51 protein-coding genes, 3 tRNA genes and 3 riboswitches (2 of these 57 only partly in view) are annotated in these 57,671 nt (G+C 45.2%); of the genes, 10 read left to right on the forward strand and 44 right to left on the reverse strand.

Annotated features, from left to right (window positions below):
* From recB to ACIGBN_RS05500, 4 genes are all read right to left on the reverse strand, one after another.
* On the reverse strand, nucleotides 1–2,303 hold the 5' portion of the coding sequence (gene recB, locus ACIGBN_RS05485; protein WP_396664096.1) for an exodeoxyribonuclease V subunit beta. 1,387 nt of this gene lie to the left of the window's left edge; 2,303 of the gene's 3,690 nt are visible here — the first part of the coding sequence; the start codon lies at nucleotides 2,301–2,303; its stop codon lies off the left edge, out of view.
* Nucleotides 2,300–5,659: an exodeoxyribonuclease V subunit gamma gene (recC, locus tag ACIGBN_RS05490; protein WP_396664098.1), complete on the reverse strand. Its 3,360-nt coding sequence runs from the start codon at nucleotides 5,657–5,659 to the stop codon at nucleotides 2,300–2,302. The genes recB and recC overlap by 4 nt, the downstream gene beginning before the upstream one ends.
* A gap of 118 nt (nucleotides 5,660–5,777) precedes the next feature.
* Nucleotides 5,778–5,853: transfer RNA gene (locus ACIGBN_RS05495), tRNA-Ala, on the reverse strand.
* A gap of 72 nt (nucleotides 5,854–5,925) precedes the next feature.
* Nucleotides 5,926–6,001, reverse strand: a tRNA-Ala gene (locus ACIGBN_RS05500).
* Nucleotides 6,002–6,219: 218 nt separating this feature from the next.
* On the opposite strand from ACIGBN_RS05500, the gene ACIGBN_RS05505 reads away from it, so the two are divergent.
* A complete protein-coding gene (locus tag ACIGBN_RS05505; protein ID WP_396664100.1) occupies nucleotides 6,220–7,446 on the forward strand; it encodes an EAL and HDOD domain-containing protein in 1,227 nt (408 codons plus the stop codon).
* Between the two features lie 65 nt (nucleotides 7,447–7,511).
* Nucleotides 7,512–7,596, forward strand: a tRNA-Leu gene (locus ACIGBN_RS05510).
* A 48-nt stretch (nucleotides 7,597–7,644) separates the two neighbouring features.
* On the opposite strand, the gene ACIGBN_RS05515 is transcribed toward ACIGBN_RS05510, so the two are convergent.
* The 4 genes from ACIGBN_RS05515 to ACIGBN_RS05530 all read right to left on the reverse strand — a co-directional run bounded on the left by ACIGBN_RS05515 (nucleotide 7,645) and on the right by ACIGBN_RS05530 (nucleotide 10,490).
* Entirely contained in the window at nucleotides 7,645–8,082 is a 438-nt protein-coding gene (locus tag ACIGBN_RS05515) for an acyl-CoA thioesterase (RefSeq protein ID WP_133002897.1), read from the reverse strand.
* A gap of 178 nt (nucleotides 8,083–8,260) precedes the next feature.
* Nucleotides 8,261–8,518: a hypothetical protein gene (locus tag ACIGBN_RS05520; protein WP_396664103.1), complete on the reverse strand. Its 258-nt coding sequence runs from the start codon at nucleotides 8,516–8,518 to the stop codon at nucleotides 8,261–8,263.
* A gap of 424 nt (nucleotides 8,519–8,942) precedes the next feature.
* Entirely contained in the window at nucleotides 8,943–9,416 is a 474-nt protein-coding gene (locus ACIGBN_RS05525) for a DUF1348 family protein (protein WP_396664105.1), read from the reverse strand.
* A 141-nt stretch (nucleotides 9,417–9,557) separates the two neighbouring features.
* Nucleotides 9,558–10,490, reverse strand: a complete 933-nt coding sequence (locus ACIGBN_RS05530; RefSeq protein WP_396664107.1) for a 2-hydroxyacid dehydrogenase — start codon at nucleotides 10,488–10,490, stop codon at nucleotides 9,558–9,560.
* A gap of 294 nt (nucleotides 10,491–10,784) precedes the next feature.
* Here ACIGBN_RS05530 and argC point away from each other — a divergent pair, with 294 nt between their 5' ends.
* Nucleotides 10,785–11,720: an N-acetyl-gamma-glutamyl-phosphate reductase gene (gene argC / locus ACIGBN_RS05535; RefSeq protein ID WP_396664108.1), complete on the forward strand. Its 936-nt coding sequence runs from the start codon at nucleotides 10,785–10,787 to the stop codon at nucleotides 11,718–11,720.
* A gap of 84 nt (nucleotides 11,721–11,804) precedes the next feature.
* On the opposite strand, the gene ACIGBN_RS05540 is transcribed toward argC, so the two are convergent.
* Nucleotides 11,805–12,236 (reverse strand): Lrp/AsnC family transcriptional regulator, encoded by a 432-nt coding sequence (locus tag ACIGBN_RS05540; protein WP_133002892.1) that lies wholly within the window; start codon nucleotides 12,234–12,236, stop codon nucleotides 11,805–11,807.
* Nucleotides 12,237–12,396: 160 nt separating this feature from the next.
* Here ACIGBN_RS05540 and ctlX point away from each other — a divergent pair, with 160 nt between their 5' ends.
* The gene (gene ctlX / locus ACIGBN_RS05545; protein ID WP_396664111.1) at nucleotides 12,397–13,335 is read left to right on the forward strand and encodes a citrulline utilization hydrolase CtlX; all 939 of its coding nucleotides are present in this window, start codon (nucleotides 12,397–12,399) and stop codon (nucleotides 13,333–13,335) included.
* On the opposite strand, the gene ACIGBN_RS05550 is transcribed toward ctlX, so the two are convergent.
* Nucleotides 13,319–14,251 carry a LysR substrate-binding domain-containing protein gene (locus tag ACIGBN_RS05550; RefSeq protein WP_396664113.1) on the reverse strand — a complete coding sequence of 311 codons (933 nt, stop codon included), beginning with the start codon at nucleotides 14,249–14,251 and terminating at the stop codon, nucleotides 13,319–13,321. The two genes, ctlX and ACIGBN_RS05550, sit on opposite strands and share 17 nt — an antisense overlap.
* A 153-nt stretch (nucleotides 14,252–14,404) precedes the next feature.
* On the opposite strand from ACIGBN_RS05550, the gene ACIGBN_RS05555 reads away from it, so the two are divergent.
* On the forward strand, nucleotides 14,405–14,851 hold the full coding sequence (locus ACIGBN_RS05555; RefSeq protein ID WP_396664115.1) for a DoxX family protein: 447 nt from the start codon (nucleotides 14,405–14,407) through the stop codon (nucleotides 14,849–14,851).
* A 718-nt stretch (nucleotides 14,852–15,569) separates the two neighbouring features.
* Nucleotides 15,570–17,204 (forward strand): BCCT family transporter, encoded by a 1,635-nt coding sequence (locus tag ACIGBN_RS05560; RefSeq protein ID WP_396664117.1) that lies wholly within the window; start codon nucleotides 15,570–15,572, stop codon nucleotides 17,202–17,204.
* Nucleotides 17,205–17,307: 103 nt separating this feature from the next.
* On the opposite strand, the gene ACIGBN_RS05565 is transcribed toward ACIGBN_RS05560, so the two are convergent.
* The 16 genes from ACIGBN_RS05565 to yccS form a co-directional block, all read right to left on the reverse strand.
* Complete coding sequence (locus ACIGBN_RS05565; RefSeq protein WP_396664119.1) at nucleotides 17,308–17,994, reverse strand: hypothetical protein; 687 nt, start codon at nucleotides 17,992–17,994, stop codon at nucleotides 17,308–17,310.
* A gap of 32 nt (nucleotides 17,995–18,026) precedes the next feature.
* A complete protein-coding gene (locus ACIGBN_RS05570) occupies nucleotides 18,027–18,974 on the reverse strand; it encodes an SMP-30/gluconolactonase/LRE family protein (protein ID WP_396664121.1) in 948 nt (315 codons plus the stop codon).
* A gap of 82 nt (nucleotides 18,975–19,056) precedes the next feature.
* Nucleotides 19,057–20,169, reverse strand: a complete 1,113-nt coding sequence (locus tag ACIGBN_RS05575; RefSeq protein WP_396664123.1) for a substrate-binding domain-containing protein — start codon at nucleotides 20,167–20,169, stop codon at nucleotides 19,057–19,059.
* A 76-nt stretch (nucleotides 20,170–20,245) separates the two neighbouring features.
* Entirely contained in the window at nucleotides 20,246–21,295 is a 1,050-nt protein-coding gene (locus ACIGBN_RS05580) for an ABC transporter permease (RefSeq protein WP_396664125.1), read from the reverse strand.
* A gap of 39 nt (nucleotides 21,296–21,334) precedes the next feature.
* Nucleotides 21,335–22,855, reverse strand: a complete 1,521-nt coding sequence (locus tag ACIGBN_RS05585; protein WP_396664127.1) for a sugar ABC transporter ATP-binding protein — start codon at nucleotides 22,853–22,855, stop codon at nucleotides 21,335–21,337.
* 140 nt (nucleotides 22,856–22,995) lie between these two features.
* The gene (locus ACIGBN_RS05590; RefSeq protein WP_396664129.1) at nucleotides 22,996–23,868 is read right to left on the reverse strand and encodes an L-ribulose-5-phosphate 3-epimerase; all 873 of its coding nucleotides are present in this window, start codon (nucleotides 23,866–23,868) and stop codon (nucleotides 22,996–22,998) included.
* Nucleotides 23,869–23,877: 9 nt separating this feature from the next.
* A complete protein-coding gene (locus ACIGBN_RS05595; protein WP_396664131.1) occupies nucleotides 23,878–24,636 on the reverse strand; it encodes an IclR family transcriptional regulator in 759 nt (252 codons plus the stop codon).
* 9 nt (nucleotides 24,637–24,645) lie between these two features.
* Nucleotides 24,646–25,290: a 3-keto-L-gulonate-6-phosphate decarboxylase UlaD gene (locus tag ACIGBN_RS05600; protein ID WP_133002885.1), complete on the reverse strand. Its 645-nt coding sequence runs from the start codon at nucleotides 25,288–25,290 to the stop codon at nucleotides 24,646–24,648.
* Nucleotides 25,283–26,776 carry an FGGY-family carbohydrate kinase gene (locus tag ACIGBN_RS05605; RefSeq protein ID WP_396664133.1) on the reverse strand — a complete coding sequence of 498 codons (1,494 nt, stop codon included), beginning with the start codon at nucleotides 26,774–26,776 and terminating at the stop codon, nucleotides 25,283–25,285. The genes ACIGBN_RS05600 and ACIGBN_RS05605 overlap by 8 nt, the downstream gene beginning before the upstream one ends.
* A complete protein-coding gene (locus tag ACIGBN_RS05610) occupies nucleotides 26,773–27,627 on the reverse strand; it encodes a Cof-type HAD-IIB family hydrolase (protein ID WP_396664135.1) in 855 nt (284 codons plus the stop codon). The genes ACIGBN_RS05605 and ACIGBN_RS05610 overlap by 4 nt, the downstream gene beginning before the upstream one ends.
* Before the next feature lie 9 nt (nucleotides 27,628–27,636).
* Nucleotides 27,637–28,329 (reverse strand): L-ribulose-5-phosphate 4-epimerase, encoded by a 693-nt coding sequence (locus ACIGBN_RS05615; protein ID WP_133002882.1) that lies wholly within the window; start codon nucleotides 28,327–28,329, stop codon nucleotides 27,637–27,639.
* Between the two features lie 109 nt (nucleotides 28,330–28,438).
* The gene (locus ACIGBN_RS05620; protein ID WP_396664137.1) at nucleotides 28,439–29,431 is read right to left on the reverse strand and encodes a DctP family TRAP transporter solute-binding subunit; all 993 of its coding nucleotides are present in this window, start codon (nucleotides 29,429–29,431) and stop codon (nucleotides 28,439–28,441) included.
* A gap of 19 nt (nucleotides 29,432–29,450) precedes the next feature.
* On the reverse strand, nucleotides 29,451–30,731 hold the full coding sequence (locus ACIGBN_RS05625; RefSeq protein WP_341564138.1) for a TRAP transporter large permease subunit: 1,281 nt from the start codon (nucleotides 30,729–30,731) through the stop codon (nucleotides 29,451–29,453).
* Nucleotides 30,728–31,210 (reverse strand): TRAP transporter small permease, encoded by a 483-nt coding sequence (locus ACIGBN_RS05630; RefSeq protein WP_396664139.1) that lies wholly within the window; start codon nucleotides 31,208–31,210, stop codon nucleotides 30,728–30,730. Before ACIGBN_RS05630 ends, ACIGBN_RS05625 begins: the two co-directional genes overlap by 4 nt.
* Before the next feature lie 26 nt (nucleotides 31,211–31,236).
* Nucleotides 31,237–32,244: a 3-dehydro-L-gulonate 2-dehydrogenase gene (yiaK, locus tag ACIGBN_RS05635; RefSeq protein ID WP_396664141.1), complete on the reverse strand. Its 1,008-nt coding sequence runs from the start codon at nucleotides 32,242–32,244 to the stop codon at nucleotides 31,237–31,239.
* 386 nt (nucleotides 32,245–32,630) lie between these two features.
* Nucleotides 32,631–34,841: a YccS family putative transporter gene (gene yccS, locus ACIGBN_RS05640; protein ID WP_396664143.1), complete on the reverse strand. Its 2,211-nt coding sequence runs from the start codon at nucleotides 34,839–34,841 to the stop codon at nucleotides 32,631–32,633.
* Nucleotides 34,842–35,262: 421 nt separating this feature from the next.
* Here yccS and gloA point away from each other — a divergent pair, with 421 nt between their 5' ends.
* Entirely contained in the window at nucleotides 35,263–35,790 is a 528-nt protein-coding gene (gene gloA / locus ACIGBN_RS05645; RefSeq protein WP_133002878.1) for a lactoylglutathione lyase, read from the forward strand.
* Nucleotides 35,791–35,989: 199 nt separating this feature from the next.
* Here the strand turns inward: gloA and nrtS are convergent, their stop codons facing one another.
* From nrtS to ACIGBN_RS05670, 5 genes are all read right to left on the reverse strand, one after another.
* Nucleotides 35,990–36,229: a nitrate/nitrite transporter NrtS gene (nrtS, locus tag ACIGBN_RS05650; RefSeq protein ID WP_165942975.1), complete on the reverse strand. Its 240-nt coding sequence runs from the start codon at nucleotides 36,227–36,229 to the stop codon at nucleotides 35,990–35,992.
* Between the two features lie 85 nt (nucleotides 36,230–36,314).
* The gene (locus ACIGBN_RS05655; protein WP_396664146.1) at nucleotides 36,315–36,731 is read right to left on the reverse strand and encodes a VOC family protein; all 417 of its coding nucleotides are present in this window, start codon (nucleotides 36,729–36,731) and stop codon (nucleotides 36,315–36,317) included.
* 144 nt (nucleotides 36,732–36,875) lie between these two features.
* Entirely contained in the window at nucleotides 36,876–37,289 is a 414-nt protein-coding gene (locus ACIGBN_RS05660) for a TlpA family protein disulfide reductase (RefSeq protein ID WP_396664148.1), read from the reverse strand.
* Between the two features lie 239 nt (nucleotides 37,290–37,528).
* Nucleotides 37,529–38,500, reverse strand: coding sequence for a transposase (locus ACIGBN_RS05665; RefSeq protein ID WP_396664150.1), 972 nt, complete (start codon nucleotides 38,498–38,500; stop codon nucleotides 37,529–37,531).
* A 153-nt stretch (nucleotides 38,501–38,653) separates the two neighbouring features.
* Nucleotides 38,654–39,181, reverse strand: a complete 528-nt coding sequence (locus ACIGBN_RS05670) for an NUDIX hydrolase (protein WP_133002874.1) — start codon at nucleotides 39,179–39,181, stop codon at nucleotides 38,654–38,656.
* A 467-nt stretch (nucleotides 39,182–39,648) separates the two neighbouring features.
* On the opposite strand from ACIGBN_RS05670, the gene focA reads away from it, so the two are divergent.
* Nucleotides 39,649–40,557 (forward strand): formate transporter FocA, encoded by a 909-nt coding sequence (focA, locus tag ACIGBN_RS05675; protein WP_396664152.1) that lies wholly within the window; start codon nucleotides 39,649–39,651, stop codon nucleotides 40,555–40,557.
* A 207-nt stretch (nucleotides 40,558–40,764) separates the two neighbouring features.
* Here focA and ACIGBN_RS05680 read toward each other — a convergent pair whose 3' ends face one another.
* From ACIGBN_RS05680 to ACIGBN_RS05740, 13 genes are all read right to left on the reverse strand, one after another.
* The gene (locus tag ACIGBN_RS05680) at nucleotides 40,765–41,379 is read right to left on the reverse strand and encodes a trimeric intracellular cation channel family protein (RefSeq protein ID WP_396664154.1); all 615 of its coding nucleotides are present in this window, start codon (nucleotides 41,377–41,379) and stop codon (nucleotides 40,765–40,767) included.
* Between the two features lie 23 nt (nucleotides 41,380–41,402).
* A riboswitch (glycine riboswitch) is annotated at nucleotides 41,403–41,509 on the reverse strand.
* Nucleotides 41,510–41,601, reverse strand: a riboswitch (glycine riboswitch).
* Between the two features lie 572 nt (nucleotides 41,602–42,173).
* On the reverse strand, nucleotides 42,174–42,746 hold the full coding sequence (locus ACIGBN_RS05685) for a hypothetical protein (protein ID WP_396664156.1): 573 nt from the start codon (nucleotides 42,744–42,746) through the stop codon (nucleotides 42,174–42,176).
* Between the two features lie 2 nt (nucleotides 42,747–42,748).
* On the reverse strand, nucleotides 42,749–42,883 hold the full coding sequence (locus ACIGBN_RS05690; RefSeq protein WP_396664158.1) for a YHYH domain-containing protein: 135 nt from the start codon (nucleotides 42,881–42,883) through the stop codon (nucleotides 42,749–42,751).
* A gap of 1,226 nt (nucleotides 42,884–44,109) precedes the next feature.
* Nucleotides 44,110–44,580 (reverse strand): GNAT family N-acetyltransferase, encoded by a 471-nt coding sequence (locus ACIGBN_RS05695; RefSeq protein WP_396664160.1) that lies wholly within the window; start codon nucleotides 44,578–44,580, stop codon nucleotides 44,110–44,112.
* A 129-nt stretch (nucleotides 44,581–44,709) separates the two neighbouring features.
* The gene (locus ACIGBN_RS05700) at nucleotides 44,710–45,186 is read right to left on the reverse strand and encodes a GNAT family N-acetyltransferase (protein WP_396664162.1); all 477 of its coding nucleotides are present in this window, start codon (nucleotides 45,184–45,186) and stop codon (nucleotides 44,710–44,712) included.
* A gap of 124 nt (nucleotides 45,187–45,310) precedes the next feature.
* The gene (locus ACIGBN_RS05705; protein WP_396664164.1) at nucleotides 45,311–45,814 is read right to left on the reverse strand and encodes a hypothetical protein; all 504 of its coding nucleotides are present in this window, start codon (nucleotides 45,812–45,814) and stop codon (nucleotides 45,311–45,313) included.
* Between the two features lie 118 nt (nucleotides 45,815–45,932).
* Entirely contained in the window at nucleotides 45,933–46,214 is a 282-nt protein-coding gene (locus ACIGBN_RS05710; RefSeq protein ID WP_396664166.1) for a putative quinol monooxygenase, read from the reverse strand.
* Nucleotides 46,215–47,312: 1,098 nt separating this feature from the next.
* Nucleotides 47,313–48,545 carry a sirohydrochlorin chelatase gene (locus tag ACIGBN_RS05715; protein WP_396664168.1) on the reverse strand — a complete coding sequence of 411 codons (1,233 nt, stop codon included), beginning with the start codon at nucleotides 48,543–48,545 and terminating at the stop codon, nucleotides 47,313–47,315.
* 82 nt (nucleotides 48,546–48,627) lie between these two features.
* A complete protein-coding gene (gene cobN, locus ACIGBN_RS05720; RefSeq protein WP_396664170.1) occupies nucleotides 48,628–52,494 on the reverse strand; it encodes a cobaltochelatase subunit CobN in 3,867 nt (1,288 codons plus the stop codon).
* A 71-nt stretch (nucleotides 52,495–52,565) separates the two neighbouring features.
* Nucleotides 52,566–53,654 carry a cobalamin biosynthesis protein CobW gene (cobW, locus tag ACIGBN_RS05725; protein ID WP_341567759.1) on the reverse strand — a complete coding sequence of 363 codons (1,089 nt, stop codon included), beginning with the start codon at nucleotides 53,652–53,654 and terminating at the stop codon, nucleotides 52,566–52,568.
* A 14-nt stretch (nucleotides 53,655–53,668) separates the two neighbouring features.
* Nucleotides 53,669–54,448: a precorrin-4 C(11)-methyltransferase gene (gene cobM / locus ACIGBN_RS05730; RefSeq protein WP_396664172.1), complete on the reverse strand. Its 780-nt coding sequence runs from the start codon at nucleotides 54,446–54,448 to the stop codon at nucleotides 53,669–53,671.
* Between the two features lie 25 nt (nucleotides 54,449–54,473).
* Entirely contained in the window at nucleotides 54,474–55,250 is a 777-nt protein-coding gene (gene cobJ / locus ACIGBN_RS05735; protein ID WP_396664174.1) for a precorrin-3B C(17)-methyltransferase, read from the reverse strand.
* Between the two features lie 135 nt (nucleotides 55,251–55,385).
* Nucleotides 55,386–55,760: an MliC family protein gene (locus tag ACIGBN_RS05740; protein ID WP_165942973.1), complete on the reverse strand. Its 375-nt coding sequence runs from the start codon at nucleotides 55,758–55,760 to the stop codon at nucleotides 55,386–55,388.
* Between the two features lie 240 nt (nucleotides 55,761–56,000).
* Nucleotides 56,001–56,155, forward strand: a riboswitch (FMN riboswitch).
* Nucleotides 56,156–56,279: 124 nt separating this feature from the next.
* Here ACIGBN_RS05740 and ACIGBN_RS05745 point away from each other — a divergent pair.
* Together ACIGBN_RS05745 and cfa are read left to right on the forward strand one after the other, a co-directional pair.
* Nucleotides 56,280–56,777: a 6,7-dimethyl-8-ribityllumazine synthase gene (locus ACIGBN_RS05745; RefSeq protein ID WP_133002854.1), complete on the forward strand. Its 498-nt coding sequence runs from the start codon at nucleotides 56,280–56,282 to the stop codon at nucleotides 56,775–56,777.
* Between the two features lie 362 nt (nucleotides 56,778–57,139).
* Nucleotides 57,140–57,671, forward strand: partial view of a cyclopropane fatty acyl phospholipid synthase gene (gene cfa, locus ACIGBN_RS05750; protein ID WP_396664177.1) — the 5' end (the start) only. 683 nt of this gene lie beyond the right edge of the window; only the first 532 of its 1,215 coding nucleotides appear in the window; its start codon is at nucleotides 57,140–57,142; its stop codon lies off the right edge, out of view.

Raw genomic sequence — 57,671 nt, forward strand, 5'->3', positions numbered from 1 at the left:
AAATACACAATCGGGTATTCCAATCCCTTACTTTTGTGAATCGTCACAATACGCACCAACTCGGCGTCGGTTTCTAAACGAATTTTTTGTTCGTCACTGTCGCCATTGGGGTTTTGAATGGCCAAACGCAAATAACGCAACACACCTTCTTTGGAGTCCAGTTCTAGGGATTTTTGCTGCAGTTTTTCGGTGAGGTGCAAAAAGTCAGTTAACTTACGCTCGCCGCCAATCTGTCTCAACATATGAGTGGCGAGATCCACGTCCGTCATAAACTCGCGCAACATGGGCAACAAACCTTGGGTTTCCCATAATTCCAAATAGTACTGGAAAGACTGCACCCATTTTTCATACACCACATCATCGTGATTGAGCGTATCCAGCTCTTCTAATGACCACTCCACTAGACTGGTCGCTAACGCCGAACGCATCTTACTTTCTTGGGCGTTGGACAAAATCGCCGTCAGCACAATTAATAACTCTCGCGCTTCGACGGTTTCAAACACCGAACCTTTATCACTCAAGTACACACTGGGAATGCCACGCTGACGCAAAGCATCTTTCAGTGCATTGGCTTGGCTAAAATTGGTCACCAGCAAGGCCACGTCTTTTGGCCGTACACCGCGCTCACCGATCAATGCCTCTCCACTTTGCCCTTCTAACAAAATGCGGTGCAAATGCGCGGCGCACGCCTCGGCCATGGCAGCACGGTATTGCGCACTTGAAATCGGCTCATCGCTTTGCTGATACAAAAACTGCAACGCCGGTTGTCCCGTTCCATGACGAGAAAATTGCCCAGCCACGCCGCGGTCTTGCACTTCAACAAACGGAATACCCGCCACACGAAACGGCGCCTCATGGGTGGTAAATAAGGCATTTACTGACTGAATCATGGCCGCAGATGAACGGTAATTGGTCGCCAATGAATACACGCTGTCGACCCTTTGTTTGGCGGCCAAATAGGTATAAATATCCGCGCCACGAAACGCATAAATGGCTTGTTTTGGGTCGCCGATCATAATCAGCCCCAATTGGTTTTGCGTTGTATCAGCTGGCTGGTATACCGTTGAAAAAATTCGATATTGCACAGCGTCCGTGTCTTGGAATTCGTCGATCAAAGCAATCGGATACAAGTGACGAATACGTTCCGCCAGCTTACCTGCTTCGTCTTGCCCTAACGCCACATCCAATGAGGTCAACAAATCGGTAAAGGTCAACGACTGGGTGCTGCGCTTCCACTGTGCCATGCGTTCTTGGGTTTTGACCCAAAGTTGCTGCAACAAGACGGCCTTTAAGCGCCCCGCGTCAGGAAAGGATTCTCTTAGTGCTTGTACCGAGGCAAAAAACGGATGCGCTGGCAGCTCGCCATTTTTACTCAAACGCGTGGCGTGCTCACTGGTGTCGAATTTCTCAAGGCTTTTGTCCAATTCAAAACGCGTCGAATTGGCCCATTGGGTCATCGCCTGAATGTCTTTTGACGGATCTTTGCGCCAGAAAGTACGCTTAATACCGCTTTGCTCTAGCGCCTCTATAATGTCTTGGGCTTGCTCGCGCCAAGTGGCTCGCACTTTTTCAATGGCTTGCTGAGATTCGGCTAAAGCAGTTTCCCAGTCGTAATTGGGCGACACCAATTTTGCGTCTGGCTGGTTTTGCAGTAACGACAAATCTTTTTGCAAGGCATCCGGTGAAGACCAAATGGGCTTAATTAACGCCGCTTTACTGTCGTCTAGCGGGTAAAACTCACTGCGCCAAACGTCTTTCACCGCCATCGACAAGGGGGCTTGTTCATCGGTTTCTATGGTCTGTTGAAACAGCATGCGACTTTCAAACGCATTCTGGCTCAGCATACGCTGACAAAAGCCATGAATGGTAAAAACCGCCGCTTCGTCCATTTGTTTTTCGGCGTAGAGTAACTTTTCAATCGCGTCAGACTCTTGATCAGCGCTCATACCCGCTAACCAGTCTTTTAAAAATACGTCGTTTGTTGTGCCCATCATCAAGGCTTTACGGGCCACTCGAATACGGCCACGAATACGCGCTTTCAGCTCAGCGGTGGCCGCTTCGGTAAAGGTCACAACCAATATCTGATCGACGGTCAGCGGTTGCTCTAAATCTCCAGGCTGCCCCGTCGGCACCAATAAGCGCAAATATAAATTGGCAATGGTATAGGTTTTACCTGTCCCTGCGCTGGCTTCGATTAAGCGTTTGCCAAACAAGGGAAAGGTCAATGCATCCAGCAATTGCACCGATGCGTCTGTCGTTACTGGGGTCACAGCAGAGCCTGCTGTCTGCGTCATGTCACTCATTCAAACAACTCCAAGTGGCGGTGCATCGGCAGCCAAATCATTTCACATAACTGAGTAAATCGGTCTCGTTGCTCAAGCAAAGAAGGGAAATAGCGTTGCCAATAAGCATCCTCCACCTCGCTGCTGCTAAACGCACTGCTGCTGTCTTGGTAAATTTTAAGCGCTTGCTGCCATGCAGCCTCTTCGTCTTCAGCGGTTTTTGAGGCGCAATAGCTTTTACACCAAGCATCAGCGCTTTTCGACGGCAGAGGAATCGGCTCACACAAACCTTGTTGTAGTAAGGTGATGATTTGCGATAAATGCGTTTTGGCTTCATCGGGGGCCACTATGATGAAGCCATGCTGTGTAACCTTGCCGTTTTTCGCCAAGTTCACAAGATGATGCTGCTTTGGCGAGCCTTGTGCGCACAGCGCCAAATGCTCTATCCAGGTTTGCATTTTTTGATGGGCGGAAAGATCCCCAATACGATACGACAAACGCGTCGTTGGAGTGTCTAATGTTAGCCAGCCCTGCAAAGCAATCGCACCGATGTTAATGCTCACTTCAAGCGGAGCGCAAGCTTCAAGGGCGTAACCTTGTAACACCTGAATAAGCTGACGACACTGATCTTGGTATTGCTGCAAAGATAACCGACCAAAAGCGCCATAAGGCAACACCCCCATCAAGGGCAAGCGCTTAAAAAAGGTGTCTTCATCGCCCTGCAGCAAAGCCTCAAGCATGTCTTCTCGTAGCAAATAGCCTGATAAGCCTTCTAAGGTAAACGGCTCGTCTTCAAACTCTTCCTCTTCACGTAAGCTCAAAAAGGCTTTTAATCGACGCTGGGTAAAATAGCGTGCCGGATTGCCAACAAACCGAGATAGCTCTTCAAGAGGCAGCTCAGCCCGTGTGCTTTCTTGCGCCGCGAGAGGCGACATTAATGGCTTATCCACTTCGATCTGAGAGGCCAATAGCGCGGGCAACCATTGCTCGCTGTAACTGTACAAACGCGCGTCTTGCTGATAGTAGCTTTCATTAAAAGGCTGCAACGGATGCTCAACAATCAGTTTTGCCAAAAACGCCTCTTGTGCCTCTTCAGGCGGCAATATTTCATCCCCGACAAAGACACAACTTTGTGCCATGTATTCGAGCAATTCACTGACTAAAATCGATGGGTTCTTCTCGCTATTATCTCGAATGCTCTTGCCGACGTAACTCAGGTAGAAGCATTCTCGCGCCGACATCAAGGCTTCCAAAAAGAGGTATTTGTCGTCTTCACGGCGGCTACGATCACCGCTACGATAATCCCCTACCATCAAATCAAAGCCCATTGGGGCGACGCTTCTCGGGTAATCCCCTTCATTCAAGCCCAATACACAAATGACTTTAAACGGCACCGAGCGCATCGGCATCAAAGTGCAAAAATTGATTCTTCCCGCAAGGAAGCGTTGCCCACCTTGGGCTTCTTGCAACATGGGGGTGAGCAACTGTCGAATGACCTGCTGCTCTAATTTGTCCGTAAAATAGGCGTGCTGCCATTGCAAGGTTAAGGTGTCTAATTGCTTGCTCAACAATGCAGGAAAACTGTCGTCTTCCTCGACCAAAAAGAACTGCTCACTTAACGAGTAAAGCATCTCAACCCATTCTTTCGGCGTGAGCGACGCTTGCAAACCTTGTTGCGCTTTATTAATGGCCGATAAAAATTCGGCTAACTTACCAGCAACCGCCGCTTCTAAGCCTTCAACGTCGCCATAGCTTAACGTGTTTTCCCAGATGTGATCGTGACCCATGGCGTAACCCAATAACATACGACGCACGCCATTTAGCCAAGTATGTGACTCTTGAGCGGGTAATGAATGGTGCTCCGCCGTGTGAGCATCTAGCCCCCAGCGGATACCCACCTCAGTAGACCATTGTCGAATGCGCTCTAGCTCTTGCGCGGTCAGCTCGAACTTCGCCAATACCGCCGGCACTTCCAGCACACTGATCAACTCAGACAAAGTGAAACGACTGTCGCCCAAGCCTAATAAATACAAATAGGCATCGACAATTGGGTTTTCCATACCACCGGATTGGTCAATCAAGGCAAAGGGGATTTTTTTGCGCCCTTGAGCACCCGCTTTTGTACCGCCAAAAACGGCTTTAACAAACGGGCTATAGGCGTTCACATCGGGCAACATCACTATGATGTCTTTCGGTGTCAGGCTAGGGTCGCGCTCAAACATATCCAACAACAGATCATGTAAGACTTCCACTTCACGCAGCGGACTGTGACACAAATGCACTCGCACACTGTGATCATCGAGCACAATAGGATGTCGATACTCGGCGCTCTCAATCTCAGGGTTGCGCTCTTCCGCCGAGCCGTGGTTTTCCAGTGTCAGTACATCTTGCTGAACCCACTGCAACAAACCATGATTCGGCTCGCTATGGTAATCCTCAAAGACTTCCAATTCGCCATCGGCCATTTCTTGCAATTGAGCAATATAATCACGACCCAATCGTCCCCAGCTTGCCAACAATGGGTTCGCATCCAAATGCAGGGTATCCATGCTGAGCCCAGGCTTTAGGGTTTGACGCTTAATAATGCGGCCAAGGTAATGTTTGTCGACCACGTCTCCCCAGTAAAAGCGGCAAGGGTTTTGCAAAAAGAGATGCATCTCAATCCAGCCAGACGACGCCAATACACGCAATGACTCCAGTGTGTTTGGCGGCAAAGAAGACACCCCAAAAATAAAGATTCGCTTCGGCATATCAGCAGGGCGAGTTTGTGACTTAGTCGCATCGGCCAGCGCTTCTATCAAGTTGCCACGATGGTATAAGGACTCACCTTGTTGGCTAATGTCTGTCACTAAATCCTGCCATAAAATGGCTTGCCATGGCTGCTGGTCAAACAAGGCGGCTAATTTTTCATCATGAAGGTCACCGCTTTCCCACGCTTTAATCCAATCGGGACGGTACACCAAGTATTGGTCGTAAATATCCGCAATGCTGCTACACAACTGAAAACGTCGAACTTGGCTGTCATCGTCTTGTAAGTACCAACTCAACGATTGAAACGCTTCTTCTTGTAAGCGCGCGTCCAACAGGCGCATCAAACGCCATACTAAAAAGGGCTTGTTGAATTCACTCTGCCCTGGGATATCCGATAAGGTTTGCGCAAAGCTGTGCCAAACAAAAGTAGAAGGCAATGGAAAGGTTAACCCAGCGGCAATGCTATGAGACTGGGCAATCGACATTTTAAGCCATTGCGCCATGCCAGGGTTTTGCACAAGAATGTGTTCGTCTTCAAAGGGGTTTTGCGGCGGAGAAAGCGCCAATATTTTTGCCAGCAGAACCGCTAAGTCTTCAAGACGGTTGCCTGTATAGAGCTGAAACATGCACGAATCCTTGTTGTCGGCAATGAAAGTAAGAAAAAGCAGACAGCGTTAAGCCTAACCTTGGAGGCGTCAAAAAAGAAGAATATATTGGTTTAGTTTCGATGTGAGTTCAAGATTATGGTGGAGCTATGCGGGATCGAACCGCAGACCTCTTGCATGCCATGCAAGCGCTCTCCCAGCTGAGCTATAGCCCCAAATGACGTTGGCCTATTTATTCAATAATAAATAGCACAGCCACTGGACAGAAAAGTCCTGAGAATGTTTTGTGGTGGAGCTATGCGGGATCGAACCGCAGACCTCTTGCATGCCATGCAAGCGCTCTCCCAGCTGAGCTATAGCCCCACAAAACAGCGATGGATTTTATTGGCGCTCGGGAATGCTGTCAACCTTTTCGTGACGAGTTTTAACTAATTGATTATCGAATACATTTGCCAAGCAAAATTACCACTCAGATAATATTGTGGTGAGCGCTCCATTTGTGCTTTTATGATCATTAAATTTCTAGGATAAAATAACAATTACCAGCATTATGTAGTAATCCAATGGGATAAAAGAAAATTATGGTCGATTTTCCTGATGTTTTAGACGATTTAATGATGGCACAACAGCCCATCTTCAAAAAATCTAAAGAGCTGTTCGGCTACGAGTTACTGTTTCGAGGGCAAGACAGCCAAAACGCTAACGTTTCAGATGGCGAAGCGGCGACCAGCCAAGTGCTAGTGAACCTATGCATTGGCATTACCCAATTAGAAACTCAGCTGCGCAAACCTTTTTTTATCAACATGACAACCGAACTCATGTTGTCAGATGCTTTTTTTCCCATCGCACCAGAAACCATGTACATAGAAATTCTGGAAGATCAGCAACTCACCCCGCAATTCATTAATGCCATTAAAAAATGGCGACAGGCCGGCTATCGGTTTGCACTAGACGATTATCAATTCGATAAAGAATATGAAAACCTGCTCCCTTGGGTTTCTATTGTCAAAATTGATGTGCTGCTCACACCACCAACAAACCACCTAGAGCAAATCAAAGCACTGAAGGCCAAAGGCCTCATTCTTGTCGCCGAGAAGGTCGAAAACCAAGCCATGTTTGATTACTGCTATGAGATGGGGTTTGATCTCTTCCAAGGTTACTTTTTACAAAAGCCTGAAATCATCAAGGGCAAAAAAATAAATTCAGCCGCACACAGCGCCATTACTCTCGTTAATGCTTTACAAGACAAAGACATAAGCATCGATACCGTGACAGACATGGTGGCACAAAACCCAACCTTGTCTTTTCAACTTTTGCGCATTTTAAAAAGCCCAGTCAGTGGCATACCCAAAGCCGTCGACTCCATTAAAGAAGCGGTCATTTTCCTCGGTCTAGTGCAACTAAAACGCTGGGCATTATTGATTACCCTTACGTCAACGTCTGTGCAACCCAAATCCCTGTTTAAAATATTGCTCACCCGAGCCCGTTGTTGTCAGCTCATTGCTGAAATGGACAATAAATCCATGGCAGATTCGGCGTTTATTACCGGCGTCATGTCTGGAATTGATGCCTTGTTTGCCATGGAGAAAAGCGTCATCTTAAATCAGATATCCCTCAGCTCTGAGGTTATGGACGCGATTTTGAAATCAGAGGGCACTCTTGGCACCTATCTAAAACAAACCATGAACTTTGAAAACCAAGACTGGCAGCAAATTCAGCAGATCAAGCCAGAACAACGCGCCAAGCTAAATCGCGCTTTTTTAGACGCCATGTTGTGGGCTGATGAGGTACTGCGAGAATTAAAATAATTTTTTTTCGTTAATTGATTGACAGGAATGAAAAAATCCATAGAATACGCAACACCTTTTTCAAGGCCAGTATGGTGGAATTGGTAGACACGACGGATTCAAAATCCGTTGCCTTCGGGTGTGGCGGTTCGAGTCCGCCTACTGGTACCAACATAAGAAAGCTCCGTAGCAAATGCTTCGGGGCTTTTTTTATGCCTGTTATTTATTCTCTTCAGACAAATGCTCTAGCACGTAATCAGGCAAGTCCGCTTCATCAGGAATCGGTGTAGACAGGCCTTCTTCGTCGATCGCGACAAATTTAAAATTGCCTTCTGTTACTTTTTCTCGCTGCCCAATACGACCTCGTCTTACCCATGCTTCAACACGAATATTCATAGAAGTACGGCCAACGGAATCCACATGCGTATAAATGCCTAGGATATCGCCCACTTTCACAGGGCGAATAAAGCTCATACCATCAAGCGCCACGGTCACCACTCTTGATTGCGCTCTTTGCCCCGCACAAATACCAGCGGCTATGTCCATTTGAGAGACGACCCAGCCACCAAAAATATCACCCGCTGGGTTCGTGTCACTCGGCATAGCGACTGTACGAGTTGTTAAGCGCCCCTTTACTTTTTCTTCAGTTGCCGACATACAGCACCCCTTTAAAATAGATATAACAGATAAAAAAATGCCGTGCTTTCTTGCCCGCTTCTATTGGCTTGCTGATTAACCGCCATTTTTAGCCTTGACTTGAAATACACAGCATATATAAAAATTATGAACACAAGGAGTCATGGAACCATGATCCAGTCCTCCGCGCGCCACACCGCTAAGAAAACTCGACTCGTAAATAATTGATTAACTTCTGAGGTGAACGAACATCTTGCAGAAACGATAACTTAAGATACGCTTCAATAGCATGAATATTCGAGTCCGTTAGCCACTCTCTTTCGTCGTAGAACGCTTGGATTAACGCCAATATTTCAAAGCCATTCTCTTTATCAATGTCTTCGTTCGCATTTTTTGGCTCAACAGGGTCCCACTGGTAGGTCCCTTTTAAATCACTGCGCTTAACTTGATAAACCATTTATACCACTCCCTTTCCCAGGATCTTCCCCTAAGACTAGCCGTTATTTAAACGCTTACTCAGGGGATTCATTTATACAGGGAAAGACTATTAGAATTGGACAAAAAACTGTCATCTATAGGTGAAAATCAACCTAATGAACTCGTTAGTAAACTGAACACTACAAAATAGTAGAAAACACAAAGAAAGGAATAAGCCACACTCATCGTCACAAAACAGCAAGATCAATAAAAACTAATTCATTAATATCAGTGAGTTACTGAAGGCTCCCCTTCTCGTTAAGCAGTTTGAAAACATGATATAGAGTTACACCAAAACAGCCAAGATAAAGCCGCAAATCATTACATAAAAAGCGCGACGACAGCACTTGGCGACGTCGCGTTGGGGATCATATCGGCATCAACGCCATGGGGGTCCGTAACACTTACAACCCCATCTCACTTAATTCAGGGTGATCGAGCGGACGAGCGCCTAATGGCCAATGAAATTTTCGCTCACTTTCAGAAATAGGCAGGTCATTAATGCTGGCATGGCGCTCCTGCATGAGTCCCTGCTCATTAAACTGCCAATTTTCATTACCATAAGAGCGGAACCAATTGCCTTCATCGTCATGCCATTCATAGGCAAAGCGCACACTAATACGGTTGTTATCATAGGCCCACAACTCTTTTACCAAGCGGTAATCATGCTCTTTCTGCCACTTGCTTGTAAGCAGCTCTTGGATCTGCGCGCGACCTACAGGAAATACATCACGATTGCGCCAACGGCTATCTAGGGTATACGCCATAGACACCTTGACTGGGTCTTTTGTATTCCAAGCGTCTTCTGCCATACGTACTTTTTGCTTTGCTGTTTCTTCTGTAAAAGGCGGAAACGGAGCCTTAGCTTCTTCACTCATTGGTTCACTCCTAGATAGTAGAACGACTTGTCTACATAGAGAATAGACAAGTCGTTCTACTTTTGCAATGCGCAATTCCCCCCTTAAGCCCAAGCTCTCGCCTTATAGAGGCACAAAGAGAGAAACCATCAGCGCTACAGCCTAATACCCTCTCACTAGATCAATTTGGTTGTTCAATTCACCCTTGCTGACAAAGCTTAGTACGTTGTCTGCGACTTGTTCGATGATGGTGGGAAGTGAGGCGTCGGAGGCTAAGTGCGGGGTGATAATGACCCCTTTCGTGGTCCACAATGGGTCTGTGGCTGGCAGGGGTTCTTGATCAAATACGTCTAGTAATGCTCCTCGCAAATGACCAGAATCGATCGCGTCAATTAAGTCACCCGATATCAGGTGACCACCACGACCAACGTTGATGATGTAGCCACCCTCTGGCATCTTATTAAACAAGTCTTTGTTCAGTATGTCTTTTGTCGCTGGACTTAAGGGCAATAAGTTCACCAGTAACTCAGTTTCTTTTAGCAGCTCAGTTAACCCTTCTGGGCCATGGTAGCAGCGGATACCATCCAGGTTTTTAGGGCTACGTGACCAACCAGAAACACGATAGCCAAATTGCGCTAATCCGCGTGCGACAAACTGCCCTAGCTCTCCTAATCCTAAGACACTGACGCGAATGTCGGACGCGGGACGCTGACGAAAGCCCTGCCATTTTGACTCGCTTTGGTTCGCGCTTATCTTGTCAAAGTTCCGCTGTACCGTGAGTGCGCCCCACAATACGTATTCCAGCATGCCTTGCTTTTGATGGTCATCCACCACCCGACATACAGGCAAGCCTGACGTTAACAAAGTGGTCCCGAGATGATCCACGCCAGCCGCCACAGAATGCAGGCATTTTAGATTTGGGTAGCGAGTTAATAAGTCTGCTTCTGGATGCCAGCAAAGGGCCATGTGCGCCTGCTCTGCACCGGCATCGCCAGCTACTAACACATTGATTTCTGGACGACGTTCTAAAAAAGCCGCTTTCAACCTAGCGGTGTATTTCTCATTGTTGGTTATTAATAAAAGGTCATTGCTCATAACGAATCTCGTACTGTGGATAGGCTGACTGTAATTTTCAGCCATCAGCCTGCCATATGAGCGAATACTTTTACAAACCCTCTCCTATCGAAAGTGAAAAATACCTTATTCATCGACACTTTTTGAGCATTTAACAATGTTCCCAACTATTCACCCGCAGCGGGATGCATTACACTCTTCGCTAAGTATTAACAACGCCTTAAAGAGCTGTAAAATCCTGTTATAAACCTCAGGAAAGGCGAAAAAGCCCTCTAATCTCGACGATTCAAGACATACCGTAAAGGACCCCATGCTGTGAAAAAAGTATTTATTGATGGTGAAACTGGCACCACTGGCTTACAAGTAAGAGACCGTTTGGTGAACCACCCAAACATTAGCATCATTAGTATTGATCCAGCGAAAAAGCGCGATGTAGAAGAAAAGCGCCGTCTGATGAAAGAAGCAGATGTGACCGTACTTTGCTTGCCTGATGACGCGGCAAAAGACAGCGTTGTTTTGGCCAAAGAAGAAGGCTGCCGTATTCTGGACGCAAGCTCAGTTCACCGTGTGGCAGATGGTTGGGTGTATGGCCTACCAGAGTTGGATGTCACTCAACGCGCTAAAATCAAAGACGCGCAGTTTGTTTCCAACCCCGGCTGTTACCCTACTGGGGCGATTCTATTGCTAAAACCTTTGGTCGAAGCGGGATTGTTACCTGCATCTGGCGATTACTCCATTAACGCTATTTCTGGTTACAGCGGCGGTGGTAATGCACTGATTGACCGCTATGAAAATACAGACAATGCGCCTATTTTTGGGGCTTACGGCCTAACGTTTAATCATAAACATCTACCAGAGATCAAAACTTGGTCCGGCATAAACAAAGCGCCTATCTTTGTGCCTAGCGTTGGTAGTTTTAGCCAAGGCATGCTGACTTTCTTACCGATTCAGCTAAAAGGCGAAGTCACCATGGCGCAGCTGCAAGCTAAATTGGCGGATGTATACGCGACTGACAGTTTTGTTAAGGTGAATGATTTTAACGCGGTTGAAGACGCTGCGGCGCCTTTCTTAACACCTCATGGTCTTGAGAACACCAACCTAGTTGAGTTGTCAGTCTTGAGTGGCCCTGATAATCAATCCGGTGTCTTGGTTGCCAAACTAGATAACCTTGGTAAAGGCGCTTCGGGGGCGGCCGTACAGAACCTAAACATCATGTTAGGTTTTGCTGAAGAAACCGCCGTTGACCTTTAATCAAGATGCCATGTTTAGTAGCGCTGCTTATCAGCGCTGCTTACTCGCGCTATTTATCAATGCTAACAAGCAACACAACGTCCTTTACATGGTCGATAGCAACAAGCTGGTTTCACTGTTTAGAATACCATCCACCTCTCGCACACGACGCAGCACACGATCGAACTCCCCCAAACTGGTGGTTTGCAATTCAGCGACCAAATCCCACGCGCCATTGGTCGTATGCAGCTTGACCAATTCAGGAATACCGCGCAGCTTTTTAATCACTTGCGACGTTGATTGACCAGCCACTTCGATCATCATAATGGCACGCACTGTTTCTTTTTCTACTTCTTGGTGAACCCGTACCGTAAACCCTAAAATTACGCCACTCGACACCAATCGATCCAGTCGGTTTTGCACCGTCGCACGAGACACTTTAAGTGTGTCGGCCAAATAGGAAATAGACGCTCGGCCATCTTTGCGCAATTCAGAAATCAAATCCGAGTCTAGGGAATCATAAATATAGGGTTTCATCTTGTTTCTCTCAGTTTAAAAAGAAAACTGACAATATGTCAGATTTGTCTGTCTATTTGCTAAAAATATCTTCAAATAGTATTAACTTCTGACATATTAAACAACATCAAGTCATCCTATTATGGCCTCTCTTCTTTTCTCTGTGCCAGAGGGCCTGTACATGACGAATACAATGAGCAACACAATCACCAAAACACAATCCCCTGAAGCCATTGTCATGGTACGCCCTCATCGTTTCGTTTCGAACCCTGAAACCATGGCCGACAATGCTTTTCAATATGCCTGTAAAAGTAAAAACGCCGCTCTAAGCGCCTACCATGAAGTAACAGAAGCCGTTGCTAGCTTGCAAGAAAAGGGGGTGACCGTGCATGTCTTTGAGGATAAATCGACTACTACGCCAGACTCTGTGTTTCCGAACAACTGGTTCAGTACACACCATAACGGCACCTTGGTCCAATACCCTATGTACGCCCCAAACCGCCGCAATGAATACCGCCAAGACATCATGGACTTTTTGATTGCACACTACGGTTATCAAACCACGATTAATTTAAGACACCACGCTGACGAACAAGCGTTTCTAGAAGGGACTGGCTCCATCGTGTTCGACCACCAGCACAACATTGCCTACGCCGCTCGCTCCAAGCGAACCAATGAATCCCTATTCCGACGCATTTGCCGAGACATGGGCTATCAAGCCGTACTATTTGATGCGATGGATGAAAATGGCGTGCCGATTTATCACACCAATGTGATGATGTGTGTCAGCACTCGATTCGTTATGATTGGCATGGACATGGTCGCAGAAAAAGACCGACCTGCCTTATTCAGTCTATTTCAGCAAAGCGGCTTAAGCGTCATTCATTTGAGCAATCAGCAAATCCGACACTTTTGTGGCAATGCCATCGAGTTGCGCGGTACAGACGACAACATACTCGCGCTTTCTCATACCGCTTTCAGCGCCCTTACCACGCCTCAGAAATTGCTTATCGAAGCGTCCGTAACATTATTACCGCTTGCCATCCCGACCATAGAAAGTGCCGGCGGCTCGGTGCGTTGCATGATCGCAGGAGTGCATCGTTCTAATCTTGCGCAATAACGCTTGTGTCGACAAACGCGTCCCAATACGGAGGCGCGCCAAAATACCCATCTAAGAAATCCACGAAGCAGCGCACCTTACTTGCCAACAGCTTGCGGTGCGCATAAAGCGCGTATAGCCCCATCACCTTAGGCTCAAAATCCAACAACACTGGCACCAACTGCCCCTTTCGGATCGCCTCTCCCGCAATAAAAGTGGGCTGCAAAGCAATGCCTGCCCCAGCAATGGCCGCTTCGACCAGCACATCACCATTATTACTTTGAAAGGCACCGCTTTTTTCAATGTTCTTGCTGCGCAACCAAGGGAAAATACTCTCACGATCATCCATCTCCATGTAGCTGTAATGCAGATACCTATGGTGTTTCAGATCTTCTGGGCAAGTGGGTGTCCCATGCTGTTTAAGGTAATCAGGCGAGGCACAAAGAATCACTCTCACTGGCGCGATGTGTTTAGCCACCAGCGATGAGCTTTTCAACTCACCGATTCTCAACACCACGTCAAATCCCTCATCAACCACATCGACCTTACGGTCATTAAGCTGTAAATCCAGATCAATTAGCGGGTATTGCTTTTGAAATTCAGCCAACAAAGGCGCCAAATGCTTAATCGAAAACGACACAGGCGCGCTAATCCGTAACGTGCCTTTCGGGTTTTGATGTAAGCCACCAAGCTGTTGATCCATCTCATCGATGCTGGCGAGGATTTGCTGAGCATGCTGCAAATACTGCATCCCCGCTTCTGTTAGGTTAACCCTACGCGTTGTTCGGTTAAGCAAACGTACGTTTAGCTTGTCCTCTAACTGTGAAACATACTTGCTCACCAACTGTGGCGACAGCTGTAACAGCTCAGCAGCGCGGCTAAAGCTACCCTCTGTGACCACAGACACAAAAGCACGCATCGCATCAATCCTATCCATACCAACACCCTTTTATACAACAAACTCTATTATCTTCGTTTTGTTGTTAATAATTCAACAACAGCCCTCTTAATTATAAAAAACATTGATAGTAAGATGGCTATATTCTCTAGCAATAGACACTTATTTGACTCTTTGAAAACGGAACCCTATATGAGCTTACAACTTTTAAAAAAATTGGTAACAACGAACAATAACCTAAGCGCCTTTATCTTACGTGCCCCTATCGGCATTATTTTGATGGCACACGGCTCGCAGAAACTGTTCGGCTGGTTTGGCGGCTACGGCTTAGAAGGCACAGGTCAATGGATGTCGAGCATTGGCCTTGATCCAGGCTATTTGATGGCCTTGCTATCTGGCAGTGCAGAATTTTTTGGTGGATTGGCTTTGTTGATTGGTTTATTAACTCGCCCAGCGGCGTTTGTTGTGGCGTTTACTATGCTAATCGCGATCTTCAGCGTACACATCAGCCATGGATTATTCGCCTCAAATGGCGGTTACGAATACGCATTAAGCCTATTTGTGGTGGCCATTGCCATCCTTATCCAAGGTGCTGGACGCTTCTCAATCGACAAAATGATTCAGAGTAAATTGTCTTAATGACAAGGCGCACTCAAGGTTCTATTACTCAGAACCCTGAGTGCATGAATAAGCATGAGTAAATCCCATAAAGAGAATCATCTGGCACTGCACTCTTGTTGAGACACACTTCCCTTTTTTTTATTAATACACACTCCCCTTTTTTATTGATACACCCTATCCCCGTTATCGGCCTCACAAGAAACGACGCTGAAGGAAGCTAGATAACGCCGCTCACTTCATCAGACCTCATGGCATTTTTACCCTGCAGCTGCACCATCTTCCATCATTGATCAAAACAGAATAATTAGAGCTCTATTTATTCGACCTTCGTTATAAAATCCACGCTAACAACACTCAAACTCACCTAGAAATAAGATTCTCAAAGCCATGTTTTTCATAGTTTTTTTGACTGATTTTAGGAAGCCAAATAAAATTTATTTATTGACAAATAGTTACATAAAATAATAAGTTACAGCTCTAATCTTCATACCAAAGAAAAAATGCATATAAATCAATCATCAATAAACATTGTCCATCCCATTTCTTGTGCCTTGATGAAAAACGTTAAAGACCCTTAAGCACGCTAATTTAAGAATTAGCCGTATCAGAAAAAGCGCTTTTTCAGCGCTCATTACAGCGATATTGACTGAGCCGTTTTCTATTTTTCAATAAAAAACGAGTGACCGAAGAAAATCAATATAGAGCTCTAAATAAAATACAATTTTGGTAAACAATAATGAGTACACGGAAAAACAAAAAAGTAGCAATAGACCTTGCCTTACTTCTACCCTCTGTTTTGGTCATCTTAGCGATAAGCATCCCGCTTCTTATCAACCCAGAAGCCAGTAAAATTGTCGTCAATCAACTGCTTGCTTGGTGCACAGGAACCTTTGGCTGGCTCTATCTTCTCGCTGGTATCAGCAGTTTCATGTTTGTCGGCTGGTTAGCATTCGGTCCTGTAGGTCGCATCAAATTAGGTGGCCCTGACGAAAAGCCAGAATTCAGTAAACTGCCATGGGTTTCCATGTTATTTTGTGCGGGTATTGGCATTTCTATCTGTAATTGGGCCTTTGTCGAACCACTCTACTTTCTTTCTTCTCCACCAATGGGAATCGAAGCAAACACAACAAAAGCAGTCGAGTGGGCAGCTATGTACCCGATGTTTCACTGGGGGGTAATACCTTGGGCAATATATCTAATGCCAGCGTTACCGATTGGCTATGCCTTGTATGTCCGAAAAGTGAATGTACTTAGGCTAAGTGAAGCCTGTCGTGGTGTTTTAGGTAATTTAGTTGACGGTATCGTAGGCAAAATCATCGACATTATTGTGATATTTTCCATTGTCGGCGGTGTTGGTACATCATTAGGTTTGTCAGTTCCCCTTGTCTCCAAGCTTTTTCAGTCTATGTTTGGTCTACAAGATTCCTTTGGGCTGCAAATGGTCATACTTGCCGCATGGATCGCGATGATTAGCTGGAGTGTTTACAACGGATTAAACAAAGGCATCCAAACTCTTTCTAATATTAATGCGGCACTTGCCTTAGCACTGTTGGTATTTGTTTTATTTGCCAGCTCTACCATATTCATCTTAAACCTATGGGTTAACAGCTTCGGGCTCTTAGTGGATAACTTCTTCCGCATTGCATTCTGGACAGACCCTATCGCCAAAAGCGGCTTCCCGCAAAACTGGACTATTTTCTATTGGGCATGGTGGATAGCTTACGCCCCTATGATGGGGTTGTTTGTTGCTAGGATTTCCCGTGGACGTACCGTGAAAGATATTATTATCAACGGCATGCTTTGGGGGTCATTTGGTTGTTGGGCATTCTTCGCCATCTGGGGTGGTTATGCACTAAATCTAGACATAAGTGGCACCTTAGACCTTCAAACCATTTTGAGCCAACAAGGCATACCTGCGACCGTTGTTGCTGTGCTTCAGCAGCTACCGGCGTCGGAAGTCATTATTCCATTGTTCACACTGCTTTGTTTCATCTTCCTAGCGACGACCGTTGATTCCTCAGCGTACATGCTAGCCGCTGTCTGCACTAAAGAGATCAATGGTTACCAAGAGCCAGCACGCTGGAATAGGATTCTCTGGACTCTATTGCTTGGATTACTTGGTATTGGCTTACTGTCTATGGGCGGGTTAAAAGTAGTGCAGACATCGACTGTATTGGTTGCATTACCAATGATTCCAGTTTTAGGCATTATGAGCTTGTCATTGCTTCGTTGGGTAAAAGAGGACTTTTCTTCTGAATTAGCGCCCAATGTCATTGCCAATGACGCATCAGACAACACCCCAAATAGCACGCAACCTAGTAAAACAACCAGAGTTCAAGGCGTGATGGATTCACCTGCGATCAATAAATAATGACGCTCTAGTATGGCGTTTAGACACTGATAAAAAAGGGACAACCTACACGCTAGATTGCCCTTTTTTTTGCTCTAACAGCCCCCCTTTGCGAGGTCAGCAACTAGCCAGTAACATCAAAACGAATCATCGTTTGGCCATGACTCAGTATGGTGTTTTTACCCAATCGCGTCTTGGCTTCTAACATGCCATTGAGACTACCCGTCATAAAAAAGAACTCGCCTTGGTAACCTCGACGAACACATTCAACAAGGCCTTTCTTTAAGAAAAGTTGCTTTTCAGCCAGTAATTCTGAGTCTGTTGAACGGTATTCAAACACCTCGTCTGAGGTGTTGCTGTTGAACTGAAAATCCCCAACGACCACGTCATCCGCCACAATAATGCCGTAGTTAAAAAAGAAATCGCAGCCAATATGGCTCAATGGGTTAATCTTCTCACGCATCACTTCGATGGCCACTTTAGGCTGGCTCGCACTCACTAAAGCGTCGACCTCTTGTTCCGTATCAGGCACGCTCGCTTGGTAGCACAGCTCAACTTCAAAACCTGTTACATCACTAAGATTAAACTGCTCACTGTGGTTATTGGCCAACTGAAAATCAAAAATAGGCGAAATAATAAAGGTGTTTTTATCTTCGACAATTTTCCACCCTTTAATCGTGGCGCCCTTTGCCTGCAAGCTCGCGATCATCTCATCTTGAGCACGGCACATGCCATGGTAATCCTTACTGATGGACTCAAATTGGCCACCTTTAAAATCCCTAAGCACGCCATAATAGGTTTCTCTATTCATCTCACTCATCTTCACATTGCCCATATAGTAAGTTACTTTTTTGCAATCTCGGTATTCAGTCTAATACGGTAAATTGAAGTACTAGCTGTCACGTATAATGTCATACCTTGCTCGAAATGATTATCACGAGCAAAGGTACAATTTGAGACAGTTTCTGGAACCATTATTTTGCCTAATAAGGTGCCATCATGATGATAAACTTGAACACTGTCTGCTGAAGACGTATATACCCAACCATTATGATCCACTCTAAAACCATCAGACAAACCAGGGTTCACCGTGGCAAACACCCGACCATTTTCAAGCTCTTGGCCATTAACTACATCAAACACCATAATATGATGATTACCTGAACCGTCTTTACGCAGTGCCGCTGACGTATCAGCAATATAAAGCAGCTGTTCATCAGGCGAAAATGCCAACCCATTTGGCTCTTCCATCGTCATACAGACAGCTTGCAAATCCTCTGTTACAGGGTCAAACCGGTACACATAATTACCAGTTTGTTCTGATTCTGCCTGATAGCCTTCTACATCCGATAAGATCCCATAAGGAGGATCTGTAAACCAAATTGCCCCGTCAGATTTCACAACCAAATCATTCGGTGAATTCAGCCGCTTACCTAAATATCGGTCCACCAATATTGTTACTTCATTAGTGGCAAGATCGGTTTTCATAATACAGCGTCCGCCGTGACTGCAATGCAACAAATTTCCTTCTAAATCAAAATAGTGTCCATTAGAAAAATTCGCAGGCTGTCGCCAAACAGACATACCTTGCTTCTCATTCCAACTTAAAATTCGATTATTTGGAATATCACTCCATAACAAAGTTTGTTCTTTTTCCAGCCACACTGGCCCTTCACTCCACAAGGCACCAGTACAAACTTTTTCTAGCACAGAATCCGCTAATAAAACCGTATCCAACCGAGAATCATAGCGCTCAACTCCCAACACACTCATTGACGCGTTTACTGGCATAATCAACTCCTTTGCCTTTACTATCACGATAAAACCAGCGGTATCTTTTATAAAAAAGACCGCTGGCATTAAGCTAATTTCACTACTTCCAAATAGCTTTATAAGCTTCACGATAGTGATTGCTTGGATCGAATACACCCCGGTCGCCGCCATCAAACGCAATATTTTCAGGTGTAACAAGGTGTACAGGCGTCGAAAAACCACTTGGCTGCTGGCCTGCAAAGCTACGGTTTAGCTCATCCACAATCTGCCAACCATGTAGATTCAATGGCTCTGGAACTGTTCCCACTTGATACATGTGATTACGAATACGAGCATACGCGGACTGACTACCATCTCCTGCTGATAGGTTTCTAGGCAACTCATCATCAGGCAAACCAGAAGAAGCCAAAGAAGAACCTATATAGTCAAAATACAAATCATTAATGCCCAAAGAATAGGTCCATTTCCCATGATAACGTTGTAGTAAAGATGTCGTTAACTGGGGCATACGAGTAGATGTATCAGACAGTGGCGTGTCTTCCACTGAAATCAAAGTACACTCTTTACATTGCTTAATTACCTTTGCCATGGCATCAGATTTAGCAATCGCAACGGAATAAGCAGAATCAGTAAAGATAACCACACCCGCTTTACCATTCGAATGGGCCACCGCAGACAACGCTGCGATAGCAGCAACATCATCAGCATCTGTCGTAATGTTGGTAAATATATGCTTCTCAGGAATAGGGCCAGGTTTTGCCGCCGCATGCCAACCTACCACAGTAATGCCATGAGAGGCCGCGGTATCAATACCTGAAGATTGCTCATTCACATCAAAACCACCCAAAATAATGCCATCAGGTTTTAATGCTATCGCTTGATTAAAAGCAGACGTACGACCAGATACTGTTCCTTGCCCGTCCAAAATACGAACCTTCCAGCCCATACTTTTTGCTGCTTCGGTTACGCCTTCACTGACACCTAGTACACCGCCATTTCGCATGTCTGATGCCAAGAAAACAATAGTTTTATTCAGAACTGCTTTAGGTCCTGTGGTTGGACCATCCCAGTTAGAATAAGGAGCAGTCGCTGCACTCACCTTGGCTTTGGCCATATCAACAAAACTATCAGCCAACACAGGTGTACTCATTACAGCTAAAGACACAGCAACAGACACCATATTTGTTCTAATAAATGACAAGCATTTTTTCATTATAAAACTCCATCTCTGTTATTTTTTTTATTTTTGAAGTGACCTTAAATAGATCGTAATACTTACCCATCATGAGTCATAAATTACTTTTTGCCTTACGACGTATTTTTCCTCCTCGACGCTGTGCATAACCAGCAATACCAATAGAAATAAGTAGAGTTGCACCGTTAAAAAGCGGTTCAATGTAAAAAGCACCGCCGAGCTGCTGAATGCCTGAAATTCCCACCGCAAGGATAGCTACACCGATAATGGTACCCCATACATTGACTCGTCCTGGACGAATTGTAGTAGAGCCTAAAAATGCCCCGACTAACGCTGGCAACAAGAACTCCAGCCCTACATTAGCCTGACCAATACGCAATTTTGCTGCGAGAATAACCCCAGCCAAAGCTGTTAATAAGCCAGAGGTAACAAATGCACCAATCACGTATTTGCGTGACGGAATCCCATTCAGATCAGCCGCACGAGGATTCGCACCAATCGCATATAAAGTGCGGCCAATCGGCATGTATTCCGTGATCAACCAAAGCACGATGGAAATACCAATCACATAAAAGGCTGGTGCTGGTAGCCCTAAAATGAATGAACTAGAAATTGCATAGAAGTTAGGATCTAACACGCCAATCACTTGTCTACCACCGGTGTACCAAAGCGCGACAGCGTAAATCAAAGTGCCGGTTCCTAAAGTGGCGATAAAAGAATCGATTTTAGCCATCTCTACTAACAAGCCATTGAGCAAACCAAATCCCATTCCACACACCAATACGATGCCAACTGATGCTTGCCATGAGAACCCAAACTGAGTTTGCAAGCTGATTGCCAAAATATGCCAAAGCACAATACCGTAGCCAACCGTCAAATCAATCTTGCCTGTCAGCATGGGAACCATCGCCGCCAAAGCAAGAATCGCAATAATCGATTTATCACTTAAAATAGACCGAAGATTTAACAGTGTCGGAAACGTATCCGGCAATAAAACAGAAAACAGTAAAATCAGTAACAAGGTTAAAATAGGCAGGCCATAAACTGGTAAATAGCGCCCTAGGTGAGCAAAAACACCTGACTCTTTTGGCGATAGATTGTCGTTATCAGGTTCTAATGCCGTAGATTTAATTGAAGTACTCATCGTAATTCCTCTTACATTCTTATTATTTTTAATCCGATATTACTGAGCTAATAACGCATCAGAATCCGCTGATGCGACCTTAAGCATGTTGGCAAACGAAATTTCTTCATCTGCTAACTCACACACTATCTTGCCTTTACTAAACACAAAGCAGCGATTGCAGATCTTTTCCACTTCTTCAAAATCCGTAGAAACAACAATGATACTAGTACCGGCCTGCACAGCTTCTTTTAATAAACTATAAATTTCAGACTTAGCCCCCACATCCACTCCTGCAGTTGGCTCTTCTAAAATCAACACTGGCTTATTCAAATTGAGCCATCTCGCCATAATGACTTTTTGCTGATTTCCACCACTTAGATTCTCAATAGTTTCATCTGGGTTGTTAGGACGAACATCAAAGCGATCTGTCAGAATTTGAGCTGTTTCATACTCTTGTGTAGGCAAGTTAAACTTAAAAAAGGAAGGGGTTTTAAGAAGTGGATTAAGATAGAGATTTTCCGTAATAGTCATCGACATGGCGAGGTTTTCATTACGCTCTCCTGCGACAAACCCCACTCCTGCTTTAATCGCCTCTACTGGAGATCGTAAATCCAATTTACTGCCATTTAATAAAACAGAGCCTGAAAGCATAGGGTGATCACCAAACAAAGCACGCCCAGTTTCTTCTTGACCTCCGCCACGCAAGCCGATCAAGCCGAGGATTTCGCCTTGTTTGAGATTAAACGACACAGGTCCTACTCGACCTAGTTCAAGATCGCAAACATCAAGCAGAATAGGTGCATTATCTTTAACTTGGACAGGGTGAAACATTTTTTGTGAACTACCGACAATAAGATCGACAAGTTCATCCGCAGCAATACCTTTAGTTTCTCGTTCAGCCACTAAATGACCATCACGCATCACGACTAATCGATCGGAAATTTCCATCACTTCGTCGAGGCGGTGAGATACATAAATCATCCCTACTCCTTTTTCCCTAAGACTACGAATCACATCAAACAAGCGTTCAACGTCCGCAGCAGGCAAACTGGCGGTAGGTTCATCTAAGATCAATACTTTTGCTTTGCAATAAACCGCACGGGCAATCGCCAGCAAAGATTGCTCAGAGCGAGATAAATTAAATACACGAGTTTTAGGATGAATATCCGCATTGACCATAGCCAGTGCTTCCGCAGCACGAGCATCTGTTGCTCTCCAATCGATGCAACCGGCTTTTTTACAATAGCCCATGGACAGAGCCATGTTTTCTGACACTGTCATCCAATCCACCAAACCAAGATCTTGGTGGATAAAGGCGATATTGCCAGAGCTTAACTCTTTTTTATCAAGTGGTTTACCGCAAAATAAAATGTCACCTTCATCCTGATGATAAATCCCAGCTAAAGTTTTAATGAGCGTCGATTTACCCGCACCATTCTCCCCCAGTAAGGCCACCACAGAATGAGAAAACACATCAAAAGACACATCATTAACTGCGGTGTTAGCACCAAAACGCTTAGTAACATGCTGAAACTGCAATAACGAATGACTATTACCCTGAACACCTTGCGTATTCATAGCTTAATACCCCCAGTGAATCACGTCCGTTTAAACGCTAAGGAATGCGTTTTTTGTTTTTATTTTTATTTTTCTTCTATTGCGTAACACGTCTTATTCACGCCTACCATGCCCAAAAACACAGCAGAAGATGCCTTTCGCTAGTTCAGCTCAAGGCCAGACTCTCTTGCGATGGTTTCTAAGCGCGCTTTTGCTTTCGCAATGTCTTCAAACCAATGGTCGTTTTGCGCCCACATTTCAATCACCAATGGACCGGCATAATCGATTTCTGCCAGCGTTTTGAAAATCCCATGGAAATCGACCTGCCCTTCTCCAATCACCAAGTCACGAAATTGCCCTTTGCACTCAGGAGACACCCGTAAAGTGTCTTTCAAATGCACCTGAACAATGTGCTGATGAGACAGTTTTAATTCCGTTGGCACATGGTGATTCCAACCGGATATGTTGCCCACATCTGGGTACGCCATAAAATAAGGCGATGGAATTTTCTGCTTAAGCACTTCAAATTTGCTCAGCGAATTTAAATAGGGTGTGTCCATGATTTCGACACCCAATAACACGCCAGCGCGCTCGGCCATTTTGGTGGCTTTTTGCATGCCTTCAATAAAGCGTTCATGGGTTGCTTCGGACTGAGGCTCGTAATAGACGTCGTAGCCTGCCATTTGAATACAGCGAATGCCCATTTTATAAGCAAAGGCGATGGCTTTTTCCATGATCTCAAAAGCACGCTCGCGAACCACGTCATCCATGGAGCCAAATGGGTATTTACGGTGGGCACTCAAGCACATGGACTGCAGCGGCATATCCAGCTCTATGCATAAGTTTCTTAGCGCATAAATCTCTTCATCAGACCACTCTAAACGCGCCTGTCGGTCATCGGTCTCATCCACTGAAATCTCAACAAAATCAAAGCCTAGCTCTTTGGCTTTTGTCAGCCTTTCTCGCCAAGACAACTCAATAGGCAAGGCTTTTTCATAAATGCCCAAACGAAATTTTTTATCAAAATTGATCATCACATGGCCTCAAGATAGGGTGTCTTCGATCGCCAGCGCGGTACTCGCCAAACGCTTCGCTAGGCTTTCAAAACCCATTCGGTTCATTTTTGGTGTTAATGACGAAATACTTATGGCGTAAATCGGCATTTTCTCTTTATTAAATACGGGCGTCGCCACACATGAAATGCCCGCTTCATTCTCTTCATCATCGATCGCATAACCACGCTCTTTAATGCGATCAAGCGATTGAAAAAACTCGTCTTTATCTAGAATGGTTCGCTCAGTTAAACGCTTCATAGTATTGGCATTACGCTGCCAATACGCCTCACGGACTTGGTCGTCTGCAAAGGCTAAAAAACATTTCCCCGCCGCCGAGCAGTACGCAGGAGAATGCAAACCAACGTAGGTTCGAGTGCGAAAAGACGCGTCTCTTGGCTCCAGCTTGTCTTTAAAAATAATATTGTCGCCATCAAAAGAGATGAAGTTCACCGTTTCATTCACCGCTTCTAACAAGCTAGTCAGATGGGGCTTAATGTAACCCGTCACGTCGGAATTCAGTGCGCTTTGGCCCACATGCAATAATTTCATGGTGAGCCGATAATCACCGCCGCTCGACAGCTGTACAACATAGCCTTCGCTTTCATAGGTGGATAACACCCGATGAACAGAAGACTTTGTCATGGCCAGTTCTTGGGAGATATGATTCAAAGAGGTTCCATTCGGAAACTTCCCTAAAAATTCCAAGACACTCAATGCTTTGATTAATGATTTAATGTGCTCACTCATAAAAAGGACCTACCAGAATTTTGCTATTTCGCTATGAAATGCTTCTGCAATAGACACACCTTCATCACTTGCCAGCGCGCGGCCAGCAATAAAAGACTTCACTTTTATTTGTTTAAATAGGTATAAATCTGCAGGCACAATTCCACCTGTTATGGACAGCTCAATACCGATATCAGAAAGCCGCTGCATTTTGTTAAGGTCGTCGTCTGTCCAACTAACGCCGGCAAGTTCAGCGTCTCGAGAACGATGATAAATGGCTTGAGTAATGCCCATATCGTACCACGCTCTGGCGTCATCGAAGGTCCAATGCCCATAAAGTTCTATTTGTATTTCACCTTGATACTGATCCGCGACTTTTTTGGCGGCTCGAATGGTTTCAATGTGCGCCGCGGCGCTCACCGTGACCCAATTTGCCCCCGCCTCTAACGCCAGTCTTGTTAAAATGGCGCTGGCATCGGTGATTTTCATGTCACACACAACAATATGGTTAGGGTATTTCTCACGGACTTTCGCGACACTGTTTACGCCGTCAGCGAACGCCAAAATCGTGCCCACTTCAATCACATCCAATTGTTCTGCAACGCGGGCAACAGACGCAAAAGCGGTGTCTAGATCGGTCGCGTCTAATGCCATTTGCAATAAAGGTTTAGTCATCTTTGTGCTCCTCGAATTCTTTGAAAAAAGCAACCAATTGTAGATAGCGACGATACTTGCGCTGATATTGGTCATAGTGAGCCGAGTTAGGTTCGAAACGCTGGCTGTCGACTTTCATCGCCGCCAAACCAGCTTCGATGGACGGATACTCTTTGGCGCCCACCATGGCGACCAAGGCCGCGCCCAAAGAACCGGTTTCTTCGATGCTAGGAATGTCGATCGACATGCCGGTTAAATCGGCCAGCATTTGCATCCACACCTTTGACCCCGTTGAGCCACCGGTAACGCGTAATGACGCGGCATCAGGGAAACGCGCACGCATACGATCCAAATGCACGTTATGGCAAAACAACACCCCTTCCCAAATAGCCTGAATCAAATGAGCCTTTGTATGATGCGCTTGCATACCATAAAAACCGGCTTTCAAACCTAGCCCCATGTTGGAGCCGTATAAAAAAGGCACAAAAAACAATTCGCTGCTGGCCGGCTCTAACGCCGCGACCAACTCTTCGTTTTCTTGATGATTGAATTCACCGTCTTCGCCTAAATAGTCGACGAACCATTCGTAGTTTCCGGCGGAGGTTGGGCTCGCCTCATGGATAATGTATTGCCCGTCTACCACGTAATGACCATAAACATAACGGTAATCAAGCGTGGTAATGGCGTCTGCAATACCAGACGTCACCGCCCAGGTTCCCATCACATAATTCAATGAGTTGGCATTCGCATCGACGCCAGAGCAAATCGCAGTGGAGACCACATCAAACAGCCCACCAAACACAGGCGTACCTGCTTTTAAGCCTATTTCATTGGCCACATCAGACGTTACATACCCTGCTAGCTGATCAGGCTTGATAATGGGTGGCAAGGCTGAAAAAACCTCTTCAATACCAAACAAAGCCAATAATTCGCGATCGTACTCGCCGGTGTTGGCGTTAAAAAAGTTGCTTTCTGAAATGTTGGTTAACTCAGCATTCACTTCACCGGTTAAGCGAAAACGAAGGTAGTCATGGGCCATTAAAATTGAGCCTATTTGGCTGTAATTTTCAGGTTCATGCTCTTTTAACCATCGAATAATCGACACCGGATGACCTGTCCATAACGTCTGTAAGGTCATCGGGTAAATGGTTTCTGGCAATGCATCCGCCTGCCATTTTTTAACGATGTCCAACGAACGAGAGTCCGAAGAAATAATGCCATTACGCAGGTTTTTCTGATCTTTATCCAGCAGGTAAACCCCTTTTCCCTGGGCTGAAATGCTTAGTCCTTTGATGTCATCGACTGAGATGTCCGTGCTGTTTAACAGCTTAGTAATCACCACTTTGGCGTCATTCCATAAGGCGTCTAAGTCGCGTTCAACCCAGCCTTGCTGTTTATTAACCACTTGTGCCGACACTTTCGAGATCGCTATTTGCTGACCTGCGCTATCAAACAATGCGGCTTTCATAAAGGTGCCGCCAGAATCTAAACCAATAAAATAGTTCATCGTTGGTCACCTAATGGATGCGTCGATTTCAGGTGTTCTGGAAAAAGGGTTTGCAGCAACTCAGCCAGAGTATGATCGTTGTCATTCGTGGTTCGTGTGATCATGTTGGCGTGACGTTTCAAATTCTCATCGGCGTTTGCCATCGCAACGCCCATGCCCACCATTTCAAGCATGGAAATATCATTATGATGGTCACCAACCGCAACAACCTGTTCAGGAGAGATGCCTTTATGCTTAATTAATTGGGCAAGCGCTGCGCCTTTGGTGTTGCCGATACTGGCGAAATCGATGCGATTCGACCACGACTTTTCACCGGTGAAATGCTGTTGAATAAAAGGCAAGGCGGCAAACTCATCCACATCGTCACCTTCTACAACAAACTTCCAAATACACTCAGCGCCTTCTACTTCTGGAGAGAAATCATCCACTTGGCGGATAATCGGTTTTACCTCGCCAGAAAAGCCTTCCGCCCACTCTGCCAACCTTGCCACATGCATGACAGGACGCTGGGAGGAGTACAACATGGCGTCTTTTAGGTACACAACCACGTTAAGATTGCGCGCTTGCGCCAATTGTAAAAACGCCACGGCTTGGCTTTTTTCTATCGCGTTATGCTGCAATACGGCGCGGTTTTGGTAGTCATACACATAGGTACCATTACAGCAGATTGCCGGTGTCGTTAGCCCCAGTGCTTGATAATAAGGACCGGCGGCCGTGTGGTGACGACCGGTAACAATCAGTACTGGAATGCTTCTGCTTAAGACTCGCACAGTATCCACCAACACAGGACTGATGGTGAAATCAGACTTTAACGAAGTGCCATCTAAGTCCAAAGCCAATAATTGGTACATAAGTCACTCCTACTTTTGACCGTAATAAGCATTTTTTCCATGCTTACGCATATAATGCTTATCCAATAATTCTTCTTGTACCTTGATCTCAAGATTGAGCGATCGTGTGGCGATGGCCATCGCAGACACTTCTTCTAATACCACCGCATTGTGCACCGCATCAAAGGCGTCTTTACCCCAGGAAAACGGCGCATGACCAGAAATAACAGCACCAGGAATGGCCATTGCGTCTAAGCCTCGCTGGTTGAACTCTTCGATAATCACAAGACCGGTGTTTTTTTCATAGTCGGTGGCAATCTCAGCAGCAGACAAAGGTCGCGTACAAGGAATATCACCGTAGAAATAATCCGCATGGGTCGTCCCTAGTGCCGGAATATCCAACCCTGCTTGTGCCCATACCGTCGCGTGTCGTGAATGAGTATGAACAATGCCGCCAATGTTTGGGAAAGCCTTGTACAATTCGATGTGGGTTTGAGTGTCGCTGGAGGGGTTTAATGTGCCTTCTAGTCGATTGCCTTCTAGGTCAATCACCACAATGTCATCCGCGTTCATGTTTTTGTATTCAACACCGGATGGCTTAATGGCAATCACGCCTTTCTCTCTGTCTATCTCAGAGACGTTGCCCCAAGTAAAGGTTACCAAACCGTATTCAGGCAGCTGTAAATTCGCCTTTAGAACCCGTTCTTTTAATGCTTGATACATGATCACTTCCTCACTACCAACGTAACAAAGCGCTTAAGGCATTCATCACGAGAGTAAAAAGAGGGACTCAGTCAGCAGCGCTGTGCTGAGCCCCTGATTGGTTATTTTTCTATTTTGACGCGGCTAAGATTTCATTGACCATTTTGTCGCCGTACTGTTTGATAAAGGCATCCCAAACAGGTTTCACAGCAGAACGGAATGCTGCGCTGTCTACATCACGGTTGACCTTCATGCCATGAGACTCTAGTTCAGCGATCATCTTGTCTTCTTTCTCGATGCTTAATTTACGCTGCATCGCAACGGCGTCGGCCGCGGCATCAGTAATGATTTTCTTCTCTGCATCGCTCAGTTTATTAAACTTCTTCGCGTTCATCGTAAACACCAATGGTGAGTACGCATGCTGAGTCAGACTCAAGTACTTTTGCACCTCGTAGAATTTAAACGAAAGAGTGACTGGGATCGGGTGATCTTGAGCATCTACTACGCCAGTTTCCAATGCAGTGTAAAGCTCAGCCACAGGAATTTGCGTTGGGTTTGCGCCCAAAATAGAGAACATATCGTTCAAAGCTTTGGAGCCGTTTACGCGCATTTGCAGGCCTTTAACATCACCAGGCTCGCGGATAGGACCACGATTATTGGTGATATTTCGGTAGCCATTTTCTGGGTAACCTAGGCCTTTAAGACCAAATTTCTGCATGTCATTCAACACGCCCTGACCGACTTTGCCATCAAGCACTTTGTAGGCGGTTTTTCGGTCTGGGAACATAAATGGCAAAGTAAAAGCAGCCGACTCAGGCAATAGCCCAGAGTAGTTGTTCAAGCCAACAATAGAGAAATCGATGATTCCCACACGGTTACCTTCGATCATCTGCGCATCAGTACCTAACTGACCGTGAGGAAAGATATTAATTTTTAGGTCGCCATTACTGCGAGCTTCCACTTCTTTCTTGAAGAACACAGACATCGTCTGTTGTAGATCAGACTCAGGGGCCGCGTGTGCCAACTTAAAGGTTGTCGCAGCCATCGCATGGTTAGCACTAATCGCTAATGTCATCGCCGAAGCAAGACCCATACCCTTCAGTAAAGTTTTCATTTTTATCATTATTTTTCTCCTTGAGGGTTTAACCAATTATTAATTTCATCGGAACAGTGATAATGCTAGGAAATACTATGAAGAGTATTAGTAGCAAAACATAGGCGCCAATAAAGGGCATGATGCCTTTTATAGCCGCAGACATAGGGACTCGAGAGACCCCGCAAACCACATTCAACACATTGCCCACTGGCGGTGTGATCAAGCCAATTGAGGTGTTGATAACAAACATCAAACCAAAGTACACAGGGTCGATCCCCGCCATTTTTACCACTGGCATAAGCAGAGGCACTAAGATCAAAATGGTCGGACTTAAGTCCATCACCATGCCGACTAAGAAGACCAACAGCATGATTACCGCCATCAATAAACGAGGGCTATCCACCAAGGGTTCGAGCAGCTCGGCAAGTTGTTGAGGCAATTGCGCCACCGTAATCAACCAGGCGGCGACCATGGCGCAACCCACTAGGAACATCACCATGGCGGTAGAACGACCGGCACGGCCTAATACCAAATACAATTTACGGAAGGTTAATTCGCGGTAAATAAACACCGACACCAAGATGGCGTACACAGCAGCAACCACCGCCGCTTCTGTTGGTGTGAAAATCCCGAAACGAATACCACCCAGAATGATAAAAGGCAGGAAAAGTGCCCAAATACCGTCTTTCAGTGCGGCCATGCGCTCTTTTGAAGAGGCTTTTTTCTCGACTGGTAGTTGTTCTTTTCGTACTAAGAAATACCATAAAAACAACAAGGTTAAGCCCATGATAAGACCAGGAACGATACCGCCGATAAAGAGATTTTTAATGGAAATACCGCCAGCCACACCGATCAAAATAAGCGGAATAGACGGTGGAATAACCGGTGCGATAATGCCACCAGACGCCAACAAACCAATCGAAGAGCCTTCTGGGTATTTGGCGTCACGCATCATCGGATAGAGAATACTCACCAAGGCGGCCGCATCGGCCACCGCCGACCCAGACAAACCCGCCAACAGGATCGAGGTCAGGATCGCCACATAACCAAGGCCACCTTTACGGTGCCCAACGAAGGCGTTGGCAAGACGCACAATGCGCATCGACAAACCACCCACCGACATCACTTCGCCAGCGACTAAAAAGAAAGGAATCGCCAACAAGGTAAAGCTGTCTACGCCATTGATCAGAGCGTTCGACAAGATGTCTGCGCTGAACAAGTCCATGTGGAACATCAGTGCCATTGAGGACAGCAACAACGCAAACGAAACCGGCAGACCCAATAAAATCGAGCCCATTAATACCACTAAAAAGATCGTTAATGTCATTCTTGATCCTCCATATCCGTCAGCCAACTAGGGTCGAATATTCGAACCAACGAAATCATCACAATTAACAAACCAGAGACAACGCCTGCCAAAGCAAACAAGGCCGTAGGTAACCCTGTGAGTGGAGAAATATTGCTCCAATTGGCAATGGTTTGGTTCATCGCCCCCACAAATAACATGCCAGAAGAGACAAGAATAACCACCCAGATGAGGCGATTCAGAATGGGAACGGCGCTAGGGAAGAAACGTTCTGAAAATTCAGCAATAGCAAGATGCTCGCCACGGCGTAACACCACCGCAGCCCCTAGCAAAACAATCCATACTAGACACAGTCTAGAAAGCTCGACGGATGAGCGAATGCCGGACGAAAAACCGTAGCGTAAAACAACATTGGTAAACACCAATACGATCATCGCCGCCAATACAACGGTGATAAATACGTCTATGCCTTGCCACATCCACTTTATTGTTTTTTTCATGATGACAACCTCTGAGAACAGTTATATCAATTCAATAGTGACTCTATTTGTTGCCAAATCGAATCATGAATTTCAATGCCACCAGCACGCTCATGTTTCTCTAAGAATTTTTCAATACTGCTACCAGCCACTTGAACCGTGCCTGTTTCAGCAGGCTCTGAGGCCAACACATAATCCCGAATACGTTTCATTTCTTCGGAGAATTTTGAGGCTTCAATGGTTTTACTTAGGTCGATTGCGATCAGGAATTGAGACACACCAAATTCACCGCCCATGTCTTCTGTTAACGCAGGCACAGAATGGCCGCCGGTAATAGCGGTCAACATCATGTCCAACACCAAAGACATAGAAGAACCTTTCCAAAAGCCCATCGGCAAAATACGTTTGTTTTCCCATAACACATGCGGGTCTTTGGTCAGCTCACCGTTGTTGTCGTAGCCACCCACAACAGGCAGTTCTTTGTCCGCTAGAACGTAGTTTTGCAGCTGACCATAAGAGAATTGAGACATAGAGCAATCAACGAGAACCGGTGGATCACCAGCGATTGCCATGATAAGAGGGTTGGTGCCTAAACGGTGATCTTTACCACCCCAGGCTGGCATAACAGCGGTCGAGTTAGTGGCAGCAATGCCTGCAAAACCTTCTCGCGCCATGCGAAGTACATAAGAACCGCCGCGCATCCAGTGGTTGGAATTGCGCATTCCCACCATGCCGATGCCATATTGACGGGCCAGTTCCATCGCTCGATCTGAACAAATCAAACCATTCAAGACACCAGGACCAAAATGACAATCCCACTGCTCTAATGCGCCCATACTGTTCACGCATTTAGGGGTTTCATTTAATTTGATCTGGCCTTTGTCTACTTGCGAAATAAATACCGGAAAACGGTTAATGCCATGGGAGTAAATCCCTTCGTTGGCCATTTCTACAAAACCTTCAGCAAGACGCGTCGCGTTGTCTTGCTCCATGCCTCTAGACAGCAAAATCGTTTTATAGGTATCAGTAAGCTTTGCTACAGATATGATTGGCATAGTAAACCTCATATTTTTCCGTATTACGGAATTTGTTATTGTTGTTATTCCATATAATGTCATCGTATGAATTTAATGGGAAGTCTGTTTCTTCAAATTTCAAAAAATAAACGCGTAAAATACCGCCTAAAAAGCGCCTTAAAATCCGATAATTCTGGTCATTTAAATAAAAACATTAAGAAGGGCAATAAGTTAGAGCGCACACACTCGATGCTAAAGGAGGGAAATAATCGCGCCAATTTTTCTCAAAAATAAAAGGCTCAAGGTTACACAGCAAAAGCCACTCATAACTGTCCTTTCTAAAAAACTCAGTTCTCATTTATTTTAGGCATAAAAAAAAGCCAGCGCACTGGCTGGCTTACGTGACTCTCTTAACCTTGTCGTTATTAACGTGTCTTAGACAGCGCCTTAATATCACTACCATGAACCTGAACTTGTAGTTCATGGGTTAAGCGCCGAATCTCTTCTAATTGCCCTAACAAAGAGTGCAATTGAGACTGTACAAAATAATGTCGCTCATCTTCGTCGGCAGGCGTGTCTGCGAGGCTTTTTCTCAAACGCTCAAATTCAACACTACTGTCATTTACCAACTGTCTTTGCTCAAGGCATTCTGCCACTTCGTGTAAACTCCCCACTATGTAATTTCCCGCATCTGCTAATAACTGATTACTTGACTGTTCGATTAACGTGCCGCGATGAGCGCTAAACGCGGCTATGTAATTAAATAGGGTATGACTGCGTATCACCAAACGCTGCCAAAGCTCGGTATCACGGCGAAAGTGACCCGGTTCTTGCTGCATATTAACTAAGGTCGAGGTTAGCAAGGCATCGGCGTTATAAGCGCGTCGACGGCTGTGGCGATAGACCTGCTCACTGACGTTGTCTTCTTGATAAAAGCGCATCAACTCTCGTAAGTAATCCGCACTACGGCGTAAGCCTTCAGCAAAGGTTATTGGCAGTTGGCGATACGCCCAATCCGGTAAAATGAAAAACACCGCAAGCCATGAAATAACACTGCCAATTAAGGTATCGATCAATCGTGGCCAAATCACATCATACCCATCAGATACCTGATTAAAGCAGCACACGACCATTAGCGTGATGGCCGCCGTCGCCAACATATAACGATTGGTTCGCGTTAAGAAAAACACCACACCAGCCACGACCGCAATCGCTAATTGAATGATTTCCACTGGGAACAAAGTAATTAAGGACCAAGCCGCCACCAGCCCTATCACTGTCCCTGCGATACGCTCGTAGAGCCGTTTTCGAGTCGAACCAAAGGTAGGCAAGCACACAAACAAGGTCGTCAACATGACCCAATAACCTACCGAGAGGTTCAAATTTTGGATAATGGCATAGCCTGCGGTAAGCGCTAACGACATGCGCACAGCATGTCGAAACACCTGAGACTTTGGGGTCAACTGGTCCACGATTTGGTCAAAAATAGAGCGAAACGTGGTTCGCGGTTGGGGTATTTGCAAGGAGGCATCGGACAAGGACACGTCTTCTAATTGACGCGCTTTGTCTAACTCCTGTTGTAAGGCGATGATATTGTCGGTTAATTGACGCAGCGGACGGAAAAGACGCCACTGGGTTGGTTCCGCTTCGCGTTCTAAGTAATCCATCGATCTCAGTACGCCGGCCACCGTTTCTTCGCTGTCGCGTAAATCAATCGCATGACCACCACGAATCGCTTCGCCTATTTTTCGACAGCTGGTCCCTGCTTCAGACAACTGACGCTGAAGCCGAAATAAAATATCACTGTGGAAAAAGGTTTCTGCCAAATCGGAATAATTATAGTGAGAGGAACTGGCTCGTTCGTGGATACCTTGGGCAATAAAATAAAAGCGGATATAACGCCCTAATCTAGGATTGGTTGGGTCACTGTCAATGCGACTCACCAAAATCTCTCGCACGCGATTTAACGCGACCACAACCTGACCATGCTGCTGAGCTAAATCGAGTCGTAAAGAGTCCACGGCACCGCGCGTTGGTAATGGAAAAAACTTAGACTTAAGTTTTAAATAAAGCCCGACCTCAATATACAGGGAGGTCAACGCTTGGCGCAGAGTCACATGGGCAAACAAAGCCGCCCAAATCACCGACAAAATACCGTACCACAAAGCCCCTAATGTCAATAATACTGGCTCGTACCAAACCGGCACTTCATGGGTGGCTTGGTTAAGACCTATCATGGTGTAAACCGCCAAAATCAAGGTCGCTTGTGAGATCAAACCATAGCGTCGTCCTAGCGCTCCCCCCATGGATAAGGAAAACGCCACAACGGCAATAGACGCGCCAAATGCCCAAGGGTAAGGCATTAATAAACGCACCCCAAAGGCAGTAATGATGAACAAAATCAGAGTGATAGAAAGCGTTCGAACCCGACCTTGCCAGCCATCTTCAGTCTCCGCTAACGCGCTCGCAATTACCCCTAAAAAAAGCGGGATAACCATATCAATGCGGTCAATACTCCAACTCACCGCCATAGCGCCACACAAGGCCACAAACACCCTTACGCCATAAGACAATTGGCTCGTACTGGTACCACTCAATTTACGTAACGATTGCAGGGAATGTTTAAAGGACAGCATAATAAAATTGCGTCTCCTGGTCGACGACAGCAATAAAGGGAGCATGAGGATAAAGATCGATTTTAAACGGCCATTAGAGTAACTACAAGTGAGCAAAGCCTATCTGCAAGTTACTTCCTAATAGCATGATTAAAAAGCACTTTTTATCACTATTTCGCCTCCATATTCTTCCCTAAAACACGCTTTATAAAGGCAAGACTGAGGCTGTGTAGAGCTCTGCTCAATGTCTGTCGTTATCATGTTCGACGGCAGACACAGTGAAAATATTCGATCAACGAGATAACTCGCCCAGACACACTTTTCAGCCTGTATTGAATCATGGAGAATAGTCTACAAACTGCCACCCTGCTCACCCTATTGGAAAGAGCTTGCCTGGTACGTAGATTGTTCTGTTTTATCATGCTTCATTAAGGATCATTCAATGGCTAATCACCACGAAACACCAGAGAAAATTGCTCAAGCCACCGCAGGCTATGTTATGCAACAAACCATGTTGCGCATTAAAGACCCAAAAGCCTCCTTAGATTTTTATCAAAACGTACTCGGCATGAAGCTTTTAGGTAAATACGATTTTCCTGGGATGAAATTCACCCTTTACTTTTTAGGCTACGAACAGGAGATCCCTGAAGGCGATGAGAAAACGCAAACAGAATGGGTATTTCGTCGCCCAGCACTTATCGAATTGACCCATAACTGGGGCAGTGAAAACGACGACAACTTCCCAGGCTACCACAATGGTAATGAAGACCCGCGTGGCTTTGGGCACATAGGCATTAGCGTCCCAGACGTACACGCAGCTTGCGAGCGATTTGAAAAATACCAAGTGGAGTTCGTAAAAAAACCAGACGAAGGCTCAATGAAAAACCTCGCCTTCATCAAAGACCCAGACGGCTACTGGATTGAAATATTGTCTGCTGAGGGCATCACAGAGATCATTCTTTCACAATAACAAAACCGATTAACGGGGTTGGACATACAGCTAAGGAGTGAGCGTTTTGGCACTGCAAACAAACCGCTCACTTTGCGTCACGCTCTGCTTTCGATCGCTTTCACGAAACTTACTAGGACACCCATGCTAAGAAACTTACTTGGACACCCATGCTAACAACCCAGCAATAAAGAGGCTTGTGCGAAATTTCTTCTTTATTCTATGCTCTACTTTTTATCGCTTTCACCGCAGACCAAGTCGACACACCATAAGGCACTAAATAGGTTAAGCCGACTTTAAACCAGTCATGAGCCGAAAGAGATAAGGCCATTATTTTGTCACCATGGTTTATCAAAGCCAGCATGGTACCAACAAACAAGGCCACTTTAACGGCACTGACCACGACAACACGAGAACGAGCAATAACGAAAAAATGTTTATTCGCTTCAGGGGGATTCATAATATTTCTAGCCTTGATTATTGAGCATTAGCTAACTCGAAATGAAAAAGGTGCAATATAAAAGTCGCTCACCAACATGGACGACTCACCTTGTCGCCATAGGGTGATCAGGGTTTAGCTGAAGCAAGTCCCAGAGGTTCCCATACAAGTCTTCGAAGACAGCGACAGTTCCGTAATCTTGCTCTTGAGGCCCTCTGATAAAATGGATGCCTATCGATTTCATACGCTCGTAGTCACGCCAAAAGTCATCAGTGTTTAAAAAGATAAACACACGACCACCCGCTTGATTACCAATAAACTCTTCTTGTCTCGAATTAGACGCCTTAGCCAATAGCAGGGTGACGCCATGTGAATTTGGTGGAGCCACCACCACCCAACGCTTATCCTGCTCCGCTTGATAGGTATCTTCGATAAGGTCAAAATTTAACTTATTCACATAAAAATCTATCGCCTCGTCATAGTCTTTGACGACAAGTGCGATATGCACAATATTTTGCTTCATCTTTTTGCCTAGCGTAAAAAATTGCTTCGTCAGCAAAGCCCTTGTTTTTAGTGGGCTACAAGCTCAACCTTGCTTTATTGTTGTTTCAAACTAACGACACTGTCCAGTGCCTTTTACTAGTAGAGACGACTTGTTATGAGGCGCTTAAGACGTTGTTATTATTTGCATTAACTTTGTCGCCAAGGCCGACAACGCGTCTTCTGTGATGACCTCAACATTATTGTAATCAACCAGATTCCCATGCCGAATCAACACCGTTCTTGGGTAACCTGGACCTCCAAATTGCGCCGTCATTTGTTCATGTTCCGCGCTGATGAAATCGCCTTTTTGTAATTGCACAGTCACTTGAAGCACATCCACGCCATGATGCTTCATTGCCTGCCCAAAGCCCTCAATATACGGCTTTTGTCTCTCTGTACAGTCTGGGCACCAGGCCGCTACGACATTCACAACAAAAGTATCACCCGCCGCCATGCGACGATGAACCTCAACAGGCTCTACAAACTGAAGAGTGCTAACAACCTGTGTACTGCCATTAGAATTAAGCTCTATTCCCATACCTACCTCAATCAACCCCTAACTAGGACACACACTTATATCTAACTAGGACACACATACTAAAACTACAATTGATCATAACAAGAAAATAAGGGGTATACCCTTTTCAGAGTTGCTTAAGTGGGTTTTTCTCTTCATTTACAAGCTAGAAAACGGGTGTCATGCCTGAAAAGCATGCCCAAGACAAGGCAAAGCCCTAAAGCGTATTCAGTGGCGTTTTATTCAGATTAGAGAGTAAATTAGCGAAGCAGATGACAACTTTGTAGGCTTGGTTTTCGCTGTCGTTGATTGGACTCACAATAATGGGCGACGGCCGTTTCTTTGCCCACCACGCCGCCTGTTTTTTCACCAAACTGTGTCGCAATACAAAGCCAGTTATCAGAAGAGATATTAAGCCGTTGAAGTATCGGCAAAAGCGAGGCATCAATCGCGCACTTTTTACCTTCTCGAATAATTCGTCCTGTTATATCAACCAGCGCTAGGTAATCTTGTAATAGGAAAGGAAGACCATCTGGTATGTCGTTTCGTGGATGACCAACAAAGGGAAACAAGGTTTTAGGTTGATGATTTTCTTTTGCGGAGTTGATGCGTTTTTTTATGCTCGTGAAATCTGAATCCTCTGGCGTATCGCTCATTTTAGCTCGTATCGGATTCAAATCGACATACGCCATACAAGCAATTAATGCGGCTTCGTCCAGCAATGCTTGAGACTTAAAGCGCCCTTCCCAAAACCTTCCTGTACAAGCGTCTTCGGCATTTGCTTGTCGTGCAATCGGCTCATTTAGCTCTTTCATAAACCAACTAATATCCATTAGTCGATGCCTGAAAGTGTCCGCAGATGCCTCAACTAAGGTCAAAGCGAAATCATGCAGAGCTTCTCCCTTTAGGTATTGTTGAGTGAAAAGTGTTCCCTTATGGAGTTTATGCCAACGCCTTAGCACCTCTAACGTTGACCAGTTTTTTGCCTCCTCTTGATTGATGTGCAACACCACATGGAGGTGATTACTCATCACGGCATAAGAGCAAACATCAATGCCAAACACACTGGCCAGAAACAACAAACGTTTTTCAATCCAGCCACGTCGGTGCTCGTAGCTGTTCCCCGTTAACTCATCTTCACCGCATAAAAATGCCCTACGCACACAACGTGAGATGCAGTGATAATATGGAGTGTCATCAATACTAATTTGCTGGCTTCTGGATCTAGGCATAATGTGACTCTTGCTCGAAACTATACTGTAATTATATACAGTATAGTTTGATTCCAAAAAAATGCATTATTTCAGGAAGGCCTTATTACATAAGGGTTTGAAAGGTGGATGGCACACTTAAAGTAGCAGCACACTAAAGTAGAACTAAAGCAGTTAAGCTGGCTCTGTTAGTAATTCATCTCTAATCAGTGTTAACAAAAAGGTTTCTCGCTCAATCGACATGCCTTTTTTATCACTATTCTTAATAGTGTCTAGATTATGCTTAATCGCATCGTGAACATTGATCCACACGGCTTTCATGCCATTTTTAACTTCATAATCTTCAAGGCTTGTTTCGCCTAATTGCTCATCTATGTCGCAGGTATAACAATAAGATTTCATATGCATGATCTCAAAGCCACCTCTGTTCCATGGGCGATACTCTTCATACAAGCCGAACGCTTCGACATTACGAATATTTTGTGCCCCTGTCTCTTCCGCCAACTCGCGGATCAATCCTTGGCTCTGATTTTCTCCTTGATCGATTCCCCCACCCGGTAACGTGTAATCGTCGTAACGCTGTGTATACAGCATTAAAATTTTCTCTCCTTTTAAGATAATGCCACGCGCTGCAAGACGTAAAAATGAAGGTCGATCAAGTGACTCGATACTAGGATGAACAGTCGATTTTAACAAACGCATAAATAGAAGCACTGTGGTTATTGAAAAGAGGAGCAGGATGATAGCGGTTAGGTGATAGCCAATCAAACGTCAGAAGGAGTATGTCAGCAGCATGCCATAGAAAAAGCCTTGCTATCACTGGCTTTTAAAGGTGGGTGGCACTTTAGTTCGCCATAGAAGAAGCCTTGCTATCACTGACTTTTAACGGTGGGTGGCACTTTAGTTCGCCATAGAAGAAGCCTTGCTATCACTGACTTTTAACGGTGGGTGGCACTTTAGTTCGCTCTTTAATTCGTTCTGTCAAAAACATTAGATCAAATAACATACAGACTATAAGAAGCGGTTTGAAAAGCACATCAAGTAAGGAGAAAAAAGCCTTATTATTGCTGAGTTTCAACACGTGAGTAATCTATTTAAAGACATGCCTTTACACTAAAATGAGCGCCCAATTAAGCAGTAAGGTAGGCGTGATACATCATGAAAAAGCTATGAGCGATGCGGATATAAATTTAATCCATTCAAAACAAAAAATCGAACAAGAACAAGGAATCGTAAGCAAGGCTGAAGAATTTGGGTATGAAAAAGTCCAAAGTTCTTTCGCTAAATCTTTCTCATTAGCAATCTATGCAGGAATGTTCATTTCTATTGCATTTGTATTCTATCTCTCTGTAACCACTGGCAGTGGCGGCGCTCCATGGGGAATCATTCGCCTTGTCGGTGGCATTGCATTTAGTCTTGGCTTAATTCTGGTTATCGTTTGTGGCGGCGAGCTGTTCACAAGCACAGTGTTGAGTACGGTAGGATGGGCGCAAGGCCGCTTTAATACCACTCAATTACTAAAATGTTGGGGCCGTGTTTACTTAGGAAACTTAGTGGGTGCGATGATTTTACTTGCACTTGTGATGGCCGCAAAAATGTATTTGCTTGATGGCGGAGAATGGGGCATCCACGCCATGATAATCGCTCAAGGTAAACTTGAGTATGATTGGTCACAAGCATTTGCCCTGGGTATCTTATGTAACTTCCTCGTCTGCTTAGCAACATGGATGACCTTCACAAGCAAAGACAGTATTGGTAAATCGCTGCTGGTTATTTTACCTGTCGCCATGTTTGTCAGCAGTGGCTTTGAACACAGTATCGCCAATATGTTTATGGTTCCTCTTGGGCTTGCTATCAAAGCCGTTAGTGACCCCGCTTTCTATGTCGCTCATGGGCACCTTGTTTCAGATTTTGATCATTTAACTTTTTATAATTTTATTGTCCATAACCTTATTCCAGTAACTCTTGGTAATATTTTTGGTGGTGGCGTTCTCGTTGGCCTTGGCTACTGGAGCATTGATCGTAAAAAAACAAATGAGAAAACTCTAGATCAAACGGTGACCGCACAGAATAGATAGTCCATTGCAGTAACTTCCAATAGCGGACCAACCGTTGTTGGAAGTTACTCAATTTAACAGCCTTTTAAAGACCCTCCTCATCGCGCAGCAAGCTAACTAAAACGTATACTTTAGCGCCTCCTCTACTCTCAAATAGAAATCGAAGCCTTGCTATGACTGGGTTATAAAGGTGGGTGGCACTTTAATAAGCATTTGAACTTGCAGACTCTACCAGCGCTCTGGTGCGTAATAAAACACCGGCAACGACCAGTTCCAACGAATAGCAGCTAGACGCATAATCAGACCGCTACTGAAGGATACGAGCAGCGTAATGTCTTCATTCACACCATAATGCTGCAACACTAAATAGAGCACAGCGACCATCAAAGACACGCTGGCATACAACTCATGTTGCAGCACCTGCGGTGTCTGGTCACAAAGAATATCCCGTAAAATACCGCCAAACACACCAGTGATAATACCCGCCATAATGACCACTGGCAGGCTATAATCCAATTGCTGAGCAACGTTACAACCAATGATGGTAAAGGCGATCAACCCCATGGCATCTAACAGAAGGAACAACTTCTGCAAGCGATGCATAAAGCGCGCAAGAAGCATGGTCGAAAGACCAGCCGTAATCGTTAGATAGATATAAGAAGGATGTTGAGTCCAATTAACGGGGAAGTTTCCAAGAAGAATATCACGTACCGTGCCGCCGCCTAACGCCGTAATAAAGGCGATCAAAGCCACACCAAACATATCCATATTACGACGACCAGCGGCTAAAGCACCAGACATCGCTTCTGCGGTAATGGCAATAAGATAAACAATCGTAAGCACACAGAACTCCTGTGTAAATCTGTGCCTCTCCCCCTGTCCCTTGTTCCTGAGAGTTTAACCAGACAGACCTGACCGCTGGCTTGCTCCTTCGGCGGGCTACTAAATGTAACCTCTCTCCAGATGGCAATATACTTAATCCGCAGTACTTTAGCCTGAGCGTTTATGGGAGTTTGCGCCTTCGGCGGCCAGCCTCTAAAGCTGACTCTCTCCTGCGGGGGCGCGCATTGTAGACAATTGCCATGGGAAATGAAACAGATTCTAGAAGGTGCTTCTCAAAAAGATAAAATCTATGTGTGGCAAGGGGTTAGCCGACTACAAAGAGTAGCGAGACATAAACTCATAGTGTCTGAATTATAGACAGTGGGGGGATTTTAATTGGTGCTGGTTGATATCGTTTTTATAAGCCAGATTGCCAACCGTCGAGGTCAAACCCTTTTAAACGTAACGCATTCGTTAGTCGATAGTTATGTAGCATTTTAAAAGCTCCCCTTAGTCCAAAAAGCCCGCTATGACTGGGTTATAAGGGTGGGTGGCACGTTAATTTCTTCAAAAATTCAGAATAATCATTTAAATACTTATAATGAGTTGCCCACAACCTTCCAGTCTTTAAAATGTTTTTCACTGCATTTAAGTCTGTATACTGATATATATTCATATAATCATGACCTTTGTTACTTTATGGAAATTTAGTAATATAACACCGCATTAAAGTGTGATCGACGCTTAGCTATACTTGAGCAAAGCGAAAACTCCAAGCGTTGCGAACCTCTCTTAAACCTTTTGTTAGGTCAGTGCTAGAAATCATTAGAAATTTTACTACTAGACCTACTTGAAATATCATTTAAGACACTATCTCCATATTGCTTAGCAACTTCATATAATCGTGGTTCTGAAATACTCACATATGTTTCAGCCATACCTTTTTTGGAAAAAACAGTGTTGCACATAACACTTATATGCAAATTTCTAAACTTCCTCAGATAAAACTTATTATTTAACTCTGCATTAGGAATGATTTGTTCGAGTTGAGAACCATATTTTTCACTCAAACCATCAGCCAGTGACTTAGCATTTAAACAACGAGCATCTTCACCAACTGTGATATCAACACTGTATAGCTTTCCGTCAAAGTATGAGTATATTATTTTTTGAACCTCAATATGACCGAAAGCAAGCTCTTCATTGTGTTTCGTATAACTCTTAATCCTGTCGTAACCCTCTGCATATGTAGATTCATATTGCATATCTGAAGAAAGGGAGCTACCAAACGCGATACCACGAAAGTCATTTACAATTGAGTTTCGAACAACATTTGGACTACTGCAAGCGGATAGCGCAACAATCAGTAATAGAGTGATTTTTTTCATAACTATTTTCTCTTGTGACAGTGATACTCACTAGTTTTATGATTTGTATGGCAACCACGGCTATCAGTCCCACCTGAGTGACTAATAACTGATGTAGAGAAAACAATTAAGCTAATCGACAATAATAACGCTTTCATTATTCAACACCGTAAAAAATTAGAATACCTTACTACCATAATTGCGTTATACGTAGAATTACCTAACGCCTCACATAAGCTGCCGAAACGTAGTTGTTTCGTTTGTGATAAGCGAAGCGTTAAGCCACAAAACAAACGACGCAGTGTAGGTCTGCTTTATGTGATTGCTAGCGCTACCTAGTTACGCGATAATTATTGAATACTTTGCTTTCTCCAGTTGTCTATTTCACTATTTAACCGGCCAGCAGTTACATCACCTTTCCATTCCTTCCAGAATTCAATGGTACTACTATTTAGTTTATTTGGACTAAACGAGCGTACGTGTTGTTCGTTTGATGTTTGCGAGGTAACAAATGAGAGGTGTTTTTGAGTGTGAACCATCCGTTAGTTACTTTGCTTACATTCCTTTATTTACAAAATGTAACTCGAGTCGATTGAGATTACCAGACTGCTTTATCATTTTTTGGTTTGTGACTCTGGTTTACTTCGAGTGCATAGAGAAAGACGAAGACACAAGCACTAGTATTCATCCAGTACTGCTCTGCAACATGGCCTTATAAAAGCCCGCTATGACTAGGTTATAAGGGTGGGTGGCACGTTAATCGCTCTTTCGGTGGGTAAGCCTCTAGAATAATTGGCTTAAGCTGTGATTTAAAAATGATCAGACCAAAGCTGTTTAAATTTAACACTAGTCCAATTTATCGGTATTTTTACGATCTAAGTTCACTAGAAGATTTCCAATCGCTAAGTGCTAAATTTTGACTTTACTCACGGTGCTTCTTGATAGATGTAACGCTAGAAATTTTAAAGGGAAATGGACGCTTCGGACGGAAAGGCCCGATATGACTGGGTTATAAGGGTGGGTGGCACTTTAATGTTGTTAAGAATTTAATCACAGATGACTCAGTAAACATCAGGTAAAGGCAGCAGTAAACCTAAACAATGAAAACAAGAGCTAATGCACGCACCATCACACCCTAGACCAGAGGTCTAACCTTGCCATTACTGGGTTGTAAGGGTGGGTGGCACTTTAATGTTTTGTAAGGGTGGGTGGCACTTTAATGTTTGCTCTGCAACATGGTCTTGTAAAAGCCCACTATGACTGGAGTTTAAGGGTGGGTGGCACTTTAATGTTGCCTAACGCCGCGTTAAGGCGCGACTCTACGCTTGCTACACTGTGAGCGAAGCGAAACTAGCAAGCGTTAGGAGTGCACTTAAACGCCTTGTTATGTGGTGGCTTCCCACACCATGATAGTCGTTTCGATTTCATGATGTCGAGCTTGGTGCAAAACCTTAAACCCATGATTTAAATAAAGATCAATGTTAAAGCTCTCACATTGCAAATACAGTGTTCTTATACCCATGTTTATAGCTTTATTTTTCGCTGATTCTAGCAACGCATGAGCAACTCCCTTGCGCCTATAATCCTGGTTAGTGAACACGCCACCTACCCAATATTCATATTCCGGATAGTTCTTGTTTTCGCGAATCTTTAGTTCGATGACACCAATAAGTTCACTATCAAGGTGGGCAACTAGCGACAAAGGGATCGAGTTTCGATTAACTGATTTCTCGATAACTTTTTCGAGTACTTTTTCTTCGGTGACATTTGGAGCAACCCTAGCCCACTCATCGTAGTACCACTTAGCTATTTTAGGAGCTTCATACGGATGATCCGCTAATAGTGAAATTTTCATGTTTCCTCTTAACCACATAACGCCCACATTAAGCGGACAAAAATTGTTTGACAAACTTGTTGAGGAACGAAACATGGAAAACTGTTTTTGTTCCGACTTAAATTGCTTGTTAGGCATTTTCACTAAGAATCAATTATTAATATTTAGTGTCCAACATTGAAGCTCTTCATTTTCATGATCAATGACCATTTCAGTAAAAGTAAATTGATTTTTTATGACCACATTTAGAGAAGCGATATTATGTGATGCAATCAAAGCCTTCACCGTTTTTACAGAATTCGAATTAATAGCCACTTGGCACAATTTTTCAATAGCTAATGTAGCGAATCCCTGTCCTCGTGCGTCTGGAGCAACGTTGTAACCAATTTCAACTGAATTTAAAACGGGTTCACTTTTAAAACCACAACATCCTACAATTTGATTATTTTGAACCATTAAATATGGTGACGCCCAAATACAGTTACCCCCTTGTACTATCAATTCAGATGAACGTTCCAATACATGGATAGGTGGGATAGATTCATTAAAAACAGATAAACCGTCAAATGTATGTACACCTATTTTTAGCTGTTCAATCTCTGTTTTATCTAATTGTTTGAGATACATATATACCCACTTTAAGACTGATGCCTAACGCCGCATTAAGCGGACAAAAATAGTGGGTTAAAATGTGTAGCGAAGCGAAACATAACCCACTGTTTTTGTTCCGTTTAAATGCCTTGTTATAAAATCATTCGACAAGTGACTCATCAACTAACCTATCTAATTTTCTAATTATTTCTTGAGCCTTATTTTGTAGCTTTGCTTTTTTCTTCTTTCTTACTTCAACTTCCTTAGTAGGCCCTGATAAGCTAATTCCGCCAGCCCTTTTTTCTAGTGAACTTAAGGAAGCAGTCAAAATATTAATTGTTGCTGTTTTAGCCATAGCTTCTGCTTGCATTCTTAAAGCCTCTTCAGACTTTTCTTGTGCATTTGCCGATTTTTCCAGCTCGCCACGAGTAAGAGATAACTCCTCACGTTGAAGAGCTAGCTCTGTTCTTTGCAATAGAATTGCGTATATAACTCCAAGAAAAGCAAACCCGGAAAATAAAGAATTAACTACACCAAACATATCACCTATAGTACCTCTGATTTCTGGTTTTAATAAAATTAACAACCAAGTCAAAGACCAAAATATCAAAATTATAATAGCGACAATTTTCATCAGATTATTATCATTTTCTTTTTGTGACACGCTTTACACTCCATGTTTTATAACGCCTCACTAAGAGGCTAAAAATTGTTGGCTAAAATAGTGAGCGAAGCGAACCTAGCCAACTGTTTTTAGTCCTTTTGAGTGACTTGTTATACGTTTAGTCACCACTGCTTATTTCGTAATTTCTTTTTACGCTTTTAGTTACATCACCCCATTTAGATGATTTAACTCTGGCTTGATGGTTATCAAAGGCTGTTTGATTAATGAACTCTTCGTAAACACTAAATTTGTTGCGATTACTTTCATCAGGAGTGACAGTAAAAGTTAAGCAACCAGCCTCTTGTAATGTGAGATTTTTATGAGTAACCAATTCACGCTTTACTATCTCAAGATCAGAATCTGGTACGACTATATATCCTTGCAATATAATTTTTGCCAACACTGAACTCCTGAAACGTATAACATTTTATTAGTGCACATGCGTGTTTACACATTTAAAAAACCATCTAAATATATCTATAACCAACTGAATTTAAAGTATTTTATAAAGTTATTCATAATATCCAAAGTTGGCTAAACAAGCGTGCGCGTGGTTTGTTTGATGTTCGCGAGGTAACAAAAAGGGAGGATTTTTGAGTGTGAACCATCCGTTAGTTACTTTGCTTTCAATCCTTTATTTACGAAATGTAACGCGAGTCGATTGAGATTACCAGACTGCTTTATCGTTTTTTGGTTTGTTCCTTGAGTTTACTAGGAGTTACGAGGCGAAATACGAAGGAACAGGCACTATTGTTCATCCGGGCTGCGGCAAGGTGGCCTACGATTAGGTCAGGTCAAAGCCCTTTTTGAAGCTGTATTTCTGGCTACAATAAGGTCTGTAGGACAAAAAGGGGTTCGACCCTGAGCAGTGCATAACGTCACCTATCATTTCGACTTTAACCGATGATTGGCTTTAGATATTCTCCAGTTACCGGCCGCTCTTTTTTAGGTATTCCAGCCCACAAGACAATCGTATTCGTCCAGTTTGGCGGCTACCCGTCGGGGTCAAGTCCCTTTAAACGCAGCGGGTTTAGATGTTACCAGTTCCGTAGGATTTTAAAGGGAAATGACCCCTTAGTCCCATTGCCTGATTCCCGTCGTTCCTCCGTTCATACAGGCCTACGTTCAATCGGTGTTTTCGATGATTTATAAAGCTTTGAAGCTATAAATATCTTTATTCGATGCAACGAAGTTGCGCGACTTGATGACGTTTCTGAGGCAGTGTTTGATGATATACCTCAATCTACAAAGGCGTTAAACACCTTCCTTAAATGATCGACGTACAAAAGCTTTCCTGTACTACGGAAAAGATACGCTAAAGGTCTTAAAGAGATTTTTTGGTTACTTTTTTATCAATTGAAAAAAGTTACCCGCTCAGCAGAGCGGAATAAAGCTCAGGAATACAAAGCGTTTGAATGGAAGGCACAGAACCAATAACCCCCTCCAGCTCCCCCTTGAAGTAAGGGGGAGAGAAAGGGCAAGTTCAATGCAAAAAAATCTATTTATGGGCAAATGCAGTTTTCGTGCAGTCGTTGTCTATTTTGTCTTTTTCTTCCGCTAGGATTTCATCGGTAAATTGCCCCATGAAGCAGCAGCAGATGCCTTCGCCTATCATGGTGCGTGGCCCCATTGGGTGGCCGATGTGTTTGTAAACCCCGTGGCTGTGGCCATGTCCGTGGTCATGTGAATGACCGTGGCTGTGGGAATGGTCGTGTGTGTGTCCATGCTCATGGGAGTGACCGTGATCATGGCTATGACCGTGGCCATGAGAATGATCGTGTCCGTGTTCATGGGCATGTTCGTGCTCGTGTTCTTTATCAGAAACGGACAAGCCTTGGGTGTCGTCTTGTGGGTCGACGAATTCGGCGTGGTGGTGATGAACATCTACTTCGCCTGCGGCTAGGCGGCGTTTGAAGGAGTTCATTAGGGTTTCTTCACCGGTTTGTAATTCGCCTTGCATGATCTCTTCGACGCGGTTTTGGAAAGCGTCGATGACTCTTGGGTGATCACTCAGGTAAGGCGTTTGGATGAATTCAATCTCTGGGTTTTCTTTGGCGACTTTCTCGACATAGCCTTGAATACGTTTGATCAAGCGGCCAGTAAATAAGAAGTAAGGCGCAACGACGATGCGTTTGTAGCCCAGTTTCATGAGGTTTTCTAAGCCGACGCCCACAGATGGGTAAGTCACACCAGAGTAGACAGTGTCTGCCCAACCAAAGCCCATATTTTCATTGACGATGCGCGTCAGTTTAGCGGCTTCCGCGTTGGCGCCTGTGTCCGATGTGCCACGCCCTACTACAACTAATAAGGTGTCGTAGAGGTTTTCAGGTGGGTTGTTTGGGTCAAGCCCAAGTGACTCATAGATGCGCGCTTGGAAGGCTTCGATCATGTCGTCTTGCAAGCCAAGTTCACGGCCATAGGTAATATGCAGACCGGCGTTTTTTTCTTCGTAAGTGGTTAATACAGAAGGAATGTCATTTTTGGCGTGGGTCGCAGCAAACAGCATGCCCGGCACCGCGTAAATTTCTTCTACGCCTTGGCTTAATAAACTGTTTAAGCCCATGTGAATGTTGGGCGCGGAAAACTCCAAAAAGCCGTACTCAACCGGCAACTCAGGAAAGCGCTCTTTCAAGCCCTTTGCCACTAAGCCAAATTCACGCTCTGCGTCTTTATCACGACTGCCGTGACCACAAATCATAATGCCCTTTTTGGCCTGTTCTGTATTACTCATTGTTTCTCTCTACTTTGTTCGACTCAGCTGGCTCATAGTCTAGCGACCACCAGCAAGATAACCAATGACCTTCTGCCCAAGATCAATGACGTTGCTCTTGCTGCTGATCTAGGTCAAGCAACAAGGATTGAATCTGTTCTCTGTGGCGTTCTGCGTTCTGCCACATACCACGCTGAATGGCTTCTAATAAGCGTTCGCCCATTTCTTCCAATGCATGGGGGTTATTATCGCGCATAAAGGCTTGATTGTCTGGATCAAGAAGCAATCTGTCGGTAACTTGTTCGTATTGATAATCCGCCACTACATCCGTAGTCGCATCGTACGCAAACAAATAATCCACCGTCGCGGTCATTTCAAAGGCGCCTTTATAACCATGACTCTGCATGGCTTCAATCCATTTGGGGTTTAACACCCTAGAGCGCACCACGCGGTTTAGCTCTTCTTTTAAGGTACGTATTTTAGGTGCCGTAGGGTTCGAATGATCGCTGTGGTAAACACTGGGCGCTTGGCCGCTAAACTCGGTGACCGCGTTGGTCATGCCCCCTTGGAACTGGTAATAATCGTCTGAATCAAGAATATCGTGCTCGCGGTTGTCTTGGTTTTGCACAACGGCATCGAGCTGTGACAAGCGTTCGACAAAGGCGGATTTTGCCTCAACGCCCTCCCCTTGGCTGCCGTCGTTATTGGAGCCATAGGCGTAACCACCCCAGTTCACATAGGCTTCGGCTAAGTCGGCTTTGGTGTCCCAACAACGCTCGTCGATCAAGCCTTGCAAGCCTGCCCCATAGGCACCCGGTTTACTGCCAAAGACTCGATACGAAGCTTGACGACTCGCTTGTTCAGCGCTCATTCCTTGGGCTAATAAGGTGCTTTTTCTGGCTTCCACATTAGCGCGAATGGTGTTGCCATTGCCCGGCTCTTCGAACTCGGCGATGGCTTGTACGGCGGCGTCATAAAGACGCATCACATTGGCAAAAGCATCGCGGAAAAAGCCAGACACACGCAAGGTCACATCGACCCGCGGTCGGCCTAATTGCATACAAGAGAGTATTTCAAAATCGGTGACCCGATTGGAGCCCGGCGCCCAAATAGGCCGAACGCCCATCAAAGCAAACGCTTGGGCAATGTCATCACCACCGGTGCGCATGGTGGCGGTGCCCCATACCGACAAACCTAAATCTTTTGGGTAATCCCCTTCTTCTTGCAGGTGCCGCTGGATCAAGGCGTCCGCCGATTTCTGACCAATCGCCCACGCGGCAGGAGAAGGAATCGCGCGATTATCCACGGAGAAAAAGTTACGCCCTGTCGGCAAGGTATCTAAGCGGCCACGGGTCGGCGCACCACTTGGCCCAGGCGGTATAAAACCACCTGCGAGTCCGGTTAATAAGGCTTGAATTTCATTGTGAGCGCTTTGTGTTAACGCCACCATCAGGCTGCGCTTACTGTGCGCTAATAACTCTGCGGTTTGTGGCAAGCTCTGCGCTACCCCGTCCACTGGGTTGTTGCCAATTAAATGGCTCAACACCAAATCTTTGGCCAAGAGTTCCAAGCGCTCTTTGGTGTCTGCATGGGTTCGCCAATCTGCTTTGCTCACCTCAAGCAGCGCTCTTGGTTGATGACCTAACCAAGGTGTGCGCGTGCTTTGCATTGGGTCGAAATTGTCGCGTTGTAAATCTAAATCGGCCATTAAGGCATGCAAAATACCTTTACTGGTAATCTCACTACCACGGGGTAAACGTAACAAGGCAACCAAGGTATCCGCTAATTTATCGTCTTCTGGTAGCTCCCCAAGGCGATGCAAACCATGACGGATCTGCGCTTCTTTGATCTCGCACAAATAAGTATCCAGACCTTCTAGCACGGTTTCTTCAAGCACCGCCCCATCATCCCCCGACTCAATACCAGTCAGCTCTTCTAATAAATGGGTTTCTTGGACTTTCTTTAAAATCTGCTCACGCAGCCAGGTTTCACGGCGCACATCCATGCCCATGGCTTGATAATATTCGTCGACTAAATTTTCCAGTTCCGCCATCTCGCCATAGGTTTCAGAACGGGTCATGGGCGGCATTAAATGATCGATAATCACCGCTTGAGTACGGCGTTTGGCTTGCGCCCCTTCTCCTGGGTCGTTGACGATAAAAGGGTAAAAATGTGGCATAGGGCCAAGGGCAATATCGGGCCAACACTGATCAGACAAGGCGGTGCCTTTGCCCGGTAACCATTCTAGGTTGCCATGTTTGCCCACGTGAACAAAGGCGTCCACCTTGTAGACATGACGCAACCAAAAGTAAAACGCCAAGTAACTGTGAGGTGGAATCAAATCTGGGTCATGGTAATTGGCGGCGAGATCCAAATTAAAACCACGGGCTGGCTGAATCCCAACGAAGGTTTCGCCTAAGCGAATGCCCGCCAACATGATGCGGCGCTGGCCGTTTTGTTCACGGCATTTATGGTCGTCTTCAGGTGGCCCCCAGCGATCCCAAACGGCATTTTGGCAGTCTAACGGCAGCTGGTAAAAATAATGCAGGTAATCTTCCAGCGCCAAGCTTTGCCAACAACCACGCTCGTGTAAGGTGGTTGGGTTATTCGTTACGGCGCCCAGCAAGGCTTCTATTAACGCATTGCCATGCTCAGGAATGTCTTGAATCGGATAGCCTGCGGCTTCGAGTGCGGTTAACAAGTTTACCGTCGATGCGGGAGTGTCTAACCCCACGCCATTGCCAATGCGGCCGTCTTTGGTGGGGTAATTGGCTAACACAAAAGCAATGCGTTTTTCGCGATTGGGCTTGTTGGCTAAAGTCGCATAACGCTTTGCCAGTTCAGCAACAAATTGCGCGCGTTCCAAGTGCAATTCATAACGCACCAAATCCACTTGTGCGAGTTCGTTGTAATGGCTCAAGGCTTTAAAACTGAGCGCTCGGGTAATGATTCGGCCGTCCATTTCTGGCAAAACGATTTGCATCGCCACATCGCGACTGCGTAAGCCTTGAGTTTGTTGTTGCCAATCTTCTTGTGTACTGCCTGACAGAATCAGCTGCAACACAGGAATCGGGGCGGCAAACGCAGATTGGAAATCCGTTGGTTCTGAGGCTAAATCTGGACTGCCCACTCGATTGGCGGCAAACCCCGTGGTGTTTAAAATCACCTTGGCTTGAGTACGCTCGACTAAGGATTCAATCAGCCCAACCGAAAGGTCATCCTTTAAGGAACTCACGGCAACCGCCAATGGCACCAAACCTTGCTGTTCAAGCACACCAATAAGCCCATCGAACATGGCGGTGTTGCCGCTTTGTAAATGAGAGCGATAAAACGCCAAAATCACAACGGCGTGACCATCCGCTATGTTCTGCTGATAAGCTCTTTGCCATTGTGAAAAACCCGACGACTGACCATTGTGGTAGATCAAAGCATTGGGTAAAGGGGCTGGCTCTTGCCACGGCTGCGCCGCTGCAAAATAACGCTCGCTCAGAAAGTAGAATAATTGCTGGCTGTTAGCTTGTCCGCTGTCTCGTAGATAGCGCCACACTCGATGACTGTCTTCTGGTTTCGCCGTAGAAACGTTAAAAAGCGCAGGATCTGGAGTGTCATCGCCTGGGACCATGATCAAGGTACGGCCTTTTTTGGCTTTCGACCAAGCTTGAAGCTGCTGAAAACCATAGGACCAATAATGCTCGCCACCAAGCAGCGAGACAATCACAACCGTGGCGTGATCCAGTACCTTGTGTTCATACAAATCGTAAGCGGCGGGTTTGACCAACTGCATCCAGTTCGCCAAACGAACGCTGGGTAACGAGACACCGTCTGAAGACAGCTGATCGAGTGCGCTACCTAATGCACCGAGCACGCTGTCTGCAGCGGCAAGTATGACCAGCTGCGCCGGTGTTTGACCTAGGTCGACAATGCCTTCATCGTCGACGAATCCGCCCGGTTTGGCTGCTAATAAATGCACGTCTTCTCCGCTTTTCGCTTACGTTTTTTCCGTTCTATTTTGTACAATTCTGACTTATCTAGGTAACTCTATTAAGCGCTTAAAGCATCGTGCAAAATATTTTCGATTTGCTCTTTAGAGATGCCTTTACCAATAAAGACGAGCTGCGTTTGGCGCACTTCTTCCGGCAGCCACAAGCGATCAAAATAACGATCCAAGCGTGTTCCCACGGCTTGAAACACTTGTCGCATCGGCTTGCCATGCACAGCAGCAAACCCTTTAACGCGGAAAATATTGTGCTCTTCGATCAACTGAGTCAGGGTTTCTTGCAATAAGTCAGAAGACACTTCTCCTAAGGTAATCACAAAAGAATCAAAGTGGTCATGGGCATGATCATGGTGTGCACCGTGAGCATGGTGATGATCGTGATGGTTATGCACTTCGTCGATTCGGCTTTCTGTTGCCGCATCAATGCCTAACAACATATCCAACGCCGCTTCACCGTTTTCGATGTACACCGTTTTTACCGTATTGGGCACCGCATGCGTAATGACAGATTGCACACGAGCACGCTCGCCTTCGTCCAGCAAATCGTTTTTACTCACCACCACAAGGTCCGCGGCACTTAGCTGATCGTCCAGCAATTCTTGTAGGCTTGGGTCATGATCAAGGCTTTCGTCTGCTTGGCGCTGAGCTTGCACTTGATTTTCATCGTGAGCAAAACGCCCTGCCGCTACCGCTGGGCCATCAACCACTGTGATCACCGCATCGACCGTGCAATATTCTTTAATGCCCGGCCAGTTAAAGGCTTGTACTAATGGCTTAGGCAGGGCCAAGCCACTGGTTTCAATCAAGATGTGGTCGATGTCGCCACGACGTGCAACCAACTGCTCCATCACTGGCAAAAATTCTTCTTCTACTGTGCAGCAGATACAGCCATTGGCCAGTTCATAGAAGCCATCGTCGCTGCGTTGGCTGCTTTCTTGACCTTCTTCGCCTTCAGGGCAGTCAAGAGGACAAGAGCGTAAAATCTCTGAGTCTATGTCTAACTCGCCAAACTCATTGACGATAACAGCAATACGCTTGCCGGCCGCTTGTTTTAATACGTTCGACAGCAAGGTCGTTTTACCACTGCCTAAAAAGCCAGTGACGATCGTTGTTGGGATTTTATTAAGCTGCATAATGAATCCTGCTTTTATTTTTTGTCGTCTTTTTGACGATGGATTTTTCGGAATATATGGGCCTGACTTTTATCGTAAAGATAGGAGTCAGCAAAGTCATCAGTGTCGAGCACCTGACCCACTAAAATAAGGCTCGTTCGAGTAAACTTTTTTTCCCGAACTTTAGCAACAATATCCGCTAACGTGCCGACCACATAATCTTGATCCGGCCAGCTGGTTCGATAACACACAGCCACTGGGCAATCTGCGCCATAATGTGGAATAAGCTCGTCGACAATTTTGTGTATGCGTGTCACACCAAGGTGAATCGCAAGGGTCGCCCCACTTTGCGCCAAGGCAGGCAAACGCTCTCTTTCAGGGAAAGGGGTTTTGCCTTCGTAACGCGTCATGATGACGGTTTGTGATACACCAGACAGAGTTAACTCTTTTTTCAGCATGGCCGCAGACGCCGCCACCGCACTCACGCCCGGTATCACTTCATAATCAATGTCTAAGACTTCAAGACGACGAATTTGTTCACCAATGGCACCATATAAAGCCGGATCACCACACTGTAAGCGCGCCACATCTTTGCCTTCTTGCGCCGCTTTTTCAATCACCGCGGTGGTTTCATCAAGGTTCATTTCTGCGGTGTCGTAAATGGCTTCGGCACTGTCACGCACACTGTCGATAACTTGCGTAGGAATCAAAGAACCCGCATACAAAACAACAGGACAGCGTTCCATGGTTTTGACGGCCTTGATCGTCATCAAATCTGGGTCGCCTGGGCCTGCGCCAATAAAGTAAACCGTCATCTCACTTCCTTAAATATAATCAGCATTACAGCTTTTTAGAATAGCCGCGCGGTGTGTAAATCCACTGTTTTTCGGCATTCACTATGTGTTTAGTGTCTGAGTTACCCACGCTCACCATAGTAAACATGTCTACGTCTTTGGCGTCTAATTCACCAAGCGTAGTAAAGGTAATCTCCTCTTCTGGGCGAGTTAACTGGCGACCAATCATCACCGGGGTGCTGGCAGGTCGGTATTGAAGCAACACATCACGGGCGTGATTTAATTGCCAATCGCGTTTTTTCGAAACCGGATTGTAAAAGGAGACGACAAAATCCCCCGCGCCACACGCATGAAGACGCTTGTCGATGGTTTCCCATGGGGTTAATAAGTCAGAAAGAGAAATGGTACAGAAGTCATGACCTAGCATGGCGCCTACTCGGCTGGCACCCGCTTGCATGGCAGAAATACCGGGAATGACTTCGATGTCAACATCCAGCCATTCAGGGTGATTTTCTTTGCCTTGAAGTTGCAGGTCCAGCAACTCAAATACCAAGGTCGCCATGGCGTAAATGCCAATGTCGCCACTGGAAATCAGCGCGGTACTCTTGCCCTGTGCCGCTAAGGTAAGCGCAAGACGCGCTCGGCCAATTTCTTCACCAAGCGGTAAATCATGGAAGGTTTTGCCTTCGCTCAGCTCACCTAATAGGTCTAAATAATAGCCGTAGGCTACCCAATCACTGCAGGCGGCCAATGCTTTGGTTGCATTTGGAGCAACCAACCCTAAATCACCTGGGCCCATGCCCATTACAAATAATTTGCTCATTACATCTCTTAAAATGGTCGTGCGTTATCAATACGCGAATCGGACCATTGTACACGTGAAATCGCTAAGAGGAGATGAAAACAGACAAGGTTAACGTGAGAGTTCTTCAGGTAAATGAGCGAAGTCAGCGTCGAATTAAGACTCGACGCGAATAAGCTGACATTTGATTTTAGAAAGATCTTCTATTTCCAAACCGGCTTGCTGACCTTTCACCCAAAAAGACACGTCTTCGCCAAGGTAATGGGCACCAGAAGCGCTAACCGCTCGGGTTAAGTTGTAGGTTTTTTGCTGCCAAAAGATCTGCGCTTCTTCCCCATGAAACATGACTTTTAAAGGCATGCCCGCGCACAGGTAATCCGCAACGTCCGTTTGGCTATCTTCTAGGCTTGGGTAGTCTTCTGCGGGTGGTTTCTCCACCCCACTACAGGCCGTAAGCGCCATCAGAGTGAAACCAGCACACACGCTACCAAGCCATTTTTTATGGGCGGTAATTTTAGAGACTCCGTTCATAAACACTCCTTTCATAAACAATAATCGAGTAGATCAAAAAAGTGGATAGCTCGCATTTTGTAAACGCCAGCTAAGCGGTAAAACCTTGATAATCTTATTTTCGCTCTTTGAAAGCAGAAACAAAAGCGCTTTTACGCTTAGCAAGATGACAATAAAAATGAATCTCCTTAGAAAACATCATCCTAAGCTTTGACACAGCTCTGTAAAAAACCGTATATTGCACATATCGAAACTATTCGATTTCGTTCTCGGGGCGGGGTGAAATTCCCCACCGGCGGTAAAGAATTTTATTCTAAGCCCGCGAGCGCTCATACTGCTGTCAAAGTAGTATGAGGTCAGCAGATCTGGTGTGACTCCAGAGCCGACGGTTACAGTCCGGATGATAGAGAGCGCGTCAGACAATACCTCAAGCAAGGTACGCCTTATGGTGTGCTATCGCCTAGTGTTAGGTACTTCATTTTTGATGAAGTATTTGCCTGTCCGTTCGCCCTGATTCACCTTTATTTGTAGGATTTAAAAATGAATCAGAGCTCAACAACGAATGTTACTGACTTTAACTCAGCAGACCAACGTATCGCATTTATCCATGCTTCTTGGCACACAGACATAGTGCTAAATTGTTTGGAAGGGTTTAAAACGGAATTAGCCGCTCGCGGTTATGACCTAAGCAAAATCGACATCTTCCCTGTTCCAGGTGCTTACGAGATTCCTTTGCAAGCAAAACTGCTTGCGAAAAGCGGCCAATACGCGGCCATTGCTGGCAGCGCACTTGTGGTTGATGGTGGTATCTACCGTCACGATTTTGTCGCTCAAACCGTGTGTAATGCCTTGATGCAAGTACAGCTAGAAACAGAAGTGCCTGTTCTTACTGCGGTACTGACACCTCATAATTTCCATGAGCACGATGAGCATTCTAGCTATTACAGCCGTCACTTTGTGAAGAAAGGCATCGAGCTTGCTAACGCATGCGACATGACGATCCAGCTAACAACTAAGACGAAAAAAGAGCTGCTATAAACCCAGCACTCATTAAGAGTCGCTTGCTCAAACTGTCTCATATCAAGCCTCATTTATGATCGTAAATGAGGCTTTTTTTGCCTTCCACGGAAATAAAAGTGCTTTCTTCCATTGTCTACACTAGGCTGTTTTTCGTCATGCGCGCCGAACCAACACGGCCGTGAATTTGAATAAGACATCACCTTATTAGACGGTGATAAATCATTCTAGCCCGAGATAACCCACCTCCCTCTTATAAAATTCTCCAATAACCTTAATAGTTTCTTTGTTATAGGTTTTCATTTTCAAAAGAGTAATATTTGAAAAATGTGTTTCCAACTCTATCGCAAACTCTGCGGCTCAATATGATAAGGAGATAATAAATGGGCGTGTCCAGCGAACAATTCGATCATAATACGACTTCTTCATCTGATCATCAGATTCAATCTCCCCCAGGTTCTTTTAGATCAAGCAAACCTAGATCATCGGTTAAGCAATGGATTAGCACGCAACTCACCCTCGCTGGCATCACCATTAATGGCAGTAATCCTTGGGACCCTCAGGTGCATAACGACGCTATATGGCCTCGTATCTTACGGCATGGGTCTCTTGGTTTAGGTGAAGCCTATGTAGACGGTTGGTGGGATTGCGAGCAAATTGACGAATTTATTTCCCGCCTTATTGACGCTCAGCTCGATAAAAAAGTCACTGGCCGTTGGGTGACGATACGGCATTGGTTAGCCGCGACTGTGATCAATCGACAATCAGAAAAGCGCGCCTATCAGGTCGGCGAACAACATTACGACGCCGGCAATGATTTGTACCAAGCCATGCTTGATCCGACCATGGCCTACTCTTGTGGCTATTGGCATCAGGCTGAGAACCTCCATCAGGCCCAACTCAATAAACTGCGCC

The organism is Marinomonas sp. NPDC078689, assembly GCF_044542435.1.
In the GTDB taxonomy this organism is placed as follows: Bacteria; Pseudomonadota; Gammaproteobacteria; order Pseudomonadales; family Marinomonadaceae; genus Marinomonas; species Marinomonas arenicola.

Excerpts from the sequence above, each read along its gene's own strand:
- focA (WP_396664152.1), top strand. The coding sequence starts at position 39,649 with ATGAGCGATGCGGATATAAATTTAATCCATTCAAAACAAAAAATCGAA.
- ACIGBN_RS05610 (WP_396664135.1), bottom strand. The coding sequence starts at position 27,627 with ATGTACCAATTATTGGCTTTGGACTTAGATGGCACTTCGTTAAAGTCT.
- ACIGBN_RS05560 (WP_396664117.1), top strand. The coding sequence starts at position 15,570 with ATGAGTACACGGAAAAACAAAAAAGTAGCAATAGACCTTGCCTTACTT.
- ACIGBN_RS05515 (WP_133002897.1), bottom strand. The coding sequence starts at position 8,082 with ATGTCGGCAACTGAAGAAAAAGTAAAGGGGCGCTTAACAACTCGTACA.
- ACIGBN_RS05715 (WP_396664168.1), bottom strand. The coding sequence starts at position 48,545 with ATGAGTAATACAGAACAGGCCAAAAAGGGCATTATGATTTGTGGTCAC.
- ACIGBN_RS05550 (WP_396664113.1), bottom strand. The coding sequence starts at position 14,251 with ATGGATAGGATTGATGCGATGCGTGCTTTTGTGTCTGTGGTCACAGAG.
- ACIGBN_RS05595 (WP_396664131.1), bottom strand. The coding sequence starts at position 24,636 with ATGAGTGAGCACATTAAATCATTAATCAAAGCATTGAGTGTCTTGGAA.
- ACIGBN_RS05565 (WP_396664119.1), bottom strand. The coding sequence starts at position 17,994 with ATGAATAGAGAAACCTATTATGGCGTGCTTAGGGATTTTAAAGGTGGC.
- ctlX (WP_396664111.1), top strand. The coding sequence starts at position 12,397 with ATGACGAATACAATGAGCAACACAATCACCAAAACACAATCCCCTGAA.
- ACIGBN_RS05740 (WP_165942973.1), bottom strand. The coding sequence starts at position 55,760 with ATGAACGGAGTCTCTAAAATTACCGCCCATAAAAAATGGCTTGGTAGC.
- ACIGBN_RS05655 (WP_396664146.1), bottom strand. The coding sequence starts at position 36,731 with ATGAAGCAAAATATTGTGCATATCGCACTTGTCGTCAAAGACTATGAC.
- ACIGBN_RS05630 (WP_396664139.1), bottom strand. The coding sequence starts at position 31,210 with ATGAAAAAAACAATAAAGTGGATGTGGCAAGGCATAGACGTATTTATC.
- gloA (WP_133002878.1), top strand. The coding sequence starts at position 35,263 with ATGGCTAATCACCACGAAACACCAGAGAAAATTGCTCAAGCCACCGCA.
- ACIGBN_RS05620 (WP_396664137.1), bottom strand. The coding sequence starts at position 29,431 with ATGATAAAAATGAAAACTTTACTGAAGGGTATGGGTCTTGCTTCGGCG.
- ACIGBN_RS05570 (WP_396664121.1), bottom strand. The coding sequence starts at position 18,974 with ATGCCAGTAAACGCGTCAATGAGTGTGTTGGGAGTTGAGCGCTATGAT.
- cobJ (WP_396664174.1), bottom strand. The coding sequence starts at position 55,250 with ATGAGCAAATTATTTGTAATGGGCATGGGCCCAGGTGATTTAGGGTTG.
- ACIGBN_RS05600 (WP_133002885.1), bottom strand. The coding sequence starts at position 25,290 with ATGACTAAACCTTTATTGCAAATGGCATTAGACGCGACCGATCTAGAC.
- nrtS (WP_165942975.1), bottom strand. The coding sequence starts at position 36,229 with ATGAATCCCCCTGAAGCGAATAAACATTTTTTCGTTATTGCTCGTTCT.
- ACIGBN_RS05585 (WP_396664127.1), bottom strand. The coding sequence starts at position 22,855 with ATGAATACGCAAGGTGTTCAGGGTAATAGTCATTCGTTATTGCAGTTT.
- ACIGBN_RS05590 (WP_396664129.1), bottom strand. The coding sequence starts at position 23,868 with ATGATCAATTTTGATAAAAAATTTCGTTTGGGCATTTATGAAAAAGCC.
- ACIGBN_RS05660 (WP_396664148.1), bottom strand. The coding sequence starts at position 37,289 with ATGGGAATAGAGCTTAATTCTAATGGCAGTACACAGGTTGTTAGCACT.
- ACIGBN_RS05745 (WP_133002854.1), top strand. The coding sequence starts at position 56,280 with ATGAATCAGAGCTCAACAACGAATGTTACTGACTTTAACTCAGCAGAC.
- ACIGBN_RS05580 (WP_396664125.1), bottom strand. The coding sequence starts at position 21,295 with ATGAGTACTTCAATTAAATCTACGGCATTAGAACCTGATAACGACAAT.
- ACIGBN_RS05700 (WP_396664162.1), bottom strand. The coding sequence starts at position 45,186 with ATGTATCTCAAACAATTAGATAAAACAGAGATTGAACAGCTAAAAATA.
- ACIGBN_RS05690 (WP_396664158.1), bottom strand. The coding sequence starts at position 42,883 with ATGAAAGCGTTATTATTGTCGATTAGCTTAATTGTTTTCTCTACATCA.
- ACIGBN_RS05525 (WP_396664105.1), bottom strand. The coding sequence starts at position 9,416 with ATGAGTGAAGAAGCTAAGGCTCCGTTTCCGCCTTTTACAGAAGAAACA.
- ACIGBN_RS05605 (WP_396664133.1), bottom strand. The coding sequence starts at position 26,776 with ATGAACTATTTTATTGGTTTAGATTCTGGCGGCACCTTTATGAAAGCC.
- yccS (WP_396664143.1), bottom strand. The coding sequence starts at position 34,841 with ATGCTGTCCTTTAAACATTCCCTGCAATCGTTACGTAAATTGAGTGGT.
- ACIGBN_RS05625 (WP_341564138.1), bottom strand. The coding sequence starts at position 30,731 with ATGACATTAACGATCTTTTTAGTGGTATTAATGGGCTCGATTTTATTG.
- ACIGBN_RS05670 (WP_133002874.1), bottom strand. The coding sequence starts at position 39,181 with ATGCGTTTGTTAAAATCGACTGTTCATCCTAGTATCGAGTCACTTGAT.
- ACIGBN_RS05695 (WP_396664160.1), bottom strand. The coding sequence starts at position 44,580 with ATGAAAATTTCACTATTAGCGGATCATCCGTATGAAGCTCCTAAAATA.
- recC (WP_396664098.1), bottom strand. The coding sequence starts at position 5,659 with ATGTTTCAGCTCTATACAGGCAACCGTCTTGAAGACTTAGCGGTTCTG.
- ACIGBN_RS05505 (WP_396664100.1), top strand. The coding sequence starts at position 6,220 with ATGGTCGATTTTCCTGATGTTTTAGACGATTTAATGATGGCACAACAG.
- cobM (WP_396664172.1), bottom strand. The coding sequence starts at position 54,448 with ATGACGGTTTACTTTATTGGCGCAGGCCCAGGCGACCCAGATTTGATG.
- ACIGBN_RS05530 (WP_396664107.1), bottom strand. The coding sequence starts at position 10,490 with ATGAGCAATGACCTTTTATTAATAACCAACAATGAGAAATACACCGCT.
- cobW (WP_341567759.1), bottom strand. The coding sequence starts at position 53,654 with ATGCAGCTTAATAAAATCCCAACAACGATCGTCACTGGCTTTTTAGGC.
- ACIGBN_RS05615 (WP_133002882.1), bottom strand. The coding sequence starts at position 28,329 with ATGTATCAAGCATTAAAAGAACGGGTTCTAAAGGCGAATTTACAGCTG.
- ACIGBN_RS05575 (WP_396664123.1), bottom strand. The coding sequence starts at position 20,169 with ATGAAAAAATGCTTGTCATTTATTAGAACAAATATGGTGTCTGTTGCT.
- yiaK (WP_396664141.1), bottom strand. The coding sequence starts at position 32,244 with ATGCCAATCATATCTGTAGCAAAGCTTACTGATACCTATAAAACGATT.
- ACIGBN_RS05520 (WP_396664103.1), bottom strand. The coding sequence starts at position 8,518 with ATGGTTTATCAAGTTAAGCGCAGTGATTTAAAAGGGACCTACCAGTGG.
- ACIGBN_RS05685 (WP_396664156.1), bottom strand. The coding sequence starts at position 42,746 with ATGAAAAAAATCACTCTATTACTGATTGTTGCGCTATCCGCTTGCAGT.
- ACIGBN_RS05665 (WP_396664150.1), bottom strand. The coding sequence starts at position 38,500 with ATGCCTAGATCCAGAAGCCAGCAAATTAGTATTGATGACACTCCATAT.
- ACIGBN_RS05555 (WP_396664115.1), top strand. The coding sequence starts at position 14,405 with ATGAGCTTACAACTTTTAAAAAAATTGGTAACAACGAACAATAACCTA.
- ACIGBN_RS05540 (WP_133002892.1), bottom strand. The coding sequence starts at position 12,236 with ATGAAACCCTATATTTATGATTCCCTAGACTCGGATTTGATTTCTGAA.